This window comes from Pandoraea sp. SD6-2, from assembly GCF_000389825.1.
GTDB lineage: Bacteria > Pseudomonadota > Gammaproteobacteria > Burkholderiales > Burkholderiaceae > Pandoraea > Pandoraea communis.
The window spans coordinates 1-57671 of the sequence record NZ_KB944425.1; the positions used below are offsets into that span (position 1 = coordinate 1).

A 57671-nucleotide genomic window follows, 5' to 3' on the forward strand; every position below is an offset into this window, starting at 1 on the left:
CCACTTCACGCGTGACCTGCGCACGGTTATCCGCCACCGTCACCTTCGAGGCGAACGTCGCCTGCGGCAGCTTCGCCAGCGCCGCGAGCATCTGACCGGTTTGATTCGAGTCGTCGTCGATCGCCTGCTTGCCCAGGATCACCAGTTGCGGCTGCTCCTTGTCCACCACCGCCTTGAGCAACTTGGCCACAGCCAGCGGTTGCAGTTCTTCATCCGATTCGATCAGAATCGCGCGATCCGCGCCGATGGCCAGCGCCGTGCGCAGTGTCTCCTGCGCTTGCGCAACGCCCGCCGACACCGCGATCACCTCCGTCGCCACGCCCGCTTCCTTCAGACGCACCGCTTCTTCCACCGCGATTTCGTCGAACGGATTCATCGACATCTTCACGTTCGCGATGTCGACGCCACTGCCGTCGCTCTTCACGCGAACCTTTACGTTGTAATCCACTACCCGTTTGACCGGTACCAGGATCTTCATGAACTCGCTCCAAAGTTACGTTAACGTCAATCCGCTGACATTATAACCACACGGCAAATGACGCATTCGTTGCATATTTGCGGCATTTTGTGGCGAATCTTAAGGATGTCCTGTCGACTTGCCACGAATGCAGGATCCTCGCCGCGATAGCGGCGCCGGAACCCGGCAGATAGATGCCTATGCACGTTTGCCCAGCCTCGAACGATCGTGCTATTTTTATGCAAATCATGACGCACAGCCAGTACCCTTGTGGTGCATTTCCTCTAGAGAAATCACCCCGTCGCACGGGCGACTATGATCGAATGGCGCGCCCGATAATCGCAGTGCCGTTGCATGCATGACGGCCACCCGCCGGCGCGCCAGGAGGAGACATGATCACCTATTCGGAATCGCATCTGCAGGCCTGCGACGGCCTTTCGCTGCACGTGCATCGCTGGCAGCCGGACACCGGCGGCGAGCCGCTGCGGGCGGTCGTCGCCATCGTTCACGGGATGGGAGAACACGGCGGGCGTTACGCGCGGCTCGCCGAACACTTCGCCGCCTATGGCATCGCCACCGTTGCTTACGATCTGCGCGGGCACGGACGCTCCGGTGGCCCGCGGGTCTTCGTCAAACGTTTCGACGAGTACCTCGACGATACGGAGATCTTCCTCACGCACATACGCACCACATTCGGCCCAACGCCGCTCTTCCTGCTCGGTCACAGCATGGGGGGCGCTATCGCGGCGTTGTTCGCCATCACGCGGGCGCCGGCAAATGTGCGCGCGCTGATACTGAGCAGCCCGGCGCTCGCGCCTGGAGAACCCGTTGCACCGTGGATGGCGACAGCCGGACGCTGGGTATCCCGCTGGCTGCCGAAGGTACCCGTCTTCAAGATCGATCCCGCGCTGATCGCGCGCGACGAAGCGGTCGTAGCGGCGGCGAAAAAGGATCCGCTCAACGCCTATCGCGGCACGCCGGCTCGCACCGCCGCAGAACTGCTCGACGCGATGGCACGGATTCACGCCAATGCCCATGCGTTGCACCTGCCGCTCTACATCTTTCATGGCACCGCCGACAGACTCACCGCGCCGTGGGCGAGCGAGCAATTCCATGGCAATGCCGGTTCGCAAGACAAGACGCTTCGCCTCTATCCCGGGCACTTTCATGAAACGCTCAATGACATCGGTCGCCAGAAGGTCATCGACGAACTGACACAGTGGCTGCTGCAACACCTGCCCGGCACGCCTGCGGCACCGTCGGCGCAATCGCCCCAACCTGCATTGGGCGCCCACGATAGCATCTGAACGGTAAGCGCCCCACGCCGTCGAGGAAACGAGCACGCAGGAACCCTGCATGCGAACAGGGTCTCATCACGCAATTCCCCGCTGCGCGTTACACTGAACTCGTGTGAATTGCGAGGAGCCTCCGGCATGCAAGCGCAGATGAAATACTCGCCGCAAACGGTCACCGGCATGCATTTCTGGACGCCGACGATCTTCAGCATCAAGACCACGCGCCCCGCCGGTCTGCAATTCACGGCAGGGCAGTTCGTGCGAGTGGGGCTTCCTGGCGACGACGGAGAACTCATCTGGCGGGCCTTTTCCCTAGTCAGCTCTCCCGCCGAAGATACATTGGAGTTCTACGCAATTACGATTCCCGAAGGGAAATTGACGCCACGCCTGTCGCAACTCAAGGTCGGCGACGAGTTGTTCGTGGATCACACCGCCTACGGTTTCCTGACGCTCGACCGATTCACGGGCGGCGAAGACCTCTGGCTGCTCGCCACGGGCACCGGCCTCGCACCGTTCGTGTCGATCCTGCGCGATCCGGCCGTCTGGAAACGCTTCAAACGCATCTTCGTCGTGCACAGCGTGCGATGGGCACGCGACCTCGCTTACTACGAAGAATTACGGCATTTCTCGCATCCCGACATCGATCCCTCGCTTGTCGAAAAGCTTCACTTCGCAGTGAGCGTGACGCGGGAGCAAACGCCGGAAGCGCTTGACGGGCGCATCACGTCGCTGCTCGCGTCGGGAGAACTGGAGAAAGCGATGGGCGCAACGCTCGACCCGGCCACATCGCGCATCATGGTGTGCGGCAACCCGGATATGGTCAAGGAGTTGCGCGCCTGGTTTACCAACAAAGGCTATGCGGTGAGCCGTACCGCCACACCGGGGCCGCTCGTGCTTGAAAAGCAGTGGTAGCGCGGGGAAAGCCCGCCATCAGCGCGCGAACGTTACCCGTCTTCAGACGGACGGCTTCGCCCAGTCGGGCGCGCGCTTCTCCATGAACGCCTGCACGCCTTCGAGCGCACACGCGTCCATCATGTTGCAGGCCATCGTCTGCCCGGCCATCTGATAGGCCGCTTCTATGCCCGTCTCGGCCTGCCGGTAGAACAACCCCTTGCCAGCGGCCACCGCAGCCGCGGGCTTGGCCAGAATCGAACGGCACAGCGCCGCCACTTCCGCGTCCAGTTGCTCCATCGCGACCACACGGTTGACGAGACCACGCTCGCGAGCCGTCTGCGCGTCGATGAATTCGCCCGTGAGCAACATCTCCATCGCCTGCTTTCGTGTGAGATTGCGCGAGAGCGCGACACCCGGCGTCGCGCAGAACAGGCCGACGTTGATGCCGGAGACAGCGAAGCGCGCCGTCGACGCAGCGACGGCCAGATCGCACATAGCAACCAGTTGACACCCTGCTGCCGTTGCGATGCCGTGCACCCGCGCAATCACCGGTTGCGGCATGCGCTGCATCGTCAGCATCACGCGCGTGCATTGATTGAACAACGTGCGGTAGTAGTCGAGCGACGGCTCGGCGCGCATCTCCTTGAGGTCGTGCCCCGCACAAAACGCCGGGCCGGCAGCCGCGAGCACCACCACGCGCGCGGTAGCGTCGCGAGCCGTGTCGTCGAGCGCGCGTTGCAGCGTGTCGAGCACCGCTTCGCTGAGCGCATTGAAATGACGTGGACGATTCAGCGTGAGTGTGACCACACCGGCAAGTTCGCCCTCGCCGCGCGTGACCAGGACACAGGGTTCAGCCGTTGCGGCCGCGGATTCGGATGCCGTCATCTTCGCCTCCTGCGCCGCGTCTGAACGCGCGGCATCGCATATGGGTCAAGCGCGCAACGTCAAACGTCGGCGAGCACCCTCAGGTGCGCCACGACGCTGCGGCCAAGCGCCGAGAGGTTGTAGCCGCCTTCGAGGCAGCTCACGATACGCCCCTTCGAATGACGATCCGCCACCGCTTTGACGCGCTCGGTGATCCACATGAAGTCCGCTTCGGTCAGTCCGAGATTGCCGAGATCGTCTTCGCGGTGCGCATCGAAGCCTGCCGAGAAGAAGATCATTTCCGGACGGAACGCTTCGAGCTGGCCCAGCCATCCGTAGTCGATGGCCTCGCGCGCCTGCATACCGGACGTACGGGCGGAGAGCGGGATGTTGAGCATGTTCGGGGCCGGATCGACCGCCCCGGAAAACGGATAGAACGGGTGCTGGAAAATGCCGCACATCAGCACGCGGTCGTCGTTGGCGAATGCGGCTTCGGTGCCGTTGCCGTGGTGCACGTCGAAGTCGACGATTGCCACGCGCGAGAGCCCGTGCACTTCCAGCGCATGGGCGGCGGCAATCGCAACGTTGTTGAACAGACAGAAGCCCATCGCACGCGTGGGTGTCGCGTGGTGGCCCGGCGGACGCACGCTGCAAAAGGCGTTCTCGAGTTCGCCACGAATGACGGCATCGGTCGCAGCAATCGCCGCCCCCGCCGCGCGGGTGGCCGCACGCCACGAATACGGATTGAGCAACGTGTCCGGGTCGATCGGGAAATAGCCCGATTCGGGAATGTTGTCTCGAATGAAGTCGATGTGAGCCTGCGTATGCACGAGCCGCAGACTCGCCTCGTCAGCGGCAGGCGCTTCGCGGCGCTCGAGCAAACCGTCGATACGTCCGGCGATCAGTTGGTCCTCGATGGCGCGCAGCCGCTCGGGACATTCCGGATGCCACTCTCCCATCTCGTGACGGATGCAATCGGGGTGCGTATAAAACCCGGTAGCCATTCGTGTGTCGCCTATCGCTTCGAATCGTTATATTGGGACGGGCGGAGAATGCCCGCCGCGCCGTGGTCTCCACGTCCGGTAGCGGCCGGGCGTGGCGCCTGGCTCACGGTGCCGCACTGCACTGGCACACACGTGCCGATGGCCGGCATCCCCCTGAACACTGTCACGGACAGTGCACAGGCCTTAAGGTATCACAGGTGCACTCGGTTATACTGCCGAGCAGTCTCCCAGCAGACCCGTGTCAGCCGGTAAGCGCCGTTCTCCTGAAATTCGGGACGGCAGGAACTGGCATGAATGGTTGACGCTCTAGTCTTAACCGCGTGTCGAATCGCTTCGATACTCGCCGACAAGCGCATCAACGCGACTAACGCGACGACGGCCCCTACGGCCGCCTCGCATTCGGACTTCATACAGGCCTGACAGACAGCATGACATCACCGGTACGGATGTACGACTTGCTCCCGCTGGCGCTCTCGCGCCTCACTCATCGACCGGACACTGGCCGCACTAGCCGTTATCTCCCGGCCACCCTCCGCAAGCCCTCCGACACGACGCGCCTTTGGCGCCTGTCTCGCCCGGTTCGCGCGCTCGGCGTTGCGCTATGCGTCGGTGCCTTCGCGCTGACGGCGACCGGCACGCACGCGCAAACGCGAGCGAAGCAAGTCGCGCAAGCGGAGTTCGAAGAAGAGGTCGTGCCGCAACGCTATGCGGCAAACCCCGAGGTCGATGCGTTCATCAACGACATCGTGGCACGCGACGGTTTCGATCGCGCCGAGTTGCAGCGAGTCTTCTCGCGCGTAGTGTTCTCGCAGACGGCCGCACGTCTGGCCGCACCGCCCGCCACCCCCGGCCAGAAGAACTGGATCAAGTACGAGAGGAATTTTCTCGACAACACGCGCATCAATGGCGGTGTGCGCTTCTGGAACCAGAACGCCGCTACGCTCGCGCGCGCGGCGAAGCAGTACGGTGTGCCCGAGGAGATCATCGTCGCCATCATCGGCGTAGAGACGATCTACGGGCGCAACATGGGCAACTTCCGCACCATCGACGCGCTCACCACGCTCGCGTTCGACTATCCGCCCGCACGCAACCGTTCGGAGCGCATGGCGCTGTTTCGCAATGAGCTGGAAAACCTGCTGCTCTATGCACGCGAGCGCGGCGTCGATCCGTTCAGCGTCTACGGGTCGTACGCGGGTGCCATCGGCATTCCGCAGTTCATGCCGTCCTCGATCCGCAACTACGCCGTCGATTACACCGGCGACGGCAAGATCAATCTGACGACGGATGTGGCAGATGCCATCGGCAGCGTCGCCAATTTCCTCAAACAGCACGGTTGGCAGCCAGGACAGCCGGTCGTCTGGAACATCGCCGCCGATCGCGGCAGTCAGGGGCTGGCGGAAGCCGGCGCCGACGGGCAGCCCGAGCCGCACTGGAAGCTCGGCGACTTCGTCAAGGCCGGCATGCTGATGAACGAGCCACGGCTCGACGTAGGGGCCTCGCGCGACACGCCGGTGCTTATCGTCGATCTGCCCACGCCGGGACAGGCCACGCAGTACCGTATGGGACTGAACAACTTCTACGTGCTCACGCGCTACAACCGCAGCTTCTTCTACGCGATGTCGGTGTACGACCTGGCCGACGCAATCAAGGCGGCGCGCGCCCCGTAATACCGGGGCTGCGTGGTCGTTCACCATGAAAAACGGGACCCTTGGGTCCCGTTTTCGTTGTGTCTCCCGCGCTGGGGAGGCGGTGCAGGGCACCGCCGCACATCACGCCGGGAACACGCCCGTCGACAGATAGCGATCGCCGCGATCGCACACGACGAACACGATGGTCGCGTTCTCGACTTCGCGCGCCAGATTCAGCGCGATGTGGCATGCGCCGGCTGCCGAAATACCGCAGAAAATGCCCTCTTCCGCAGCCATCCGGCGCGCCATGATTTCGGAATCCGCCTGCGTCACCGAGATCGTGCGGTCCACACGTGAGCGGTCGAAAATCTTGGGAAGATACGCTTCCGGCCATTTGCGAATTCCGGGAATGCGCGAGCCTTCTGCCGGCTCGGCACCGATGATCTGCACGGCGTCGTTCTGCTCTTTCAGATACTGCGATACCCCCATGATCGTGCCTGTCGTCCCCATCGCGGAGACAAAGTGCGTGATGCGCCCTTCGGTATCGCGCCAGATTTCCGGGCCGGTCGTCTCGTAGTGCGCGCGCGGGTTGTCCGGGTTGGCGAACTGGTCCAGGATGGTGCCGCGGCCGTCTCGCTGCATCTGTTCGGCGAGATCGCGCGCGTACTCCATGCCGCCCTTGACCGGCGTCAGGATGATTTCGGCGCCATACGCGCCCATGCTCTGACGACGCTCGACAGAGAGGTCTTCCGGCATGATGAGGACCATCTTGTAGCCGCGAATCGCCGCCGCCATCGCCAGCGCGATGCCGGTATTGCCGGAGGTCGCTTCGATGAGTGTGTCGCCCGGTTTGATGCGGCCACGCAATTCCGCGTGCTTGATCATCGACAGCGCCGGACGGTCTTTCACCGACCCCGCCGGGTTGTTGCCCTCGAGCTTGCCGAGAATCACGTTGTTTCGGCGGCGGATGTCGTCGTCGGGCAAACGCACCAATTGCACCAGCGGCGTATTGCCGATGGTGTCTTCGATAGTCTTGTAGGCCATTACACTGAGCTTTTTTCGATCGGGAATCGGATCATTCTAATCCACCCGCCCTGCTCACGCTCATGGTAAGGCTTCGGCCGGACATCGCATTGCGCGACATCCGGCCGCCCGGAGCGCCTCAGAGCTTCGGTGCACTGGCCGGCGACGGGGCCTTGGCCTTCTTCGATTTGGACGATTTGGCAGGAGCCGAGCCGGCACCCGCTGCTGCCGGGGCCGACGCGGCCGACGGTGCCGTATCCGCCTTGGCAGCCTTAGCCTCCTTAGCCTCCTTGGACTTCTTCGACTTCGCGGCCTTCGTGTCGGGTGCACCCGCAGCCGATGCCGCCGCCGGAACCGTCGTGCCCGGCTTGGCCTGCGTCGCCGTCGCACCGGTCGAGGCCGGCTTCATGGCCGGGCCTGCGGCCGGCGTAGGCACCGGGGCCTTTTGCGTGGCAGTGGGCGGCACAGGCGCCGTCGGCGCTGCCGTAGCGGGCTTGGCAGGGGCCGCAGGGGCTGCCGGCGTCTGCGTGGCTTGTGGCACCGGCTTGGCCGGGGCCGCCGGAGCGGTGGCGGGTGCAGATTTTGCCGACGCCGCAGGTGCCGCCGGGGCTGCAGCACCGCCCTGCCCGTTGATCGTCAAGCCTTCGGATTGGAGCGTGGAGACGGACTTGGCGCCCAACCCCTTGACGCGCTTGGCGACGTCAGCCGCGTCCTTGTAAGGCCCGTGGGCGTTGCGTTCTTCGATGATGGCCTTGGATTTGACCGGTCCGATGCCCTTGAGCGCTTCAAGCTGCGTCTGGTCAGCGGTATTGATGTCGACAGCGGCCATCGCCAGGCCGCACAGGGTGAAAAAGGCAACAACCGCCAGCAAGAGTTTGCGAAGCATGGTGCGTTCCTTATGAGGTGTCTCGGGCCGATATTGTGGATACCCCCGATACCTCATTAACGCCCAAGCGCGTCTGCGGATGACATCGGCAGCAATATAAGACGAAACGGGGAGCCATCTGGCTCCCCATTCTGTCCGGCAAAGCGTCTCTGCGCTTACTGCGCGAGCAGCCAGCGCACGTAGCGCGACACCCCTTCGCCCACTGTGTAGAACGGCTGCTGATAACCGCCCGCCTGACGCAGATGGTCGATATTCGCCTGCGTGAAGCACTGGTACTTACCGCGCAGGGCGTCCGGGAACGGGATGTACTCGACCAACCCCTGCCTGACCAGCTCGTCGAGCGTCAGCGGCGCCTCGCCCGCTTCCTGGCGAAGCGTATTGATCACCGCAACGGCAATGTCGTTGAACGGTTGCGCACGGCCCGTACCAAGGTTGAAGATACCGCTGCGCTCCGGGTGATCGAAGAAGTGCAGATTCACCTTGACCACATCTTCGACCGACACGAAGTCGCGGCTTTGCGTACCGGCTGCGTAACCGTTGTATTCGCCAAAGAGCTTCACACGGCCGTTGGCGCGGAATTCATTGAAGTTGTGGAACGCGACCGACGCCATGCGTCCCTTGTGCGCCTCACGCGCGCCATACACGTTGAAGTAACGGAAACCGGCCACCTGACTCGGCAACTTGCCGCCCGCGTCGCGCACGGCACGACGCACGATCTGGTCGAACAGGAACTTCGAGTAGCCGTAGACGTTCAGCGGCTTCTCATACTCACGCGACTCCACGAACGTTTCCGACGCGCCGTACGTTGCCGCCGACGACGCATAGAGGAACGGCACCGTCTGCGCCTGACAGGCATCGAACAGCGCACGCGTGTAGCGGAAGTTGTTCTCCATCATGTAGCGGCCATCCGTCTCCATCGTGTCGGAGCAGGCGCCTTCGTGGAAAATCGCACGAACCCGGCCGAACTCCCGGCGCTGGAAGCGCGCAACGAAATCGGTCTTATCGAGGTAATCGCTGATCTCGCAATCGACCAGATTGCGGAATTTGTCGGCGCGCGTGAGATTGTCGACCGCCACGATGTCGGTCTCGCCGCGTTCGTTGAGGGCCTTGACGATGTTCGCGCCGATGAAGCCGGCAGCGCCGGTCACGATGATGGTCATGTCAGTTCGGAAAAGAGTTCGTTGTAGTCCACCGTCGCCGTGCCCAGCTTGCCCACGACGATACTGCCCGCGCGGTTGGCGAGCACCACGGCCTGCGGCAGTGACACGCCGGCGGCGAGCGATGCCGCGAGCGTTGCGATCACGGTGTCGCCCGCGCCCGAAACGTCGTACACCTCACGCGCTTGCGCCGGTACGTGCAGCGCACCGCCTTCGGTGAAGAGTGTCATGCCTTCTTCCGAGCGCGTGAGCAGCAGCGCCTCGAGGTTCAGCGACTCGCGCAGGTTCTGCGCACGCGCCGTGAGATCGTCTTCCGAACGCCACTCGCCCACGACCTGCTGCAATTCCGACCGGTTCGGGGTCAGGATCGTGGCACCGCGATAGCGCTCGTAGTCACTGCCCTTCGGGTCGACAAGTACCGCTTTGCCGGCCGCCCGCGCGGCTTCGATCATCGGTTGCACGTGCGTCAGACCGCCCTTCGCGTAATCCGAGAGCAGCACGACGTCATAGTTGGCGAGCAGGTGACGATACTGGTCGAGCACCGCCAGCAACACTTCACGCGCCGGCTGGTTTTCGAAGTCGATGCGCAGCAGTTGCTGCTGACGCGACACGATGCGCAACTTGATCGTCGTCGCCAGATCCGCATCGCGTGTCACGAAGGCGGTCACACCGCTCGCGTCGAGCATCTCGACCACGCGCTCCGCCGGCTCATCTTCCCCAAGCACGCACAACAGCCCTGCCTGCGCGCCCAGCGACGCGGCATTGAGCGCCACGTTCGCCGCCCCCCCCAAGCGCTCTTCGTTGCGCTTGACATGCACGACCGGCACCGGTGCTTCCGGAGAAATGCGATTGACGTCGCCAAACCAGTAGCGATCGAGCATCACGTCGCCAACGATGAGCACGCGCGCGCGGCTGAAGGCCTCGCGAGGCACGGTGGGCATGCCAGGCGCTTGTACGGTGCGCGTGAGCGAAGTTGCCGTCGAAGTCATTCGTCGCTCCTGGATGCTCAGACCGGCTTACGCAGATCGCGGCCAATAGCGTGGTACTCGATGCCGAGTTCCTGCATGGCTTCCGGATCGTACAAGTTACGGCCGTCGAAAATCAGCGGCAACGACAACGCCGTTTTCACCTTCGCGAAATCGGGGCTACGGAAGGCCTTCCATTCGGTGACGATGACGAGCGCATCGGCACCCGTCAACGTGTCGTTCTGCGTCGCACAGAATTCGATTCGGGCATGCGCCGCGAGGTCGTCGGCGAAGTCCAGCGCAATCACGCGACGCGCTTCTTCGAGTGCCACCGGATCGTAGGCGCGCACACGCGCGCCACGGCGCACCAGCTCCTCGATGACACGACGGCTGGGCGCCTCGCGCATGTCGTCGGTGTTCGGCTTGAACGCCAGCCCCCACAGCGCGAATGTCTTGTCCGAGAGATCGTCGCCAAGGCGATTGATGATCTTCTCGATCAGCACAGCCTTCTGCGTTTCATTGACGGCTTCCACCGCGTTCAGAATCCGCAGCGGCACACCGTAGTCTTCAGCAGTGCGCACGAGCGCCTGCACGTCCTTCGGGAAGCACGAGCCGCCGTAGCCACAACCGGCATAGAGGAAGTGATAGCCGATACGCGGGTCCGAACCTATGCCCTGACGCACGTCTTCGATATCCACGCCGACGCGATCGGCCAGATTCGCCAACTCGTTCATGAACGAGATACGGGTGGCCAGCATGGCGTTCGCCGCGTACTTGGTGAACTCTGCCGAGCGCACATCCATATACAGCGTACGTTCGTGATTGCGGTTGAACGGCGAGTACAGGCGCTTCATCATCGCGCGCGCCTGTTGGCCGTCGGCGTCGTCGTCCACCCCGATCACGATACGGTCCGGACGCATGAAATCGTCCACGGCCGCGCCTTCCTTCAGGAATTCGGGATTCGAGACGACGGAGAACGACACATCCTCACCGCGTTTGGCAAGTTCTTCGGCCACGGCAGCGCGCACCTTGTCGGCCGTGCCCACCGGCACCGTCGATTTGTCGACGATCACCTTGAAGCTCTTGGCGTACCGGCCAATATTGCGCGCAGCGGCCACAACGTATTGCAAGTCGGCGGAGCCGTCTTCATCCGGGGGAGTGCCCACGGCGATGAACTGCACGTCGCCATGCGCGACCGAGGCTTCGACATCCGTCGAGAAGTGCAGCCGGCCGGCTTCGCGGTTTCGCGCGATGATTTCCTTCAGGCCGGGTTCGTGGATCGGCACACCGCCGTTGTTCAGAATGTCGATCTTGCGCGGATCGACATCGAGACAGAACACGTCGTTGCCGACGTCCGCCAGACAAGCGCCCGTAACGAGGCCGACGTATCCGGAGCCGATGATGGTGACTTTCATGATTGCGCGAACTTAAAGAAATTAGGAGGCCGCGGGCACGTCGGCACGACGCGGCGTATAGGTCTCCCAGCCATTACAGCCGGGGCATTGCCAATAGAACAGCCGCGCGCGGAAGCCGCACTGATCGCAGACGTAGCGCGGCAACGACTTGGTGCGTTGCGTGACGAGCTTGCCCATGAGTTGCAGATCGGACTGCGTATCCGGGGGCGCCGTCGCGGCGTGCGCTTCGAGCAGACGCGTCATGCCGAGTGCGCTCGGTGCGCGACGCATCTGCTCTCGCATGAGCTTGAGCGCCGCGTCCGGTCCCTCGAGGGCCACTGTCTTCTCGTAGACGATCTCGAGCAGATCGTCCGACGGATTCTTGTCCAAGGCATCGCGCAGCACCACGAGTCCTTCCGGCGCACGGCCCAAGGCGTCATACGCGCGCATCAAGCGCTTGGCCGCCAGGCCGAGATACGCCGGATTCTGTTGCTCGATCGTGCTGAGCACGGTCAATGCTCCCTGCGCATCGCCGGCGGCAAGCAGCATATCGCCGCGCAGCAAAGGCGCGCGCACGTTCGCGGGATTGGCGTCGAGCGCGGCATCCAGCTCTTGCGTCACCGAAGCGATGTCCTTGCGTTGCAGCGCTTCCTGCGCCAGTTCGCAGTGGAACTGAGCAATCTCCTTGCGGTACGACACGGCGGGATCGAGATCACCGAGCATCTCGGCCTCGGTCAGCGCCTTACGCCACTCTTTCTCGATCTGATAAATCGTGAGCTTCGCATGTTGCGCGGCTTTGGCGTACGCGCCCGTATGCAAACGGCCGAACGCCTCTTCGGCACGGTCAAGCAGACCCGCCTTGAGAAAGTCGTGGCCCAACTCGTAGAGCGCATGCTCCTGATCGGCTTGCGGCAAATCGTCACGAGAAAGCAGGTTCTGATGCACGCGAATAGCGCGCTCCGTCTCGCCGCGACGGCGGAACAGGCTGCCAAGCGCAAAGTGCAGTTCGGTGGTTTCGGGGTCGAGCTTCGCGACTTCAATGAAGGCGTCGATCGCCTTGTCGGGCTGCTCGTTGAGCAGGAAGTTCAGACCGCGAAAATAGGATGCCGGCAGATTGCGGCTCTCAGAGAGCAGGCTGCGCAAATCCAGGCGCGCGGCCACCCAGCCGCAGCCGAAAATCACGGGGATGGCTAATAGCCACCAGACCTCGAATTCCATGAATGCGTGTTGTCGTTGAAACAGTCGATGAGGATGGCGAGAATCGTACGCCGCGCCGCCGTCGCCTTAGACCGGCGGCAGCATCGGTGGTTGATCGCTTGCTTCGGTATCACGTTGCGCACGCGCAAGATCGCGGCGCGTGCGGCGCAGTTCAAGGCGTTGGCGCATCAGGCTCGGTAACGTGGCGAGTACACCGATCACGCCACCGACCACGAAAAACGCCAGACCGATCATGATGAGCGGTGCTGTCCACGTATGGCCCAGGAACAGGTTCAACGTGACCGCGCCCGTGTTGGCGAGCGCGAGACACAACAACACCACGAACACGATAAGACGAACGATCCAAACAATCAGCTTCATGCCGAAAGGCTCCTGCGGCAGGCTTGCCGTATGTTTTGCGACTTGAGCGACCTCGCGCGCACGGTATTGACACCGTCCATGCACCGGGCCGTCACGTGGGCGTATTGTACCGGATGTGCTCCATGAGGCGTCGGTACTGCCGCGCGCTTCACATTTGCGTCACTTGGCACTCGCGTCCGCCAGACGCAAAAAAAGCGCCCGAAGGCGCTTTTTTTGCGTAGTAGATCCCAAAGGGCCTTATTGGTCCGACGCCTTGTGATCAACCCGCTCTCGCAATTCCTTGCCCGGCTTGAAGTGCGGCACGAATTTCTCCGGCACCAACACTTTCTCGCCCGACTTCGGGTTGCGGCCGACGCGCGGTGGCCGACGGTTGAGCCCAAAACTACCGAAACCGCGGATCTCGATTCGATGACCGCGCGCAAGCGCATCAGCCATCGCGTCGAGAATCGTCTTCACCGCGAAATCGGCATCCTTGAGCACCAACTGGGGAAACCGCGCCGCCAACTGGTTGACCAATTCAGACTTGGTCATAGGCCTTGGACCTTACTGATTCTGGCTGTCCAGCTTGGCTTTGAGCAGGGCACCCAGGTTCGTGGTGCCGCTCGCTGCCGAGCTATCCGACGACAGCTTGCTCATCGCTTCTTGCTGTTCAGCCGAATCCTTGGCCTTGATCGACAGGTTGATGTTGCGCGACTTGCGATCGATGTTGACGATCATTGCATTGACGGCTTCACCTTCCTTGAGCACATTGCGGGCATCTTCCACACGGTCGTGTGAGATTTCCGATGCGCGCAGGTAGCCTTCGACGTCATCACCCAGCGACACGACAGCACCCTTCGGATCGACAGCCTTGATGGTGCCGTCAACGATCGAGCCCTTGTCGTGGATTGCCACGAAGGTGTTGAACGGATCGCCTTCGAGCTGCTTGATACCCAGCGAGATGCGTTCCTTCTCGACATCGATGCCCAGAACCACGGCTTCGACTTCGTCGCCCTTCTTGTACTTGCGCACGGCTTCTTCGCCAGCTTCGCTCCACGACAGGTCCGACAAGTGGACCAGGCCGTCGATGCCGCCCGGCAGACCAATGAACACGCCGAAGTCGGTGATCGACTTGATTGCGCCCTTGATCTTGTCGCCCTTCTTGAAGTTGCGCGAGAAATCATCCCACGGGTTCGGCTTGCACTGCTTCATGCCGAGGCTGATACGACGACGGTCTTCGTCGATCTCGAGCACCATGACTTCGACTTCGTCGCCCAGTTGGACAACCTTGGTCGGGGCCACGTTCTTGTTGGTCCAGTCCATTTCCGACACGTGAACCAGGCCTTCGATGCCCGATTCCACTTCGACGAATGCGCCGTAGTCGGTGATGTTGGTGACCTTGCCGAACAGGCGGGTGCCTTGCGGGTAACGGCGAGCGATGCCTTCCCACGGATCTTCGCCGAGTTGCTTGACGCCCAGCGAGACACGGCCCTTCTCTTGATCGAACTTGAGGATCTTGGCGGTGACTTCCTGGCCAACCGACAGAACTTCGCTCGGGTGACGCACACGACGCCATGCGATGTCGGTGATGTGCAGCAGGCCGTCGATACCGCCCAGGTCGACGAACGCACCGTAATCGGTGATGTTCTTGACCACGCCCTTGACGATCGCGCCTTCCTTGAGCGTCTCGAGCAGCTTGGCGCGCTCTTCACCCTGGGTGGCTTCGATCACGGCACGGCGCGACAGCACAACGTTGTTGCGCTTGCGGTCGAGCTTGATAACCTTGAATTCGAGGGTCTTGCCTTCGTACGGGGTCGTGTCCTTGACCGGACGCGTATCAACCAGCGAACCCGGCAGGAATGCACGGATGCCGTTGACCATCACGGTCAGGCCGCCCTTGACCTTGCCGGTGATCGTACCGGTCACGAGGTCGCCCGACTCGAGGGCCTTCTCCAGTTGCAGCCACGAGGCCAGACGCTTGGCCTTGTCGCGCGACAGCACGGTGTCGCCGTAGCCGTTTTCCAGGGCGTCGATCGCCACGGAAACAAAGTCGCCGGCCTGAACTTCGACCTCGCCCTGATCATTCAGGAATTCTTCGATGGGGATGTACGCTTCGGACTTGAGCCCGGCGTTGACGACCACGAAGTTGTGGTCAACCCGCACGACTTCAGCGCTGATGACTTCACCAGCACGCATGTCTTGGCGGGAGAGCGACTCTTCGAAAAGCGCCGCGAAAGATTCGTTGGTCGAGGTTTGCAGGTCGGACATAAATGTGGATTACGCCGCTGACGTCCGTCTCCCGAGGGGGCTGACGATGACGAACAACGGTTGGGTTAAAGGTTAGACAAAACCATGCCGGATGACTGCATGAAACATCCGGTCAGGCGCCTTGCGGGTACTGCACCTGCGCGAACCATTCGAGCACCTGAGCCACCGCCTGATCGACGTTGAGCCCCGACGTGTCGAGCACCCGCGCACCCTCTGCCGGCCTAAGCGGCGCCTCTGCACGGGTACGATCCCGCGCATCACGCGCCTCAAGATCCAGCATGAGACTGTCTATATTAGCAGAAAAACCTTTTTCTATCAATTGCTTATACCGTCTCTCGGCACGAGCCTGTGGCGAAGCTGTCAAAAAGACCTTCAATTCGGCTTCCGGGAAGATCACGGTCCCCATATCACGGCCGTCCGCGACGAGGCCTGGCGGGGTCTTGAACCCACGCTGGAGCGCCATCAACGCCTGCCGCACCGCCTTGTGCACGGCGATACTCGATGCCCGGTTACCGATGGCTTCGGCACGGATCGCGTCGGTAACATCTTCGCCGGCCAGCCAGATGCGCTGCTCCTTGAACCGCACGTCGAGTGTTTCGGCGAGCACCGACAGCGCCCCGGCGTCGTCAGGATCGATCCCGTGACGGGCGCTCGCCAGCGCCGTAAGTCGATAGAGCGCCCCACTGTCTAGATAGTGAAAGCCCAGTGCATCGGCAACACGGTGCGCCACCGTGCCTTTGCCGGATGCCGTCGGTCCATCTACCGTAATGACCGGAATCGAGTCGTCTACTACCGTCAAGTCAGGCATCCCTTCGTCTCTGTCTATCCAACACATTAGAAAATAAAATCCCCCGTCCAAATAATAATGATTATCATTTAGATTAAAGCGCTACCGGCGCTACCGAAAGATATGACTGCCATGCAAAGCCGCGATTATCCCTTAGCCGGTCCCGAATGGGTGCCGCCACCCGCCCCGCAAGCTAATGCGCCGCGCCGTGCGCAGCGTTGGATGGGGTTCGCCGGCGCGGGCACCCTCATCGCCGTCGGGTATATGGATCCGGGCAACTGGGCCACGGCAATCGCCGGGGGCGCCCGTTACGGATACACGCTGCTGAGCGTTGTGCTGCTCTCGAGCGTGATGGCGTTGTTGTTGCAATGGTTGGCGGCACGCGTCGGTCTGGTAACCGGGCGCGATCTCGCGCAACTCTCACGTAGCCAGTATAGCCGCCGCACTTCGCTGGCGTTATGGGGGCTTTGCGAGATTGCCATCATCGCCTGCGATCTTGCCGAGATCATCGGCAGCGCGGTGGCGCTGCAATTGCTGTTCGGCCTCTCTCTGCCGGTGGGTGTGGTGCTCGCGGGCGCGCTCGCTTTCGCCATGCTCGGATTGCAAGGTTTCGGACAACGCCGGCTTGAAGGCGCCGTAGCCGCGCTGATTCTGCTCACGGCGGGTTGCTTTGCAGCCCAACTGGCGCTGGCCAACCCAGACTGGAGCGCCGCCGCCGCAGGCCTTCGCCCACGCAGCGAGATCGTCGCTCAGGCGGGCATGCTCTGGCTGGCGACCGGCATTCTCGGCGCGACGGTCATGCCCCACAACCTGTATCTGCACTCGGCGCTGCTACGTGTGCGCGGCGAGGCGATGCCCGAGCGCACCCCAGCGACACTGCGACGCGCACTGCGCGCCACGCACTGGGACACCACACTGTCGCTCGGCTTTGCCTTCCTGATCAACGCGGCGCTCCTGATTCTGGCGGCCTGCGTGTTCCATGCGAGCGGAAACACGTCGGTTGAATCGCTTGGCGACGCGCACAGGTTGCTCGCACCGCTGCTCGGTAACCAATGGGCAGGAGTGATGTTTGCCGCCGCGCTCCTCGCCTGCGGCCTGAATTCGACAGTGACCGCCACGCTCGCGGGACAAGTCACGATGGAAGGCTTCCTCGATTTGCGGATGAAGCCGTGGCAACGTGCGCTGATCACGCGCGCGCTGGCGCTCCTTCCCGCGCTGCTGATCGTCGGACACAACGGCGAAGCCCAGACAACGAACCTTCTGGTCTTCAGTCAGGTTGTGCTGAGCCTGCAACTGCCGTTTGCGGTCGTTCCGCTGGTCCGATTCGCTGGCGACGGAAAGCTGATGGGCGAATGGCGCGTGCGCGGCGCACTGCTGGCCGTCGCCTGGCTCATGGCAAGCGCCATCGTCGCGCTGAACGGCATTTTGCTTTGGCAAACACTGACCGGCTGACGGCACGCGTCCAGCGCCCACCATGCCGCACAGCTTCAATTCACACGGTGAGACGATGGCGAATCGAAAGGGCTGACGGACTTCTGCGGCAGTTCAGCCGCCGACTGCCCCCATAAACTACGACGCGATGCGCGCGAACTCTGCGAAATACGTCGGGAACGTCTTGGCAACGCACTTCGGATCGTTGATCGTCACCGGAACACCACCAAGACTCACGAGCGAGAAACACATTGCCATACGATGATCGTCGTAGGTGTCGATCACTGCATTCGGCGTTAGCGAAGACGGCGGCGTGACGCGCAGATAATCCACCCCCTCTTCCACCGTCGCCCCCACCTTGCGCAATTCGATCGCCATGGCGCTCAGACGATCCGTCTCCTTGACACGCCAGCTCGCCACATTACGCAGCGTCGTCGTACCGTCAGCGAAGAGTGCGGCAACGGCGATCGTCATCGCGGCATCGGGAATGTGATTGAAATCCATATCGACGGCACGCAGCTTGCCGCTCGGCGTGTCGATACCATGCACCTCAATGGCATCGTCGTGCAGCGTAACGCGTGCGCCCATCGCCGCAAGGGCGTCCACAAAACGCACGTCGCCCTGAATGCTGTCGCGGCCAACGCCCTCCACGCGCATCGGACCGCCGCCAATCGCACCGGCCGCGAGGAAATAGGATGCCGACGAGGCGTCGCCCTCGACCCGGATTTCGCCAGGGCTCCGATACTTCGCGCCATCGGCATCCGCCGCTGGCAGTATGAAGCGCGACCACTCATCCTGTCGCACATCGATGCCAAAGCGCCGGAGCAACCGCAGCGTAATGTCGATATACGGCTTGGAAATCAGCTCTCCCTCGACCTCGACAAGAATCTCACCCGTTGCCGAAGGCAGCAACGGCAATGTCAGCAATAGCGCCGTCAAGAACTGACTCGACACGTCGCCTCGCACGCGAATCGGCGTGACGGGTGCCGCCACGTCGGCCGGTTTGATATGCAGCGGGGGATAGCCGGCGTTGCCGAGGTAATCGATCTGCGCACCGAGTTGGCGCAAGCCATCGACGAGATCACCGATCGGGCGCTCATGCATGCGTGCCACGCCCGAGACTTCATAGTCGCCATGGCTCAACGACAGCGCCGCCGTCAACGGACGAATGGCCGTGCCTGCATTCCCCATGAACAGCTTGGCGGTCTTCACGGGAAACACGCCACCGCAGCCTTCCACGAGGTAATCGCGCGAGTTACCGACCTGCGTGCATTTCACGCCGAGCGTCGCCAATGCGTCGAGCATCACCTGCGTGTCGTCCGATGCCAGCAGGTCGCGCACGCGGGTCGTTCCGTGAGACAGCGCAGCGAGCAGCAGCACCCGGTTCGAGATACTTTTCGAACCGGGCAGGCGCAGCGTACCTTCGGCGTGGCCGTAAGGGCCGAGATCAAGCGTTTCCATTACTTTTCCTGTTGCTTGGCCCAATCCGTTCGCGCCCGACTGGCGCGAGCGAACACGGCCTCGAGACCGGCACCATCACCGGTGTCGATCAATTCACGCAGTGTGCCGAGCGTAGCCAGATAGCCATCGAGTTCGGCAAGCAATGCCTCGCGATTGGCCACACAGATATCGCGCCACATTTCCGGATTCGATGCAGCAATACGCGTGAAGTCACGGAAGCCACCGCCCGCGAAACCGAATTTCAGCGCAGCGTCGGGGGCCTCAAGAATCTGCGCAATGAGGGCGTACGACAGCACGTGCGGCAAGTGACTCACCGACGCAAAAACGCGATCATGTTGTGTCTCGGACATTTCCGAAACACGCGCGCCCGTCGCCTCCCACATCGCCCGCACTTGCGCGACATCCTCGCGGCGATTGTCCGGTTGCGGGCAAAGAACGACGCGCCGGTCGCGATACAAATCGACTTTCGCTGCGTCGACACCCGACAACTCCGCACCGGCAATCGGATGGCCGGGCACGAAGCGCCAAACTTCGTCACCCAATGCTTCCCTGGCGGCCGCCACGGCGTCCGTCTTGGTGCTGCCCGCATCGGTCACGATCGTATTGCCGCCAAGATGCGGACGAATTGCCGCGAGCAAGGCCGGCGTTTGTGCCACCGGTGCCGCGAGCACAACCACATCGGCTCCGGTCACGGCATCGGCCATCGACACGGCAGCGCGATCGATCACACCGAGTTCGCAAGCCCGCGCGAGCGACGCTTCGCTGCGTCCCACGCCGACGACTTCCTTCACCGTCCCCGTCGCCTTGAGCGCACGCGCGAGCGAACCCCCGATCAGGCCGACGCCGCAGATGACGAGTTTATTCAAACTCATGATGTATGGCCTGCCGCTCGTTATGCGCAGCGCGGGTATGACCCGAGCACTTTGCAATAGGCGGCGTTCTGACGCAGGACATCGAGCGCTTTGGCAACATTGGGATCTTCGCGATGACCCTCGAAGTCGACGTAGAAGTAATACTCCCACGCACCGCTCTTGGCCGGGCGCGACTCAAATCGCGTCATCGACACGCCGTTGTTCGCGAGCGGCTCGAGCAGCGCCACCACTGCTCCCGCCCGATTGGGTACCGAGAGAATCAGCGAGGTCTGATCGTGACCGCTCGGCGCCGGGTCCTGCGTGCCGATCACGACGAAACGCGTGCGGTTGTGCGGATCGTCCTGCACATGTGAGAACGCGATTTGCAGTCCATACTGAGCAGCCGCCGACTCGCCCGCGATGGCGGCAATCGCCGGATCGGCTGCCGCCATGCGCGCTGCCTCGGCATTGCTCGATACCGCCTGACGCTCCAGTTGCGGAAAATGCGCTGTCAGCCAGTGCTGGCACTGTGCGAGCGACTGGGCGTGCGAGCAAATACGCGTCACACCATCGAGCGTGCCCGATTGCGTCATCAAATTATGATGAATCGGCAAGGCGATTTCACCGCCGATCGTCAGCGGACTCTGCAGCAGCAGGTCCAGGGTGCGCGACACCACACCCTCGGTCGAGTTCTCGACCGGCACGACACCGAAGTCTGCGCTACCGGCCTCCACGGCCCGGAAAACCTCGTCGAGCGACGGGCACGGCAAACCCTTCACACTCTGACCAAAATAGGTGAAAGCCGCCTGCTCGCTATAAGTCCCTGCCGGGCCAAGATAGGCGACAGTCATGACCTTCTCGAGCGCGCGGCTGGCCGACATGATCTCGCGCCAGATCGACGCCAGATTGGCGCCATACAGCGGACCGTCGTTAGCCTGTTGCAGACGGGAAATCACCTGCAACTCGCGCTCGGGCCGGAACACCGGCGCACCAAAACGTTTCTTGACCTCGCCCACTTCCAGGGCGACGGCCGCACGTTGATTGAGCAGCTTCAAAAGCTGCACGTCGATAGCATCGATCTTCTCGCGCAGAGGGCGCAACGATGCGTTCAGATCATCATCCATGGAGCGTATTGTCTTCTTACGATGGGACATGGTCAGGCAGCTCGCGGTGCGATGTCCCGAAGGACGTCGGAAGGTTCCTGCCGCACCGGCTGTTCGCCCTCGTCAGCCGTGGCTGCGCTCGAATTCGCGCAGATAGTCCACCAGCGCCTCGACACCGGCAAGCGGCATCGCATTGTAGATCGAGGCACGCATGCCCCCCACGGACTTGTGGCCCTTGAGTTGCAGCAGACCGCGCTCGCGGGCGCCGGTCAGGAAGGTTTCGTTCAATGCATCGTCGTGCAGGAAAAACGGCACGTTCATCCGCGAACGGCAATCCTTCGCCACCGGCGTGCGGTAAAAGTCGCTGCCGTCCAGATAGCCGTACAGCAGCTCGGCTTTCGCCTTGTTCCGGGCTTCCATGGCAACCAGCCCCCCCTGACGTTTGAGCCACTGGAACACGAGTCCGGCAATGTAGATGGCGTACGTCGGCGGCGTGTTGAACATCGAGTCGTTTTCGGCAACGATCTTCCAGTCGAATGCGCTGGGTGTGATCGGCAGCGAACGGCCGAGCAGATCATCACGCACGATGACGAGCGTGAGACCCGACGGCCCGATATTCTTTTGCGCACCGCCATACATCACGCCAAACTTCGACACGTCCATCGGGCGCGAAAGAATGTGCGACGAGACATCCGCCACGAGCGGCACATTCGGCAAGCCGGCAGCGGCCAGATCGGGGGTCCAGAAATACTCGACGCCGTGAATGGTCTCGTTCGTGCAGATGTGCACGTACGCCGGGTCCTTCGACAACTGCCATTCGTCCATCTTCGGCAGCCGGGTAAACTTGTCAGCCTCGGTGGTCGCGGCGATGTTGACGTCGCAATACTTGCGCGCTTCCTTCCGCGACTTCTCAGACCACGAGCCCGTGACGACATAATCCGCCGTACGGCGCTCGCCCGCACGCTCCCCGCCCAGCAAGTTCATCGGAACGATAGCGTTCTCCGCCAGCCCCCCTCCTTGCATGAACAAGGTCCGGTAGTTGTCGGGCACGGCCAGCAGCTCACGCAGGTCGGCCTGCGCCTGCGCCAGAATGCTCATGAACTCGCGGCCGCGATGGCTCATCTCCATCACGCCCATGCCGGCCCCATGCCAGTCAAGCATTTCCTCGGCTGCCTGGGCGAGTACTTCGGCAGGCAGCGCCGCCGGACCGGCGGAAAAATTGAAAGCGCGCGTCATTATCGTTTTGCAGCAGTAAAAGTGAAACGCAAGCCGGCGGAGACTGGCCCGTGCGGCTTGCGTTTCACGTCTGACGATCATTCGGCGGTGCGGCAGCAGCAGAGGTCAACTATACCGCCAGATGACCGCCGCGTGCGGCTGCCCGCCGCAATTCGGGCACAGGACGACTGCATTCCGGAAAATGCTGAGCAGAACCTGCCGATTTCGCCCCTCAATGCAAAATGGCCGTTTGCGATCACTCGCAAACGGCCATTATCGGTCAATCCCGTCGGGACCGGCCGAAATTTACTTCTTGGCCGGCGCCTTCACCGACTTGGCAGCAGCGGCAATCTCGGCGTCAGCTTGCTTCTTCGACGCGTCGATCGATTGCGGCATGTACTTCTGCATCAGGCCACCAACGACTTCTTGACCGACCTGATCCTGGACCTTGATGTACTTCTGACCGACCGGGCTCTTGTAGAACGCCGTCAGGCCCTTGATTTCGTCGGTGGTGTAGTACTTGCCGTAGGCGCTGTACTGAGCCTGAACCGCGTCGTTCTTGAATGCGTCGGAAGCGAAAACCTTACCGGCGTTGTCCACCAGCTTTTGCACGGAGTTCTGCTGCAGAACCGGCACGATCGCCTGCTTCTGCGCATCGCTCAACGTCTTGTTCTCGACCAGTTGCTCCTGCAGTGCACCGATGGCCATTTGCTTGGCCTGCGCCTGCGCGCCTTCGCCGATGGCGGCAACGAGCTTGTTCGAGTCGATAGCGTCGAGCAGATCCTTGATCGCTGCCTTCTTGTCGGCGTCGAGCGGGGCGCTCTGCTGGGCCATTGCCATTGCCGGTGCTGCGAGCAGCAGCCACATCCACTTCTTGACGTTGCGTTGCATAGTAATAGTCACTCCAAAGTTCGTCGGCTTTCGACGACGATAAATAGATGCATCCTCGCCTGGGCACTTCACTGCATCGGGCCAGATTCTACTGACTTTTCGGGGCAATGCACCCGTAGATTACATCGAGTTACGTCAGTATTACTCCGTGACATCCGCTTCCGGCGCCTCGTCGTCGCCCTGTGCTTCGCCATTCTCGGCAACCTCGGCGTCGGACTCAACGATGCGTTGCAGGCCTGAGAGCGTCGTGCCTTCATCCAGGCTGATCAGCGTCACCCCCTGCGTGGCCCGGCCCATTTCGCGAATTTCCGACACGCGCGTACGGATCAGCACCCCGCCAGTGGTGATCAGCATGATCTCGTCATCCGGCTCAACCAGCGTCGCCGCGACCACCCGGCCGTTGCGCTCGCTCGTCTGGATCGCAATCATACCCTTAGTGCCACGGCCATGGCGCGTATATTCGGTGATCGAAGTGCGCTTGCCGTAGCCGTTTTCGGTCGCTGTCAGCACCGACTGCTGCTCGTTTTCTGCGACCAGCAGCGCGATGACCGTTTGACCGTCTTCGAGTTGCATGCCGCGAACACCGCGCGCCTCACGCCCCATCGGACGCACGTCGTTTTCGTCGAAGCGCACGGCCTTGCCGCTGTCCGAGAACAACATGACGTCGTGCGCACCGTCGGTGATGGCCGCGCCGATCAGCACGTCGCCGTCGTCCAGGTTCACAGCGATGATGCCTTTCTTGAGCGGACGGCTGAAGGCCGCGAGCGGTGTTTTCTTGACCGTGCCCAAGCTCGTTGCCATGAACACGAAGCGATCTTCCGTGTACTCCTTGACCGGCAGCACGACGTTGATCTTCTCACCGTCCTGCAACGGGAACATATTGACGATCGGGCGCCCGCGCGAGTTCCGCGAACCCTGCGGCACTTCATAAACCTTGATCCAGTACACACGGCCGCGGTTCGAGAAGCAAAGGATCGTGTCATGCGTATTCGCGATGAACAGCGTGTCGATCCAGTCGTCGTCCTTCGTGGCTGCCGCCTGCTTGCCGCGTCCGCCGCGCTTCTGCGCGCGGTACTCGGACAACGGCATCGATTTGATGTAACCCGAGTGCGACAACGTCACCACCATATCCTGCGGGGTGATCAGGTCTTCCGTATCGAGTTCGGTGGCGTTGTGTTCAATGGTCGAGCGGCGGGCGTCGCCGAACTCGGCGCGCACAGCCGTCAGCTCTTCGCTGATGATGGCCGTCACACGTGCCGGACGCGCCAGAATGTCGAGCAAGTCGGCGATCTGCAACATCACTTCCTTGTACTCGGAAACGATCTTGTCCTGCTCCAGACCGGTCAGGCGTTGCAGACGCATCTGCAGAATTTCCTGCGCCTGCGTCTCCGACAGACGGTACATACCGTCTGCCTGCATGCCCACCGCCGGGTCGAGACCTTCCGGGCGGAAGGCTTCGCGCCCCCCCTGAGACTCGGTCTCCGCACGCGACAGCATGTCGCGCACCACCGACGAATCCCACGCCTTCTCCATCAACGCGGCCTTCGCGATCGGCGGCGTCGGCGCCGCCTTGATGATCGCGATGAAGTCGTCGATGTTAGCGAGCGCTACCGCCAGACCTTCGAGCACATGGCCACGCTCACGGGCACGACGCAGTTCATAGACCGTGCGGCGAGTAATCACTTCGCGACGATGCGCAAGGAAATGCACCAGCATTTCGCGCAGGTTCAACAACTTGGGCTGGCCGTCGACCAGCGCCACCATGTTCATGCCGAACGTGTCTTGCAGTTGTGTGTGCTTATAGAGATTGTTGAGAACAACCTCGGGCACCTCGCCGCGCTTGAGTTCGATTACCACGCGCATGCCGCTCTTGTCGGACTCGTCGCGAATGTCGGAAATCCCTTCGAGACGCTTCTCGTTGACCAGTTCGGCAATCCGCTCGAGTAGTGAGCGCTTATTTACCTGATACGGCAACTCATCGACGATGATCGCCACACGTTGACCGCGATCGATATCCTCGAAGTGAGTCTTTGCTCGCATCACCACACGGCCACGGCCGGTGCGATAGCCTTCGCGCACACCGGAGATGCCGTAGATGATGCCCGCAGTCGGGAAGTCCGGTGCCGGGATGATCTCGATGAGTTCGTCGACGGTGGCATCCGGGTTCTGAAGCACGTGCAGACAGGCGTCGACGACTTCGTTCAGATTATGCGGCGGAATGTTCGTGGCCATGCCAACCGCAATACCCGACGAACCGTTGAGCAGCAGGTTCGGGATACGGGCCGGCAGGATGAGCGGCTCTTTCTCGCTGCCGTCGTAGTTCGGACCGAAGTCGACGGTTTCCTTGTCAATGTCCGCAAGCAACTCATGACCGATCTTGGCCATGCGCACTTCGGTGTATCGCATTGCAGCGGCGTTGTCGCCGTCGACCGACCCGAAGTTGCCTTGGCCGTCGACCAACATATAGCGCAGCGAAAACGGCTGGGCCATACGAACGATCGTGTCGTATACAGAGGCGTCGCCGTGCGGGTGGTATTTACCGATGACGTCACCGACGATACGTGCCGATTTCTTGTACGCCCGGTTCCAGTCGTTGTTCAGCTCGTGCATGGCGAACAGTGCACGGCGGTGAACAGGCTTCAGGCCGTCACGCACGTCCGGCAAGGCGCGGCCGACGATCACGCTCATGGCGTAATCGAGATACGACCGCCGCATTTCTTCTTCGAGCGAAATCGGGAGAGTTTCTTTGGCGAACTGATCCATTATTCGTGTCTATCAAACCCTAATCGCGATAGGCGGCTGCCGGCGATATGATCCTGAGATTCTAACATGCCCGTCATAGGCATCCGAAACGAGCGTGATGCAATGCACAAGACATGTCTGGCATGCCAAAATGTCAGACAACGATCAGAAATGAAACGGTTGGCGAGGGCCCTCAAAAGGTGTTGCGCTCAAACCACAACTGCGCCACGACGGGCAGCAAACTTGGGGTTTTGCTCGCGGCTGGCTGAAGCGCTATGGCAAAATGCCGTGGCATAAGTTAGACATTATTCGAAGTGCATGGGCCATGCTTTCGCGCACTTGCCGATGTTATACTTCGAGCGATGTAAGACTTTGGTTCCGTCGTCTAGGCTCGCAGTAAACCTGCGGTAATCTCATTTCGAGAGGAGAAATATGAATAAATTCGCTAAGCTCGCGATCGTTGCAGCTACCGCAGTGATGGCTGCTTCGGCTATGGCCCAAAATTACGTCCAGACCGCTCCGGGTCCGATCGCGGCCTCGAAGCAAGCAGTCAACGACAACTGGGTGAACGGCAGCGGCGAGTGGGTTTGGAAGAACGGCTCGGACGAACTCTGCTGGCGCGATGCCTACTGGACCCCGGCCACGGCCAATGCCAAGTGCGATGGCTCGATCATCGCTCAGGCTGCAGCTCCGGCACCGGCTCCGGTGGCTCCGGTGGCTCCGGTCTCGCAAAAGGTGACCTATCAGGCCGACGCTCTGTTCGATTTCGACAAGGCCGTCCTGAAGCCGGAAGGCAAGGCTAAGCTCGACGACCTGGCTGGCAAGGTTCAAGCACTGAACCTCGAAGTCGTGGTTGCCACGGGCTACACCGACCGCATCGGTTCGGACAAGTACAACGACCGTCTGTCGCTGCGTCGTGCTCAAGCTGTGAAGGCCTACCTGGTCAGCAAGGGCGTCGAAGCCAACCGCGTGTACACCGAAGGCAAGGGCAAGCGTAACCCGGTTACGACTGGTTGCAACCAGAAGAACCGCGGTCAGCTGATCAAGTGCCTGGCACCGGATCGTCGCGTGGAAGTCGAAGTCGTCGGCACGAACAAGTAATACGGTTCGCCGACTACGAAAAACCCCGCCTCGGCGGGGTTTTTTTTCGTCCGTTGCACAAGCGAACCGGTGGCGCCCGGCGATGATCAAGTGCGCCGCCGTCAGGCCTCGCTGCCCAACTGCGGGTACTGACGCTTCACCATGAAGGACAGCAGCGCCTTGACCGGACGGTCACGCCACCACGACCCGGTCTCGAGCGGCTTGAACATCATGCGCGCGGCCGCCTCCACTGGCATGTACTGCTTCATCACGTCACCCGACATTGCCAGAAACGCATCCCAGGTCATCGGCTCGAACGGCGGCGGCGAGCGCCAGAAATGATTGAGCGGCTCGAACGCGAACGCAATGTCCTCGTCGCGCACCAGTTCGCTGCGCGCCACCATGGTGCGCAACCGGCTGATGACGCCATGCTGCTCGACAGCGTTATACCTATCGAATGTCTTGCGGAAATAGCGATAGTGGCCGACCTCTTCGTTGCTCAGCTTGTGCATCATCTGCTTGAGTTCGTCGACAGGCATATAGGATTCCAGGCAGCGATAGATCATCGCCGTCTGCGTCTCCGTGACGCATCGTGACAGCGCCTCCAGCGCCAGCGAAGGCCGCATGTACTGCACCTCGCAACGCGGCTTGTAACGGGCCAGAAACGCATCGTAAGCGTTCGCCCAGTCGAACTCGGGCCAGACACGTGCGATATAGTCCTTGGCGAGACGCCCGTGTTCGACCTCTTCGGGCAGCCAGGTATCGCGCAGCCACGTTCTCATCTCATCGTCGTCGCCATACATCTGATTGAGGGTGGAGACGAATTCGGGGACGCTGGTCTCGATGAACGAGACCGTGGCGAGAGAATAGAAGATGAACGCATTGGTTCGGACAGACGGCTCTGCTGCCATGACACACTCTCCTATCGGCATAGGGAATCGAACATGTTTCGCTCAAGCCCGTACGTGCGACCGGGCCGAATGGGCAGACTGACGAACGCGTTGTGCACTGCAACTCGCAGCACCCACGTCATGGGCCCATGCGTCACGTGAAACGTCACACGAAGGTCACCAAGGCATAGTATAGGATTTGGCCAAATATCGCAGCGCGGCAAACAATCGATTACAAATGCACCGTCTTCGGGCGAGTTTGAGCGACGTTTGTCACTGTTGCATCCACTTGAACTCCGAAACGCCATGACGCAACGCTACTGGTTAATGAAGTCAGAACCCGAAGAGGCGAGCATCGACGATCTCGCCAGCGCCGAGCATCAGACCCTTGCGTGGACCGGTGTGCGCAACTATCAGGCGCGCAACTTCATGCGCGACAACATGCGCGTGGGCGACGGGGTACTCTTCTATCACTCGAGCTGCGCCGTGCCCGGTATCGCGGGACTCGCCACGGTTGCCTCGACGCCCTACCCCGATCCCACGCAGTTTGACCCGAAGAGTCCATATTTCGATCCCAAGTCGAAGCCGGAATCTCCGCGCTGGTTGCTTGTCGACGTCAAACTCGATCGCAAGACGCGGCTAGTCCCGCTGACCGAACTGCGCCAGACGCCCGAACTGGATGGCATGCTTGTGCTCGCGCGCGGCAACCGCCTCTCGATCACCCCTGTCTCCCCCGAACACTGGAAGTTCATCAGCAAGCACTTACTTAAGGCGTGAAGGATGCCGAAGGGAATCTGGGAACCAAAATTGGGGCGATAGCGTCTGTATAACGTTGCCGGCATACGCATAGTACGCGCCCACTTGCCTTTTCATTCGCAGCAGGGTTATGTCACGAAGGCGGTACCGGCGGTCTGTCAAGCGTTTGCCGTTCAGATGCGAACCAACATTCGAAAAAGGACAACACTATGCGCAAATCTCTCGCTGCAGCTCTTTTGATTGCCACTGCCGCCAATGCGGCCTACGCCCAGTCGGGTGACGAACTCAACCGTCAGGTCTCAGGCGTGTTGGGTCTCGAAGCGCATGCCACGAAGGAAGTCGAACAGGACACTGTTCACATCACGATGTCGGCTCAGGAGCAGGGCCCGGACGCCGCCACGGTGTCGCGCAACCTGACGCAAAAGGCGAACAGCGCGATGTCCATCGCCAAGGGGCAGAACGGCGTGCAGGTGCAGACCGGCAACGTCTCCCTCTACCCGACCACCAATCGCGACGGCAAGATCACGGCATGGCGCGGCCGCACCGAGTTGCAGATGACGTCGAAGGATTTCGGCGCAGCGTCGCGTCTCGCGAGCCAGATCTCGAATCAGATGCAGATGGACGGCGTGTCGTTCTCGCTCTCGCGTGAAGCGCAGGAGAAGACCCAGGCCGAACTGACCAATCAGGCCATCCAGGCGTTCCGCGATCAGGCGCAGAACAACACGAAGGCCTTCGGTTACAGCGGCTACACGATTCGTCAGGTGCAGGTCGGCTCGAATGCCCCGATGATGCCGCGCCCTTACGCGATGAAGGCAATGGCCATGGCCGCCAGCGCAGATGCCGCACCGCCGATGCAATTGGAAGGCGGCAAGACGCAAGTGACCGTGACGGTCTCGGGCACCGTGCAGATGAAGTAAGGCATGCCTGCCGAACGGGCGCTACCCCGGCAGCCCGGCTAGCGCACCAACGAAAATGCCGCCCCGGCAAGGGCGGCATTTTTCATGCTCGGGACAACGATGGCACGGGCGCGGCACATCGCCGCATCAAAGCCGGCGACAACGTGTCGCAAAGCGACTACTTGAACCGATCGCGCAGCAGGTTCTTCTGCACCTTGCCCATCGTGTTACGCGGCAATTCCGTGACGACATGCACGCGCTTGGGCACCTTGAAGTTCGCGATGCGCTGCTTGAGCGCGTCGATGACGGTTCGTTCGTCGGGTGCCGGCACACCGTCGCGGGGTACGATCACCGCCACCACCGCCTCTCCGAAGTCCGGATGCGGCACACCGATGACTGCCGACTCGGCCACGCCGTCCATTTCGTCGATGAAGCCCTCGATCTCCTTCGGATAGACGTTGTACCCGCCGGAGATGATGAGATCCTTCGAGCGGCCCACGATGTGCACGTAACCGTCCTCGTCGAACTTGCCCACGTCCCCCGTCTTGAAGAAGCCGTCGCTGGTGAATTCCTCCGCCGTCTTCTCCGGCATGCGCCAGTATCCGGCAAACACGTTCGGCCCCTTGACCTGAATATGGCCGATCTCGCCTTGCGCGCTCGGTTGGCCGTCATCGCCCACCACGCGAACCGTCACCTCCGGCAGCGGCACGCCGACCGTACCGGCACGACGCACGCTGGGCGCATCGCCGTGATACGGATTCGAGACCAGCATGACCGTCTCCGACATGCCGTAGCGCTCCAGAATCGTATGCCCCGTGCGCTCGCGGAAAGCGTCGAACGTCTCGCGCAATAACGGCGCCGAGCCCGAGATGAACAGTCGCATGTTGCGGCACGCGTCGCGAGTGAGTCCCGGCTCCGCCAGCAGCCGGACGTAATACGTGGGCACGCCCATGAACACCGTGGCGCGCGCCAGTTGGTGCAGCACTTCACGCGCATCAAACTTCGCCAGCCAAATCATCTTGCTGCCCGAGTACAACGCCGCGTGACTCGCGACGAACAACCCGTGCACGTGGAAAATCGGCAGCGCATGCAGCAGCACGTCGCCCCCTTCGCGCTCGCCCCAGCCCCAGAACGTGTGCAGCACGCGTGTGTTGCTCGCGAGGTTGCCGTGCGAGAGCATGGCGCCCTTGCTGCGGCCCGTGGTGCCCGACGTGTAGAGAATCGCAGCGAGATCGTCGGGCGAGCGCGGCACGGTCTCGAAGGTATCGCCGAACCACGCCGCGCGCTCCAGCAGCGAGCCCGTGCGATCGTCCCCGAGCGTGTAGACGTGCTTCGCGCCATTGGTGAACGCAATCTTCGAGACCCAACCGAAATTCGCCGGGCTGCACACCACGACATCCGGCGCCGCGTTTTCGACGAAATACGCGATCTCGGCGTCGCGATACGCCGTGTTGAGCGGCAGATAGACGAACCCTGCACGCAGGGTCGCGAGGTAAAGCAGCAGCGCTTCGGGAGACTTCTCGACCTGCACGGCGATACGCGCGCCGGGCGACAGATCGAGACTCGCGAGCAGGTTCGCCATCCGCGCGCTCGCGTGCTCGAGGTCGTCCCAACTGTAGTAGAGCCCTTCGGGTGTCTCGATGGCACACGCCGATTTGTCGGCAGGAAAACGTTCGGAAAAAAGTCGATAGAGGTTGGCGTCTTGCATCATAAACAGAACCGGATTCGAAACAGTGGATACGTCGTTGCGTCAGTGAAATCGGAAATACTGGGGGTGCGCCGGCACTCAGCGTCCCCGGAAATCGGGCGGCCGTTTCTCAAGGAATGCCGCTACGCCTTCGCGGTGATCGTGCGAGTCCCAATAGGAGAAGGCCTTCTGCCATTCGGCCTCCGACAACGGCGGCACGCTCGGCGCCAGGCGAGCGATCAGCCACTTGTTCAGTTGCGCCGCGAGCGGCGCACCGGCGGCGACGCGCCGGGCGCAAGTGTAGCCCGCTGCTTCGACGTCCTCGTCGGCAACCACCCGCGTGAGCAGCCCCTTCTCGCGGGCTTCCGCCGCACCGAAGACTCGCCCTTCGAGCAGGATCTCAAGCGTGGCCGCGCGCCCCGCCAGCGCCAGCACGCCGCGCAGTTCGCCGGGTGCCATCGGAAAACCGAGCTTGTTGATCGGCACGCCGAACCGTGCGCCCTCCCCGGCAATACGCAGGTCGCAATGCGCGGCGATCTCCAGACCGCCGCCCACGCATACCCCTTCAATCAGCGCCACGCTCGGATGCCGGCATCGCGCCAATGCGTCGAGCGTCGGCCCGATCACCTCGCCGTGATAGCGACGCAGCGTATCGTAACTGCCGCGCTCAACCGGAAACTCCTCGATATCGGCACCGGCCGCAAAGTTGCCCTGCGCCCCGCGAATGACGATGGCCCGCACACGTGCGTCCTCGTCAAGCGCCTGCAAATGCGCGCGCAACGCGCGCCACATCGCCACCGAAATGGCGTTGAGCTTGGCGGGGTTCGATAGCGTCAGGGTGACCCATCCCTCGTCAAGCGAACTGTCGTCGCGCAGAACTTCACTCACACGTGTCTCCATGATGTTGATGAGCGCTTGCGGCCGCCGCGGCATTCCTATGGCGCTCAGAGCAAGCGCGATACCGCGCGTCCGAGTGCCGGTTCGCCGTCGATGAGGCGCTGCAGATTGGCGTCGAGTTCGTCGGGCTCGTAGAGGTAATTGACCATCATGCCGCACGATTGCTTCGCGCCCTTCTTCGAAAGGTCTGCATGCCAGTTGATCCGCTCCACACGCGCACCGTTGCCCAAATGGAACCGCGCCACCGGATCGCGCGGCTGTCCGCGCACGGTTTCGCGCGCCAGATAGTGCGCGGCCAGCGCCTCCCCCAGACTGCGCTGCAACGCTTGCACGCTCTTGCGCTCCGGCGAGGATTGCAGCCAGGTCATCATCTGCACCCCCGAGACGCCTGAGGCCAGCGGCGTTTCCTGTGTCAGCGACTTCACCCGCTTCGGACCGAGCGCCTCGGCAAGTGCCTGCGCCGACAGTTGTTTGAGCCAGTCGTTGAAGCCGGGGATAGGCGAGAGTGTCGCGAAGTTGCGCAGCTTCGGGAAATCGACTTGCAGCTCGTCGATCACGCGCTTGAGCAGGAAGTTGCCGAAGCTCACGCCGCGCAGCCCCGGCTGCGTGTTCGAAATCGAATAGAAGATGGCCCAGCGCACACGGCGCAAGTCTTCCAGCGGGGCCTTCTCGTCGAGCAGCGAATGCACGTCGGCTGCCATGTCGGGGACGAAGGCCACTTCGACGAAAATCAACGGTTCGCGCGGCATGCGCGGATGGAAAAATGCGTAACACCGCCGGTCGGAGTCGAGCCGGTTGCGCAAGTCGGCCCACGACGAAATCTCGTGTACCGCCTCGTAGCGCATGAGTTTTTCGAGCAGCGACGCCGGCGAATCCCACGTAATCGGATGCAACTCCAGCAGGCCGACGTCGAACCATGTCGAGAAGAGGCTGCCGAGATCCTCTTCGAGGGCCGCGAGGCCCGGCAATGCTGCGCGATGGTGCAGCATGTCCGAGCGCCAGCGCACCAGAAACGGCAGACCGTCGGGCAACGCGTTGAAGCGTTTGAGGAACCGCACGCGCGCGCTGCCCAGTGCGCCCGCCAGTCCGCCGGCGGCGCGTTTGGCGCTGGCGCCGTCGCCGTCCTTGCCCGCGTCGGCGAGCGCATTGCCGTCGCTCGCACAGATATCGGCAACGACGGTGAGCAACGCTAACTGCTCTTCAGGCGACGCCGCGCCGTAGCGCGTCATGAACTCGCGTGCGGCTTCGTTGGCGGCGGAGTCGGTCTGTCGCGCCGACAGGCATTGCGTCAACTGCCGGCGCAACGCCCCCTCTGCTCTGGGCGACAATTTCGCCGGGGCTATCTTGCCGTCCCCTTTGTCTCCCTTATCACCCTTATCCCCCTTGTCGCCTTTGCCATCCTTCGGCCCCCCCGTCTTGCCCGCGCCACGTCCGAACCACTGCCCGAGGCGCTCCCCCAGCGACGGCTTCGACGACGGCACCGGAGCGCTGAGGTCGGCCACACTCTCGGGGGCGCTCCGCCCCCCTGGCGAGGCCGCCGCCGGGGCCGACGAACTCGGCGATATGGGAACGGACGTGGCTGACATGATCGGCGCATCCTTCATGGCTTCCTCTCTCTCAGGGCTTGCTTTCAAAACAGGTACGACACATCGCCGGGCGATCGGTGCCCGCACGCCACCTCCCCTGCTCATCCCATCAGTTGGTCCGGCAGCCACAGCGACAAACCGGGCAGCAGACAGATGAGAACGACGGCCACCACCATCAACACCACGAACGGCATCACACCCCACACGATGTCGCGCAGTGCGATATCGGGCGCGGTGTTCTTGATGACGAATATGTTGAGACCCACCGGCGGATGAATCAACCCCAGTTCCATGACAATCGTCATGACCACGCCGAACCACACCAGATCGAAGCCCGCGGCCCGGAGCGGCGGCAGAATGATCGGCGCCGTCATCAGAATGATGCTGACCGGCGGCAGAAAGAAGCCGAGCACCACGACCATCAGCAAGATGGCGGCAAGCAGCACCCAGCGCGACAGATGCAGCCCCACGATCCATTGCGCGGCCGACTGGCTGATGTGCAGATAGCTCATCACGTAGGAATAGAGCAGCGACATGCCGATGATGAACATGAGCATGGTCGACTCGCGCAACGTGCCGGTGAGAATCGGGGCAAGCTGGCGCGGCTTCCACATCCGGTAGATCACCGCGATGAGCGCAAGCGCCAGCAATCCGCCAAGACCGGCCGTCTCCGACGGCGTGGCATACCCGCCGTAGAGCGCCGCCATCACGCCAATGAGCAGCGTCACGAACGGCAGCACGCGCGGCAGCAACGCCAGTTTCTCGCGCAGGGTGGCGGGCGGCTCGCTCGGGAACGGCGACGGCGTGCCATCGCGTGCGAGCGCCAGTTGCGCACGCCCGTACTCCTTGCGATAGCGCCAGGCCGCGTAGCACGAGAACAGCCCTACCAGCAGCAGCGCGGGCACGATCCCCGCGAGGAACAGACGCCCGAGCGACTGCTCCGCCGCCACCGCGTAGAGAATCATCGTGATCGACGGCGGAAGCAAAATGCCCAGCGTGCCGCCCGCCGCGATGATCCCGGCGGCGAAGCCCGGCGAATAACCGCGTTGGCGCATCTCCGGAATCCCGGCACTGCCGATGGCGGAACACGTTGCCGGACTCGACCCTGCCATCGCGGCGAACAGCCCGCATGCGAAAACATTCGCAATGCCGAGCCCTCCCGGAATCCGTCGCATCCAGGCGTGCAGCGCCAGATACAGATCCTGCCCCGCGCGCGACTTGCCGATGGCGGCGCCCTTCAGAATGAACAGCGGGATCGACAGCAGCGTAATGCTGGCCATTTCCTCATAGACGTTTTGCGTGATGGTGTCGAGCGACGACGCCGGCATGAAGCCGAACATGAACGCCACTGCCACTGCCCCAAGCGCGAACGCGATGGGCATGCCCGAGAACATGGCGACGAGCGTGGCGCCGCCATAGAGCAATCCGATGCCGAGTTCGCTCATGCGTGTCCTCCCGGGCGATTCGACGCGTTCGATGCGGGCGGTGTGTCGCGGCCCGGCGGGTTCCCCATCTCGCAAGCGCCGATAGCCACTTGCAGCAGCAGTTGCACGGTCAGCAACGTCATGCCGAACGCCATCAGTCCGTAGGGAATCGACAGCGGTGGGCCCCACGTCGAACTGCTGGTCTGACCCTCGGCATAGGCTTCCCAGAACAGCGTCCACGACTTCCAGGCGAAGAAGCCGCAGAACGCGAGCGTGACGATGTCCACGAGCCATCGCCGCACCCGGTTCACACGCGGCGAAAGCAACGTCGTCACGGCTTCGATGCCGATGTGCCCGCGCAAGTGCTGCACGTGCGCGGCAGACACGAAGGTCGCGCCGACCAGCAAGAACACGGCGGCTTCGTCTTGCCAGTCGGTGGCGAGCTTGAGCACGTGCCGCGCGAACACGCTGTAACTGAGCACCAGTGCGGCGCCGACCAGCGCCAGCATGCACACGATCATGAGCAGACGGCTCACGCCCTGCAACAGGGCGTCGAGCCGCCGCAACACGCGAGTGCGCGCCACCGCGGGCTCCGCGCTCACGATGGCCCCGCTCATGCAGGCACCTTCTCGGCAAGCGCGAGCAGTTTCGCGCAGGTGTCCGACTTGCTCGCGTAGTCCTTCCATGCGGTGCGCTTGGCAATGTCGCGCCACTTCATCACCGTCGCTTCGTCCAGGTCGTACACCTTCGCGCCGGCCTTGGTGTAGACGCTGGCAATCTGCGCATCGTCGGCCTTCGCGGCTTCGGTGCCGAACGCCTCCAGCTCCGCGCCCACTTGCAGAATCACCTGCTGCTGATCCTTGGGCAGCTTGTCGAAGATCTGCTTGGACATGAGCAGCGGCTCCAGCATGAACCAGTACGACTTGTTGCGCCCCGTCGTCAGGTGCTTCGACACCTCTTCCAGACGGAACGACATCAGGCTCGTCGACGACGTCATCGCCGCATCCATCGCGCCTGTCTGCATGGCGGCATAGAGTTCGTTCGACGGCAGCGAGATCACGGCCGCGCCGGCCTCCTTGAGCATCATGTCCATTTCGCGGCTGCCGCCGCGCACCTTGAGCCCCTTGGCATCTTCGGGGGTGACGAGCGGCTTGGTGCGGCTCGCGACACCGCCCGCCTGCCAGACCCAGCTCACGATCACGATGTTCTTCTCGGCGAGCACGTCAGTGAGTACCTTGCCGATTTCGCCGTTGCGCCAGGCAGTGCCCTGCGCGTAAGACGTCACGAGTCCCGGCATCAATCCGATATTGAGTTCGCGCACTTCCCCGCCGGCATAGGGCAGCGGATAGAGCGAAAGGTCGAGCGCCCCGCGGCGCAACGCCGAGAACTGTGCATTGGTCTTCATGAGCGAACTGCCCGGATAGACCTGAAACTTGAGCGCACCGTTGGTACGCTTCTCGACTTCCTGAGCGAACTTGCGGCACAGCCGGTCGCGGAAATCGCCCTCGGTGAGGGTGCCGCCGGGGAACTGATGGGAAATCTTGAGCGGACCGCTCTGCGCGAATGCGCCGCCCCAAGGGCTGGCCAGACCGCCGGTCACGAGTGCCGAAGCGGCACCCAGCATGAGTTGCCGCCGCAGCGGGGAAAGGGTTGTCTCCATGGCGTCTCCTGTCACTTCTGTCAGTGGTGAACCAGCGAAACCCGGTGTCTGACATCGCCCGGGCCGCGCGGGAAGACGCGCCCCAGGGTGCACCACCGGTTCGCCGGCACTGCATGTACGGATGACTGCTTTAGTTTTAGGTGTTTCGAGTGCGCGAGTTGCCGCTCTCGGATTGAAATCGTATAGTCAATCCATTACGGTGTATACAAAATGGATCCGTAAAAATACATTTTTCGCGTTTACCCCGATCTTCAACGGGGAGTTCACGCGGTACTTTGGCAGCGATGGCCCCCCCCTTCAGCCCCGTTCGACGGGGTCGACACACGACCGAGCGAGAGCGTCATGACCGTAAAACCGAAGCGATCGGAAGCGCTGCGACAGGCAATCGAAGAGAAGATTGCCGTAGGTGAGTACCCGCCCGGCATGCGGCTCGACGAGGTCGAACTGGCGAGCGCATTCGGTGTGTCGCGCACGCCCCTGCGCGAAGCATTGATTCAGTTGGCGTCGTCGGGCGTGATCGACATACGCCCCCGGCGGGGCGCGGTGGTGGCACAAATCGATCCCCAGCGGCTATGCGAGATGTTCGAGGTCATGGCCGAACTGGAGTCGATGTGCGCACGGCTGGCCGCCCGTCGCATCACCGAAGACGAACTGGCGGCGTTGCGCGAGACGCACGAAGCCAGCCGGGCGGCCGCCGAGGCGAGAGACATCGACACGTACTACGAAGTCAACGCGCGCTTCCATGCCCTGATCTATCAGGCCAGTCACAACGCCTATCTGCAGGAAACTGCGCTGCAACTGCACCACCGGTTGCGCGTCTATCGCCGTCTGCAACTTCGTGTACGCGACCGGCCGCACCAATCGTTCGCGGAGCACGACGCCGTGTTTCGCGCCATCGAGGCGGGTGACGCCGACGCGGCGTCGGAACGCCTTCGCGGTCACGTCACGGTGCAGGGCGAGCGCTTCGCCGATCTGATGGCGTCGTTGCGAGCGCTCGAACGCAAGGCAAGCTGAGCGAACACCCGCCCCAAAACAAAAGGGCCGCCGGAGGAGTCTCCGGCGGCCCTTTGCGTTACGGGCTGCGGCGCAGCGTCTGCCGGTGCGTCAGACGTGAGACGCCACCGGCCCGCAGCGATACGACCACACGAGCATGATCACGCCTGCCACCACCATCGGCAGCGAGAGCCATTGGCCCATCGACAGACCGAACGAGAGCAAGCCGAGGAATGCGTCGGGCTCACGCGTGAATTCGGCGAGGAAGCGAAACGCCCCATAACCGACGAGGAACATGCCGGACACTGCGCCCGCCGGACGCGCGCGTCGTGCGAAGAACCACAGCAGCAGGAACAGCGCAACGCCCTCCAGCGCCACCTCGAACAACTGCGACGGGTAACGCGGCAGCCCGTGGAATTGGGCAAACACCGCCGCCATCGCCTGATCGGCCATGGCTTGCGGATGCGTCATCACCCATTGGGCATCTTCCGCCGCCGCTTGCGGGAAGAGCATCGCGAAGCGCGAATCGGGCGACGTCACACGTCCCCACAACTCACCGTTGATGAAATTGCCCAGACGGCCCGCAGCGAGCCCCAGCGGAATCATCGGCGCAATGAGGTCGGTGCCTTCGAGCAGCGAATGCCCGCGGCGGCGCGTGAACAGCCACATGGCGACGAGCACGCCGAGGAAGCCGCCGTGAAACGACATGCCGCCTTCCCACACCTTGAAGATATCGAGCGGATTCGCCAGGTAGAACGACAGCTTGTAGAAGATCACATAGCCCAGACGTCCGCCGAGAATCACGCCGAGCACGCCGTAGAACAGCATGTCGTCGAGATCCTGCGCCTTCCAGCCTTGCTTGGCGATGAAGGGCTGACGCACGCGCAACCGCCCTACGAGCAGGAACAGAATGAAGCCGACCAGATACATCAGGCCGTACCAGCGGATGGCGAGCGGGCCGAGATGAATCGCGACCGGGTCGAATTGAGGATGAATCAGCATGGATCAGAAGAATCGATTCGTGAACAAAGGTTCCGTCGGCGCAATGGCGGCACGTGCTACGCACGCAAAAACCTTGCCGCCATCGTGTGACACGCCAGTTCGTTGTCTTCTCATTGAAGGCTGGCCTGGCATGCCTTGGGATGGGCAGCACAATACCACGAGCGCACCCCGTCGCGGCAGGCGGGCGGGCGCCGTCATTCGGACGATCAACTCGACAGCGTCGCCCCCGGCGGGGTGTGCGCCACGCCTCGCGCGGTCTCGAGAAAGCCTTCGAGCACCGGCGTGACTTCCGCGGTACGCCAGAGCAAGCCCGTCTCGATCAGCGTGCTTGTCTCGCGCAGTGCGCGATAGGTCACGCCGGTGCGTCGCAGGTGACACAGCGACTGCGGCACCAGCGCCACACCCATGCCCGCCGACACCAGGCTCACGATGGTCTGCATCTGAATCGCCTCCTGCCCCACGCGCGGCGTGAGGCCCAGCGCGGCATAGCAGCCCATGATGATGTCGTAGAACGCCGGTGCCACGCGCCGCGGAAAGATGACGAGCGGCTCGTCAGCAAAGTCGGCCAGACTCACCGGCTCGCCCTGTGGCGCGTCGGCAGCCACGTCGTCGCGCGCGGCGGGGAGCGCCAGCATCAGCGGCTCGCGCACGATGGGCAGATAGGAGAGTTCGTTGGCGTAACGCGCGGGCACCGGCGGAATGAAGAGCCCCGCGTCGATGCGGCCGTCCATGAGTGCCTCGACCTGCACGTCGCTCGTCGCTTCGAGCAGTTGCAGGCGCACGCGCGGATAACGCTCTCCGAACTCGCGCAACAGCGGTGGCAGGATGCCGTAGTCCGCCGTCGAGACGAATCCCAGCGACAGTGTTCCCACCTCGCCGTGCGCCAGTCCTTGCGCAAGCGCGGGCAGCGCGTCGGCGTCGGCCAGAATGCGCCGTACCTCGGGCAGCAGTTGCCGGCCGACGGCCGTCAGCTCTACCGACCGGTTGGTCCGCACAAACAGCGGCGCGCCCAGCGACGCCTCCAGTGCCCGAATCTGCTGCGAGAGCGGCGGCTGCGTCATCGACAGACGCTGGGCGGCGCGTCCGAAATGACGCTCTTCGGCCACCGCGACGAAGTACCTGAATTGCCTGAGATCCATGATATGTTTTTCGACTCAATCTGAGTCAAATAATATATTTGACAAGCATTCAAGGAAAGACGAATCTTGACATCCGGCCGACACCGGTGTGCCCCGTGGCGTGGGCGGCTTAGCCCGCAGACGCTCGAACTCAGTCGAAATAAAGCCTGGCGGCCCCGGTTTTCGTTCATCCCACAAGTACAGCGTTTCAGAGACGATCATGCCTCAATACCGTTCCCGCACCTCTACCCACGGCCGCAACATGGCCGGTGCCCGCGCCCTGTGGCGTGCCACCGGCATGAAAGACGACGACTTCGGCAAGCCGATCATCGCCGTGGTGAACTCCTTCACGCAGTTCGTGCCGGGTCACGTGCACCTGCGCGACCTGGGCGCCGTCGTGGCCAAGGAAATCGAGGCGGCCGGCGGCGTGGCCAAGGAATTCAACACCATCGCCGTCGACGACGGTATCGCCATGGGCCACGGCGGCATGCTGTACTCGCTGCCGTCGCGCGAACTGATCGCCGACTCGGTGGAATACATGGTCAATGCGCACTGCGCCGACGCCATGGTCTGCATCTCCAACTGCGACAAGATCACCCCGGGCATGCTCATGGCCGCGATGCGCCTGAACATTCCGGTCGTGTTCGTCTCGGGCGGCCCGATGGAAGCGGGCAAGGTCAAGTCGGGCGACACTCAGGTGATCACCAAGATCGACCTGATCGACGCCATGATCAAAGCGGCCGACCCGAAGGTGAGCGATGCCGAGGTCGCGGAAGTCGAGCGCAGCGCGTGCCCGACGTGCGGCTCGTGCTCGGGCATGTTCACCGCCAACTCGATGAACTGCCTGACCGAAGCCATCGGTCTCGCTCTGCCGGGCAACGGCACCATCGTCGCCACGCACGCCTGGCGCCGCGGGCTGTTCGAACAGGCCGGCCGTCTCGTGGTCGATCTGTGCCGCCGCTACTATCAGGAAGACGACGCCTCGGTCCTGCCGCGTAACGTCGCCACCAAGGCCGCCTTCGAAAACGCCATGGCGCTCGACGTCGCCATGGGCGGCTCGACCAACACGGTGCTGCACTTGCTCGCCGCCGCGCAGGAAGCCGGTGTCGACTTCACGATGTCCGACATCGACCGCATCTCGCGCAAGGTGCCGTGCCTGTGCAAGGCCGCCCCGGCGACCGACAAGTACCACATCGAAGACGTGCATCGCGCGGGCGGGATCATCGGCATTCTGGGCGAACTCGCGCGCGGCGGTCTGCTCGACACCTCGTGCGGCAACGTGCACAGCGGCACGCTCGGCGAAGCCATCGCCAAGTGGGACGTGGCGGGCGGTGCAGGCACGACAGGGGATCGGGCGCACACGTTCTACAGCGCCGCCCCCGGTGGCGTGCCCACGACCATCGCGTTCAGCCAGTCGTCGACCTACCCGTCGCTCGACCTGAACCGCGAAACCGGTTGCATCCGCGACAAGGCGCATGCCTATACGAAGGATGGCGGTCTGGCCGTGCTGTACGGCAACCTCGCCGAGAAGGGCTGCATCGTGAAGACGGCCGGCGTGGACGAGTCGCAGTGGGTCTTCACCGGCCGTGCCCGCGTGTTCGAGAGCCAGGACGACGCCGTCGAAGGCATTCTGGGCGACAAGGTTCAGCCGGGCGACGTGGTCGTGATTCGCTACGAAGGCCCGAAGGGCGGCCCGGGCATGCAGGAAATGCTGTACCCGACGTCGTACCTGAAGTCGAAGGGGCTGGGCAAGACCTGCGCCCTGTTCACGGACGGCCGCTTCTCGGGCGGCTCGTCGGGTCTGGTGATTGGCCACGCTTCGCCGGAAGCCGCCGAAGGCGGCACCATCGGTCTGGTCGAAGACGGCGACGTGATCGAGATCGACATCACCCAGCGCAAGATGCATCTGGCCGTGCCGGATGAGGAACTGGCCCGCCGCCGCGCCGCCATGGAGGCCCGTGGCGACAAGGCATGGCAGCCGGTGGATCGTCAGCGCGTTGTCTCGCAAGCCTTGCAGGCGTATGCGGCATTGGCCACCTCGGCCGACCGCGGCGCCGTGCGCGACCTGTCGCAGTTGAAGCTGGGCAAGCGCGGCTGATCCGTTGGTCGGCAACGACGGGTTCGCAAGGGAGCGGCGGTTCGGAAAGTGCAATGACCGGCCGCTCCCGCGCAAGCTTCGCCATGAAGGGACGTAAGGTGCCGCAGTAACGACACCCGGCGGCGTGGTCGGATTTTCGCCATGCCGCCAGCATGACAGCGTGATACAACAACGGTTGTGCGCAACGCTGCGGTAGCCGGTGGCGTGGCACATCCCCACAGGAGACCGTCATGGCATTCAACCGTCGTTCGCGAAATGTCACGCAAGGCGTGGCGCGCTCGCCCAACCGCTCGATGTACTACGCGCTGGGCTACAAGGAAGAAGACTTCGACAATCCGATGATCGGCGTGGCCAATGGCCACTCGACGATCACCCCGTGCAACGCGGGGCTGCAACGCCTCACCGACGCCGCCGTCGATGCCATCAAGACCCATCAGGCCAATCCGCAGACCTTCGGCACCCCGACCATTTCCGACGGCATGTCGATGGGCACGGAGGGCATGAAGTACTCGCTCGTCTCTCGCGAAGTCATTGCCGACTGTATCGAAACTGCCGTGCAGGGGCAGTGGATGGATGGCGTGGTCGTGATCGGCGGCTGCGACAAGAACATGCCGGGCGGGATGATTGCGCTGGCGCGCATCAACGTGCCGGGCATCTACGTCTACGGCGGCACCATCAAGCCGGGCAACTGGAAGGGCAAGGATCTCACCATCGTCTCGTCGTTCGAGGCCGTGGGCGAATTCACGGCCGGTCGCATGACCGAGGCCGATTTCAAGGGCATCGAGAAGAACGCCTGTCCGTCGACCGGCTCCTGCGGCGGCATGTACACGGCCAACACGATGAGTTCGTCGTTCGAAGCGCTGGGCATGTCGTTGCTGTATTCGTCGACGATGGCCAACCCCGATCAGGAAAAGGTCGACTCTGCCGCCGAATCGGCACGGGTGCTGATCGAAGCCGTCAAGAAAGACATCAAGCCGCGCGACATCATCACCCGCAAGTCCATCGAGAACGCCGTGGCACTCATCATGGCCACGGGCGGCTCCACCAACGCCGTGCTGCACTATCTCGCCATCGCGCACGCCGCCGACGTCGAGTGGCGCATCGAGGACTTCGAGCGCATTCGTGCGCGCGTGCCGGTCATCTGCGATCTGAAGCCGTCGGGCAAGTATGTGGCGACGGATCTGCACAAGGCCGGCGGCATTCCGCAAGTGCTCAAGATCCTGCTCGACGCCGGTCTGCTGCACGGCGACTGCCTGACGATCACCGGCCAGCCCCTTGCCGAAGCACTGAAGGACGTGCCGTCGGTGCCGCGCGCCGATCAACACGTGATCTTCCCCATCGACAAGGCACTCTATAAGGAAGGCCATCTCGCCATCCTCAAGGGCAATCTGGCCGAGCACGGCGCTGTCGCGAAGATCACCGGCCTGAAGCATCCGGTAATCACCGGTCCGGCGCGCGTGTTCGACGACGAGCAAAGCGCGATGGAAGCGATTCTCGGCGACAAGATCCGGGCGGGCGACATTCTCGTGCTGCGCTATCTCGGCCCGAAGGGGGGGCCGGGCATGCCGGAGATGCTCGCGCCGACCTCGGCCATCATCGGCAAGGGGCTCGGCGAGACGGTCGGTTTCGTCACCGACGGCCGGTTCTCGGGCGGAACGTGGGGCATGGTGGTCGGACACGTCGCACCGGAGGCATTCGTCGGCGGCACCATTGCCCTCGTGCACGAAGGCGACTCGATCACCATCGACGCGCACAAGCTGCTGCTGCAACTGAATGTGCCGGACGATGAACTCGCACGGCGGCGCGCGGCGTGGAAAGCACCGGCACCGCGATACACGCGAGGGGTTCTGGCGAAGTACGCGGCGCTGGCGCAACCGGCCAACAAGGGCGGCGCGACGGGCTGATTTCTTCGCGGCCTCGTGACGGCACACGAGGCCGCGAAGAAATTGCTGGCGGCGTCACTTGCGCTTGCGACGGGGCTATCGACTGGCTCGCTGGCGTCGTTCTGTCTCGCTTTGGCAGCGACGCTTAGGCGACCGGCAGACCAATGCTATATTGCTGCCAGACTTCCCCCCACCACTCTCCGGAAACGAGTATCAAATGAAGGAATTTGCCGGCAAGTCCGCCAGTGCGACGCTCGGGGCTTGGCTGATGATTGCGGCAGGCACCGCGCTCGCGCAGACGAGCGCGCAGGCCACCGACGCATCGGACGCGCACGCGATGGAGAAGTTCGCCCGCGAGCGCAATTGCATGACGTGTCATGCCACCGACCGCACGTTGCTCGCCCCGTCCTATCGGGCTATCGCCAAGCGCTACGCCGGGCAAACCGGTGCAGCCGAGGAGATCGCGCGTTCCATTGCAGACGGCAGTCACGGCAAATGGGGAAGCATTCCGATGCCCGCGAGCCCGCAGGTCGCCCCGGACGAGGCGGCCCGTCTGGCCCGCTGGATACTCGGCATGGCGCGTTAAGCGGTCAGTTCGAGGGCGTTGGCCGTGACCGTCGCGTCACGGCATCTCCGAAGCCCTACCCTTGCGAGCGGACCTGCTTCGCGACCTCTTCGATGACGGCTTGCCGGATACGGTCCGGCAGTTGTACCTGCAAAGCGTCGGCGACCTGTTTGCCGATCAGTTGCACCAGCCACGCGGTCTGGTCGATCAACGCGTCGTGACAGCGGCGCTCCACCATCGTCGTGATTTCATCGGCCAGTTGCAGCGTGAGCCGGGCGCTCACACGTTCCGCGAAGACCGCGACGTCGGCCGGCACGCCCTGCTCGATCGCCGCAGCCGTGGGTGCTGCGTGCTGTGGCGCTGCGGCCTCGCCGGGCGCGAGCACTTCGGTCAGCGTGGGAATGCCGGGATCGGTGCGCTCGGGCTCGTTCGACACGGTCAGCCTCTCTGGTCGTAGTTGTTCAGGGTGTAGCCGCGATCGCGGTAGAAGCGATAGCGCTCCCGGGCGCCGGACAATTCGTCCGGCGTGCCGCCCACGATCTCGACCACCCGTTCGAAACGCGCGAAGTGCGTGGGCACGCCGGCCGCCAGATTGAGCAGCACCTGGTGATGCTGGGCTTCCTCGTCGGGGGCGGCCAGCACTACGGGTGTCTGCGGGGCGAGCGGGTCGCGGGTGAAGCAATGCGGCACGAATTCCAGCGGCGAAAACGTCCACAGCGCCTGATCGAATGCTCGCAGCACGTCGGGTTCGCCGACGACCACGAGCGTCTGCCCAGACCCATAGACCTTGCGCGCGAACCGGCAAGCGTATTCCAGCCGGTTCGCCACATGCGTGTGAAAGTCGACGCGGGTCACCGGGCCTCGCGATCGATCAGGAACTGCGTGAGCAACGGCACCGGACGGCCTGTTGCCCCCTTGGCCGCACCGCTCTTCCATGCCGTACCGGCGATGTCGAGGTGAGCCCAGTCGTACTTCTCGGTGAAGCGCGACAGGAAGCAGGCCGCCGTTACGCTACCCGCCGGACGCCCGCCGATGTTCGCCATGTCGGCAAAATTCGACTTGAGCTGCTCCTGATACTCCTCTTCGACTGGCAGACGCCACGCCGTATCGCCCGTCGTGCGGCCTGCGGCGAGCAGTTCATCGGCAAGGGTGTCGCTCTTCGAGAACAGCCCCGAGTTCACATGGCCAAGCGCGATGATGCAGGCACCGGTCAGCGTGGCCACGTCGATCACGGCGGCCGGCTTGAAGCGTTCCGCGTAGGTGAGCGCGTCGCACAGGATCAGTCGGCCTTCGGCGTCGGTATTCAGCACTTCGATGGTCTGGCCGGACATGCTGGTGACCACGTCCCCGGGCTTCGTCGCCTGACCGTTCGGCATATTCTCCGTAGCCGGCACAATGGCGATGACATTGAGCTTGAGGCCCATCTCGGCGACCGCGCGGATCGTCCCGAGCACGGAGCCGGCGCCGCACATGTCGTACTTCATCTCGTCCATGCCTTCGCCCGGCTTGAGCGAGATGCCGCCCGAGTCGAAGGTCACACCCTTGCCAACCAGCACGATCGGTGCCTGCTTGGCACCGCCGCCCTCATACTTGAGGACGATGAACCGCGGCGGTTGGTGCGAGCCACGCGAAACCGACAGGAACGATCCCATCTTGAGCGCTTCGATCTGCTTCGGCCCGAGGATTTCGGACTTGAGCTTGAATTCGCGCGCGAGCTTCTGCGCTTCGCCGGCCAGATAGGTCGGGGTGCACACATTGCCCGGCAGGTTGCCGAGGTCCTTGGTGAGCGCCATGCCGTTAGCGATGGCCGTGCCGCGCTTGGCCGCCAGTTTGGCGGCCTTCTCGTCTTCCCGGGCAACCGCGAAGTAGACCTTGCTCAGCACGGTGGTGGCCGGTTCGGCCTTGCTCTTCATCTGAACGAAACGGTAGGTGGCCTCGCGCAGCGCGAGCACCGAGGCGCGCACGGCCCAGGCGATGTCCTGCTTGGCGATCTTGACTTGCGCCAGCGTCCAGATGGCGTCGGTGGCGCGCGAGGCGAGCAACGTGCGCACGGCGGCGCGCGTGGCTTCGTTGAAACCCTTTTGCGTCAACTTGTCCTCGGGCCCCAGTCCGACGAACAGCACACGTGCCGGGCTCCATCCGGCAACCTCGTGCAGCATCAGCGTGCTGCCGAGCTTGCCGTTGAGTTCGCCGCGCTTGACCATGCGTGCCAGCAGGCCCTTGCTCGCGACGTCGAGCGCCTTGGCAAGCCCCGCGAGCGGCTGCTGCTCGAACACGCCGACCACCAGACACTCCGTTTTGGCGTTGGCAAGGTCGGCCTGTCCCGCCTTGGTCGAATCGAAGGCTTTTGTGCTAAAGTCCATCGCGCTTTCCTCGGGTAAAATTCGTACGAGCCGCAATTATCCGCTTTTTTCCGCGCTCACCCAACCGCAAGAGCACCCCAATCGTCATCACATGATCTTTCAGCGTTCCCTGCAGCGCGAGCTGAACTACACCGCCGGGGCCGTCTTCATGGTGCTGATCACCGTCATGCTCACCACCATGATGATCCGCATCCTGGGCTTCGCCGCGTCGGGGAAAGCCGATCCGCGCGACGTACTCGTGCTCATCGGCCTGGCCGTGATCGGCTACCTCGCGGTCATTCTGATCGTGACGTTGTTCGTCTCGATCCTGTTTGTCCTCACCCGCTGGTATCGCGACTCTGAGATGGTCGTGTGGTTTGCCTCGGGCCTGTCGATCACCAACTTCGTCAAGCCGGTGCTGCGCTTTGCCACGCCCTATCTGGCCGTGATCACGTTCTGCGCGCTGGTCGCGTGGCCGTGGGCAAATCTGCAGATCGCCACCCTTGAAGCCCGCTTTGCCCAGCGAGACGATGTCTCGATGATCTCACCGGGCCAGTTCCGCGAGAGCGCTGCGAGCCACCGGGTGTTCTTCGTGGAGACGGTCTCGCCCGACACCACCAAGGTCCACAACGTCTTCGTCTCCGGCACCGAGAACGGCAAGGTCAATGTGGTCGTCTCGAAAGACGGTCATATCGAGACGACCAAGGACGGCAACCGCTATATCGTGCTCGAGAAGGGCCGTCGCTACGACGGTGTGCCCGGTCAGCCCGATTACCGGGTCATGGAGTTCGAGCGCTACGGCGTGAAGATCGACAACCCGACAGCGGTCGACACCGACAACACCCCGACCAAGGGGGTGCCGACCATGCGCCTGTTCCGTGAGATTCAGAATCCGATCTTCCGCGGCGAAATCGTCTGGCGCATCGGCCTGCCCCTGCTCGCGCTCTCGCTCGTGCTGCTTGCCGTGCCGCTCGCCTATCAGAACCCGCGCCACGGCCGCACTGTCAATCTGGTCATGGCCGTGCTGATCTATCTCGGGTACACCAACTTGCTGAGCCTGTCGCAAGCGTATGTGGCGCAGGAGCGCTTGCCGCTGGCCCTCGGCGTATGGTTACTGCACGCGCTGGCCCTCGGTGTCATCGTGCTGCTTTATCTGCGCCGTGTGCGATTCCGCGGGCTGTTCGGCCGCCGTCGCAACCACGGCGCCGGTGGAGTGCGTGCATCGGGAGGCACTCGCTGATGCGCATCTACGAGAAATATTTCGCGCGCCAGATCTATCTCGCGTTCCTGTTCGTTTTGCTCGCGTTCGTCGGTCTGTTCGTCTTCTTCGATCTCGTGAGCGAACTGGGCGACGTCGGCCGCGGCGGTTACCGCTTCCAGCATGCCCTGGCTTATGTGCTGCTGTTCGCCCCGCAGCGGATGTACGAAATCATTCCGGTCGCCTCGCTCATTGCCGCCATCTATGTCTGCGCGCAACTGGCGGGTAATTCGGAATTCACGATCTTCCGCGTCTCGGGCCTCTCAACCGGTCAGGCGTTGCGTTCCCTGCTGAAAATCGGTTTCCCGATCGTGATGATCACCTTCGTCATCGGCGAGTACGTTGCGCCGAACGCCGAGCAGTTCGCACAGAAGATTCGTCTCGAGGCGCTGGGCAGTTCGGTCTCGGCCGGCTTTCGCTCCGGGGTCTGGGTCAAGGACACCGTCGATCAGGACGGTTCGCGTGTCACCCGCTTCATCAATGTGGGCACGCTCAACCCGGATAACACCATCGCCAACGTTCGCATCTACGAGTTCGATGACAAGCTGCGGCTCGACAGCGTACGGCTGGCGAAGCTCGGGAAGTTCGAGGCACCGAATTTCTGGAAGCTGACCGACGTGTCCGAAACGGTCTTCAGCGCAACGAGCGACGCCACGGCCAGCAACGACCCGTTGCGCGCCCTGGTGCAGAGCAAGCAGGTGCATATCGACACGGTGCAGATGCGCTCGGAACTCACGCCGCAGATTCTGTCCGTGCTGATGGTCTCGCCGGACAACATGGCCATCGGCAGTCTGTACCGGTACATTGGTCACCTGAAGGAGAATCAGCAGAACACCGACCGATACAACCTCGCGCTCTGGCAGAAGCTGCTATACCCGCTTGCCGTCTTCGTGATGATGGCGCTGGCGCTGCCATTCGCCTACCTGCATGCGCGGGCCGGGGCCATCGGTCTGAAGGTGTTCGGCGGGATCATGCTCGGCATGAGCTTCCAGTTGCTCAACAATCTGTTCTCGCATCTGGGCATGCTCAACACCTGGCCGGCGTGGTTCACGGCGGCGTTACCATCGTTGCTCTATCTGGTGCTCGCGATCGCGGCGTTGCGCTGGGTGGACAAGCACTGAGGTGCAGGCCATGCAAGGCAAGCCTGGCGTCATCCTGTTCGCTCACGGCTCTCGCGATCCGCGCTGGGCAGCGCCGTTCGAGCGGCTGCGAGACAAGCTGAGCGCGCAGCGCCCCGATGCCGACGTGCGGCTTGCCTTTCTCGAGCTGATGACGCCGAATCTTACCGACGCAGTGGCCGACATGGCATTGCAGGGCACATCCGAGATCACGCTGGTGCCGGTGTTTCTGGGTCAGGGCGGTCATGTGAGGCGCGATCTGCCCGCGCTCGCCGACGCATGCCGCGCCGCACACCCTGGCCTCGCGCTGCACGTGAGTGCAGCCATCGGGGAAGACGACAAGGTGCTCGACGCCCTCGCCGAGTACTGCGGCAGGATGATCGACGCTCACTGAGCGCGACACGGCGGCCTGCACGGCATCAAGGGATAAAAATACGGCGTCACAGACCACTGTGACGCCGTATTTGCATTGACGCTCGGAAAACGAGGTCCGAGACGATCTCGTTCAGGCGGCCATCGCCGCCTGCGCCGCCCAATCCTGCAACGAGGTAGCATCGGCATGTGCAAACGCCTCGCCGATGAGCAGGACGCTCGGCTGCGCCGCGTCGAACCACGAGGCCGCGCCCCCCTGCCGGACATCGTCCAGCGTGAGACGCACGCGCCGCTCGCGCGGTGTCGTTGCGGCTTCCACGATCGCTACGGGCGTCGATGCCGGTTTGCCTGCCGCGATCAATTCCGTCGCAATGCGCTGAGCGCTGTCACGTCCCATGTAATAGACGAGCGAATCGGCCGACGCCTGCGCCGCGATCTCCGCCGACTCGGGCGCGCGGCTTTGCGTCGCGAAGGCCACGCTGCGGGCCACGCCTCGCAGCGTCAGCGAACGCCCAAGCGCCGCCGCACTGGCCAACGCGGCCGTGATACCGGGTACGACTTCCACCGGGATACCCGCCGCCTCCAGCGCGCGCAGTTCTTCGTCTGCGCGGCCGAACAGCATCGGATCGCCGCCCTTCAAGCGCACCACCATCGCGTGGGTGCGAGCGTGATCGATCAACTGCTTGTTGATGAAGTGCTGCGCGCTCGAGCGCTTGCCGCAACGCTTGCCAACGGCAATTTGCTTGGCCTGCGCGCACAGCGCGAGCATCTCCGGCTCGACGAGCGCGTCGTGAAGCACCACGTCGGCCTGCGCCAGCAGTCGCGCGCCACGCACGGTAATCAGATCGGCCGCGCCGGGACCTGCCCCAACGAGATAGACCTTGCCCGGCGCCTGACCGGCTTGCGAAAAGGGCGTCATCATTACGCCGCCAGTGCGCGAATCATCCCCGCAGCCACCGTGTGGTGCGTGGCCTCGTCGATCAGCACGAACGCGCCCGTGGCGGGGTTTGCGTCGTACGTATCGGCAACCACCGGCTTTTGCAGACTCAACTGCACGCGACCGATGTCGTTCATGGCGAGCGTGGCCTTGTCCGTGCCGTGCGAGAGCGTGCTCACATCGAGTACCGTGTCCACGCTGCCGATCTTCACGTACACCGTGCTGGTCGCTTGCTTGAGCAAGTACTTGCGCTGCGGCGCGAGCGCGTCTTCGTCGAACCAGCAGACGTCGGCAGACAGTTTGCGCGACGGAGCGAGCGCCGACTCGGCGGCCACGAAGGTATCGCCGCGCGACACATCGACATCCTCGGTCAGACGGATCGTCACGCACTGCCCGGCGAAGGCTTCTTCGAGCAGGCCGCGCGGCCCGACGATCTCGGCGACGCTCGCCGAGCGGCCGGCCGGCAGCACGCGCAGTGCCTGACCGACACGCACCGAGCCCGACTCCACGCGTCCCATGTAACCGCGGAAGTCGTCGGCGTGCGAGCCGTCCTGACGCGCCACCAGTTGCACCGGGAAGCGCAGTTCGCCGCCCGATTGGGCGACCGGCAGCGATTCGAGCAGGTCGAGCAGTGGCTCGTCCTGATACCAGGGCATGCGCTCGCTCGCATACACAATGTTGTCGCCCTTGAGCGCGGAAACCGGCACGAAGCGCACGCCTTCGAGACCCAGAATTTGCGCCAGTTCGAGATAGGCGGCGCGAATCGCGTCGAACGTCGTCTCGCTGTAGTCGACCAGATCCATCTTGTTGATGGCCACAATCACGTGTTGCAAGCCCAGCAGCTTGACGATGGCGCTGTGACGTTTGGTCTGGGCGAGCAACTCGGTGCGGCCACCCACTTCGGTCACGCGCGTGGCATCGATCAGCACGATGGCGGCGTGCGCCGTCGAAGCGCCCGTGACCATATTGCGGGTGTACTGCTCGTGACCCGGCGTATCGGCGATGATGAACTTGCGGCGCGCGGTGGTGAAGTAGCGATAGGCGACGTCGATGGTAATGCCCTGCTCCCGCTCGGCTTCGAGGCCGTCGGTGAGCAGCGAAAAGTCGATGTCTTCGCCGGCGGTGCGCTTGTGCTTGGCGCGAGCGAGCGCGCTGAGTTGATCGGTCAGCACCGACTTGCTGTCGTACAGCAGGCGGCCGATCAACGTGCTCTTGCCGTCGTCGACGCTGCCTGCCGTGATGAAACGCAGCACGCCGAGGTCTTCCTGATGCGGGGTGAGGCTCATGATCTCTTCAACTCGATTGCGTGGCCCTGAGTGCGGCGAATCTGCGCACCCGGCGGGCCGGTGTCTCTGAACGTAGGGAGAAAGGCGGCCGTTGGACGCCTCAGAAATACCCTTGCTTCTTGCGCTGCTCCATCGCCGCCTCGGACGTCTGATCGTCCATGCGCGTGGCGCCACGCTCCGTAATGTCGGTCACGGCCGTCTCGGCAATGATCTCCACCGGGCTCCCGGCGACGCTGGCCACCGGGCACGTGCAACTGATATCGCCAACGGTGCGAAAGCGCACCGACGCCGTCTCGCTCGACTCGCCGTCCTGCTTGGGCGTGAGCGGCGTAACCGGCACGAGCAACCCGTTGCGGCGCACGATTTCGCGCTCGTGGGCGTAGTAGATCGACGGCAGGTCGAGGTTCTCGCGAGCGATGTACTGCCACACGTCCAGCTCGGTCCAGTTCGAGATCGGGAACACACGCAGGTGCTCGTCGCCATGCAGCCGCGCGTTGAACAGGTGCCACAGTTCGGGGCGCTGCGCCTTCGGGTCCCACTGACCGAATTCGTCACGGAACGAGAAGATGCGCTCTTTTGCACGCGCCTTCTCTTCGTCGCGGCGAGCGCCGCCGATCATGGCGTCGAAGCCGTGTTCGGCGATCGTTTCGAGCAGTGTCACGGCCTGGGCTGCGTTGCGCGAATCGGTCTCGCGACGCAGACGAACCGTGCCGCGGCGGATCGAGTCTTCCACGTGCCCCACGATCAGTTCGGCCCCCAGAGCCTTGGCGTGACGGTCGCGGAATTCAATCACTTCCGGATAGTTGTGGCCGGTGTCGATGTGCACCAGCGGGAACGGCAGCACCGTCTTGCGGTTCGGGCCAAGGCCGAACGCCTTGAGCGCCAAATGCAGCACCACGACCGAGTCCTTCCCGCCCGAAAACAACAGCGCGGGCTTGCGGCACTCCGCCACGACCTCGCGCAGGATGTACATCGATTCGGCTTCGAGCCAGTCCAGATGATCCATTCGCGAGCCATTGGCCTGCGCGACTTCGTGCATCGCACCCATAGTGTTCCCTTCCTTAACGATTCCGAGATTCGAATTGCCACGATGTGCCGCCACTCAGGGGCGTCGCATCGTCATATGTCTTTGCCTGATCGCATGATCCGCGTGACGCGCGGGCACTTTGCCCGCGGCACTCAGTTCGACTTCACCGAGACGGGGATCTTGCTCAGGTTGCCGGCGTGCAGACCACATTCCTTACTGTCGCGCGACTCCCACCACCAGCGCCCTGCCCGGCTGTCCTCGCCCGGGCGGATGGCGCGGGTACACGGCTCGCAGCCGATGCTCGGGTAGCCGCGCGCGTGCAGCGGATTGACCGGGACGTCGCGAGCTGTCAGGTACGCCCACACCTGCGCTTGCGTCCAGTCGAAGAGCGGGTTGTACTTGGCGATACCGCGGGCGTCATCTTGTTCGGCGAACGCCAGTTCTTCGCGTGTGACCGACTGCTCGCGGCGCTGGCCGGTGAGCCAGGCGTCGGCGTCGGCGAGCGCGCGGCCGAGCGGCTCGACCTTGCGAATCTGGCAGCACGCCTTGCGAAGATCCACGCTCTCGTAGAAGGCGTTCGCGCCATGCTCGGTCACGTATTGCTCGACGGCATCCGCCTGCGGTGCATACTGCACAACGTCGTACCCGTAGCGCGATTTGATCCGGTCGATCATGCCCAGTGTCTCCGCATGCAAGCGGCCGGTGTTGAGCGTGAAGACCGTGATCGGCAGTTGCTGTCGCAGAATCACGTGCGTGATGAGCATGTCTTCGGCGGCCAGGCTGCTGGCAAACTTCACGTTGCGATGCGAACCCGCAATGCGTGCCAGGCGCTCGGCCAGCACCGCTTCCATTTCGTCGAGCAGCGCCATGTCCTGATGCTCGGCATCGGTCGCATTCGACGGCACGGCGGCCGGGGTGGGTTCCCAGCGGGATTCGTTTCGCATTTCGCGAACTCCTTATTGTCTGTAGGGGGTGTCAGCCGACCAGCTTCACTGCCGCGAGCGTAAGCGTTGCCGCCAAGGCCCCGCGCACAATGCGCTCGGGCAGATGACGGGTAAGCTTTGCGCCCAGCCAGATCCCGGGCAGCGAGCCGATCAGCAGACTACCGAGCAGTGCCCAGTGCACTGTATCGAGCCAGATATGGCCCAGTGCGGCAATGGCGGTCAGCGGCACGGCGTAGGCAATATCGGTACCGGCGACTTCGGCCGGTTCCAATTGCGGGTACAACATCAGGATCAGCGTGGCGCCAACGGCACCGGCGCCAATCGAGGAAATCGTCACGAGCCCGCCGATCAGCGCGCCCACCATCACGGTGGCGACCGCTTGCGGGCGGCCCGTCAACTGCCAGTTCGGGTGCGCGCGCAACACGGCCAGCAGCTTCGCGCGGAACAGCAGGGAGAGCACGGTGAGCAGGACAGAAGCGGCAATCGTCAGCTTGATGACATGCAGCGCCGCATCGTCGATGCCACCCAGCCGTTTCAGGAAGAGAATGGTCACCAGCGCCGCCGGCAGCGCGCCGAGCGTGAGCCGGCGCACGATGTGCCACTTCACGTGCCCGTGCGAACGGTGCGCGACCGTGCCGAAACTCTTGGTAATCGCGGCAAACGCCAGATCCGTGCCCACGGCGACCGGGGCGGCGTAGCCAAGCAAGAGCGTGAGCAGCGGCGTCATCAGCGAGCCCCCGCCTACACCGGTCAGGCCGACCAGCAGGCCGACGCCAAATCCGGAAAGGGGTTCGAGCCACAGCGACATGTACGACGCTCCTGATGGGTGCTAAATGCCTGACGGGAATAACGTTATCGAAACAGTGGCACCCACTGTAATGAAAACGCTATATACTTCAAACGAATTAAAAATTGTTTGTATATTTTCTAAAGTTATACAAATGAACTTGCACCAGTTCCGTTTTGTGCGCGAGGCCGTTCGTCAGAATTTCAACCTGACGGAAGCCGCCAAGGCGCTATTTACCTCCCAACCAGGCGTCTCCAAGGCCATCATCGAGCTGGAAGAAGAGCTTGGTGTCGACATCTTTGCCCGGCATGGCAAGCGCATCCGTAATTTGACGGAGCCCGGGCGCATCATCTTCGAGTCCGTCGAACGAATCCTTCTAGAGGTGGAAAGCCTCAAGCGGATCGGCAAGGATTACGCTGCGCAGGATCAGGGCAGCCTGACGATTGCCACGACGCACACGCAGGCCCGGTATTCGCTGCCGCATGCGGTGGCCGAATTCAAGAAGCGTTTCCCGAAGGTTCGCCTCTCGATCCTGCAGGGCAGCCCGACGCAGATTGCTGAGATGGTGTTGCACGATCAGGCCGATCTGGCCATCGCGACCGAGGCGATCGCCGGCTATAAGGATCTGGTATCGCTGCCTTGTTATCAGTGGCAGCACGTGGCCGTGGTGCCGCCGGATCATCCGCTATTGCAATTGCCGTCCGTCGGCATCGAGGATCTGGCGAAGTACCCCCTGATTACCTATGATCCGCAGTTCGCCGGACGCGCCAAGATCGATCAGGCGTTCGCACTGCGTCATATACAGCCGGACATCGTGCTCGAAGCTATCGACGCGGACGTCATCAAGACGTATGTGGAGCTGGGGCTGGGTGTGGGGATTCTGGCGGGGGTGGCATTCGACCCGGAGCGCGACCGCAATCTCCGGGCCATCCATGTAGGGCATCTGTTCGGCACGAACGTGACTCGCGTCGCGCTGAAACAGGGCGCCTATCTGCGTGGATACGTCTTCACGATGGTTGAACTACTGTCGCCGATTCTGACCCGCAAGCTGGTCGAGCAGGCACTGCGCGGCGAACACGAGAGTTACGAGCTTTGAAGTCTTGACGCGCCGCAAAGCGGCCGCCCGTGCTGGCGAGCCCTTTCGGCGCGGTGAACGCCATCGAATTCCGCCGCGAAATTGACGCGCGCATCTTCTCTGAGCCCTCTCAAATAGTGAGTCACCGGCGCCCCCGCTCGGTTTGCGGGGCGTTTGCCCGGGTCTCCCCGCATCACCTCGTTGAATGCCTGCTGGATGTTCTCGACCTTGGCCCGCTTTTGCGGATGGTGAAGGTGCGTCGCTCTGAGGTCGTGCAGCGTCGAGCAGATGTAGGCGTATCGGAACTGCGTTTCCGGCGTGTTATCGGACGCGGAGAACGAGCGCATATTGAGATTCTTGATCGCCTTGAAAAGCTGCCGGAACGAACCCATCGTGACGCGACCTTGATTGTTTCGTGCACTCGGGCTGCAACGTGCCGCCACGGTTTCACTCAGGCTCACGAGTTGGGACGAGACAGGGGCACGGGAAAAGAACGTCATACTTGAAAAACTCCATCGAATTTCCAGGGGGATGCGCCTCCGCGAAACGCCGTCTCGGGCGATGTCCGCTGACGACGCGCGCTCCACGGCGACACGCAGGCAAAGACCGGGCCTGTGCCGGTGCGTTCCGGGCCTGACGCGGCCACGCGCGAATCGGGAAATCCCCTGCGTGCGCTCTCTGCGCGGTGCCGTCAGGCGCGGTGAGCCGGACACTATTTTTCTTCGCTGGCCTAACTCAACCTGTGCGGTATGCTTACGCGATTCGCTCAAAAGGAGACCCCATGCGCTCACCTCTTCGCGGCATCCGTTTGTCGGGCGTGCTGCTTGCCATGACCCTGACCGGTGTTGTATCGGCGGCCCACGCCGACATCACCGTCGGCATCGATCTTTCGTCGACCGGCCCGGCGGCCGCCATCGGCATTGCCAGCAAGAACGCCATGCAGCTTTGGCCTGCCCAGATCGGCGGGCAGAAGGCGCACTACCTCTTTCTCGACGACGGCTCCGACCCCGGCACGGCCGTGAAGAACGCGCGCAAGCTCATTAGCGAAAACAAGGTCGACGTGATCGTCGGCCCGAATATCACGCCGAGTGCGCTGGCCATGCTCGATCCGATTTCGGAGGCGCAGACGCCGATGATCACGTTGATCGGATCAGCCGTGGCCGTGGAGCCACAGGATGCCAAGCGTCGCTGGGCGTTCAAGATGGCGGCGAACGATTCCGCCATGGCCGACGTGATGACGCGCTACATGGCGAACCACGGCATCAAGACGGTGGGCTTTATCGGCTTCGCCGACGCGTACGGCGAGAGCTGGTGGAAGGAATTCTCGAAGTTTGCCGAACTGCGCAAGCTGAAGGTCGTGGCTCAGGAGCGCTTCAACCGGACGGACACGAGCGTCACGGGCCAGGTTCTGAAGCTGATGTCGAGCAAGCCTGACGCCATTCTGGTTGCCGGATCGGGCACCCCGGCCGCACTGCCACAGCGCACGTTGCAGGAGCGCGGCTACACCGGGAAGATCTACCAGACACACGGCATCGCAACCTACGACTTCGTGCGCGTGGGCGGCAAGGATGTGGAAGGCACGCTGTTCCCGACACAGCCGGGCGTTGTCGCCAAGACGTTGCCGGCCGGGCATCCGGCGCGCACGGCAGCGTTGGCCTTCACGAAGAAGTACGAGACGAAGTACGGCGCCGACACTGTCACGCAGTTCGCCGCCGACGCCTATGGCGTCTGGGATCTGCTCAACGATGCCGTGCCGCGCGCCGTAAAGGTGGCGGCGCCGGGCACCCCGGCATTCCGCGCGGCACTTCGAGACGCCCTTGAGTCCACGCACAATCTTGCGATTCCGAACGGCATCATGAATCTGAGCCCGCAGGATCACGTGGGGCTGGATCAGCGCGCCGGCGTGATGGGTCAGATCAAGAACGGCAAGTTCGTCTATGTCTCGGACTGATCGCGGCATGGCGACATACACCGTAGCGTTTATCGGGCTAGGCGCGATGGGGGGTCAGATGGTTCGTCATCTGATGGCTGCGGGACATCGATTGCACTTGTACGCACGCCGGCCCGAGGCCGCCGCGCCTTTCGTCGAGCAAGGGGCGAAGGTGTTCGCCACGCCC

53 protein-coding genes and 1 pseudogene (1 of these 54 running past the window's edge) are annotated in these 57671 nt (G+C 63.0%); 17 read left to right on the plus strand and 37 right to left on the minus strand.

Annotation, left to right across the window (positions count from 1 at the left end; genetic code table 11):
• Nucleotides 1–478: pseudogene (locus C266_RS03560) on the minus strand (electron transfer flavoprotein subunit beta/FixA family protein); the annotation flags it as partial.
• 395 nt (nt 479–873) lie between these two features.
• On the opposite strand from C266_RS03560, the gene C266_RS03565 reads away from it, so the two are divergent.
• A complete protein-coding gene (locus C266_RS03565; protein ID WP_081636150.1) occupies nt 874–1764 on the plus strand; it encodes an alpha/beta hydrolase in 891 nt (296 codons plus the stop codon).
• Between the two features lie 126 nt (nt 1765–1890).
• Nucleotides 1891–2664 carry a ferredoxin--NADP reductase gene (locus tag C266_RS03570; protein ID WP_010804330.1) on the plus strand — a complete coding sequence of 258 codons (774 nt, stop codon included), beginning with the start codon at nt 1891–1893 and terminating at the stop codon, nt 2662–2664.
• 42 nt (nt 2665–2706) lie between these two features.
• Here the strand turns inward: C266_RS03570 and C266_RS03575 are convergent, their stop codons facing one another.
• Together C266_RS03575 and C266_RS03580 are read right to left on the minus strand one after the other, a co-directional pair.
• On the minus strand, nt 2707–3531 hold the full coding sequence (locus tag C266_RS03575; protein ID WP_010804331.1) for an enoyl-CoA hydratase: 825 nt from the start codon (nt 3529–3531) through the stop codon (nt 2707–2709).
• Between the two features lie 59 nt (nt 3532–3590).
• Nucleotides 3591–4514, minus strand: coding sequence for a histone deacetylase family protein (locus C266_RS03580; RefSeq protein ID WP_010804332.1), 924 nt, complete (start codon nt 4512–4514; stop codon nt 3591–3593).
• Between the two features lie 428 nt (nt 4515–4942).
• Here C266_RS03580 and mltB point away from each other — a divergent pair, with 428 nt between their 5' ends.
• A complete protein-coding gene (mltB, locus tag C266_RS03585) occupies nt 4943–6181 on the plus strand; it encodes a lytic murein transglycosylase B (protein ID WP_246831136.1) in 1239 nt (412 codons plus the stop codon).
• Between the two features lie 102 nt (nt 6182–6283).
• Here mltB and cysM read toward each other — a convergent pair whose 3' ends face one another.
• The 10 genes from cysM to cmk form a co-directional block, all read right to left on the minus strand.
• On the minus strand, nt 6284–7186 hold the full coding sequence (gene cysM, locus C266_RS03590; RefSeq protein ID WP_010804334.1) for a cysteine synthase CysM: 903 nt from the start codon (nt 7184–7186) through the stop codon (nt 6284–6286).
• Nucleotides 7187–7304: 118 nt separating this feature from the next.
• On the minus strand, nt 7305–8051 hold the full coding sequence (locus tag C266_RS03595; RefSeq protein ID WP_010804335.1) for a helix-hairpin-helix domain-containing protein: 747 nt from the start codon (nt 8049–8051) through the stop codon (nt 7305–7307).
• A gap of 155 nt (nt 8052–8206) precedes the next feature.
• Nucleotides 8207–9211: an ADP-glyceromanno-heptose 6-epimerase gene (gene rfaD, locus C266_RS03600; RefSeq protein WP_010804336.1), complete on the minus strand. Its 1005-nt coding sequence runs from the start codon at nt 9209–9211 to the stop codon at nt 8207–8209.
• Nucleotides 9208–10197: a D-glycero-beta-D-manno-heptose-7-phosphate kinase gene (rfaE1, locus tag C266_RS03605; protein ID WP_010804337.1), complete on the minus strand. Its 990-nt coding sequence runs from the start codon at nt 10195–10197 to the stop codon at nt 9208–9210. The genes rfaD and rfaE1 overlap by 4 nt, the downstream gene beginning before the upstream one ends.
• Nucleotides 10198–10214: 17 nt before the next feature.
• Complete coding sequence (locus C266_RS03610; protein ID WP_010804338.1) at nt 10215–11588, minus strand: UDP-glucose/GDP-mannose dehydrogenase family protein; 1374 nt, start codon at nt 11586–11588, stop codon at nt 10215–10217.
• A 21-nt stretch (nt 11589–11609) separates the two neighbouring features.
• Nucleotides 11610–12785, minus strand: coding sequence for a lipopolysaccharide assembly protein LapB (lapB, locus tag C266_RS03615; protein ID WP_010804339.1), 1176 nt, complete (start codon nt 12783–12785; stop codon nt 11610–11612).
• 66 nt (nt 12786–12851) lie between these two features.
• Nucleotides 12852–13145 (minus strand): lipopolysaccharide assembly LapA domain-containing protein, encoded by a 294-nt coding sequence (locus C266_RS03620; protein ID WP_010804340.1) that lies wholly within the window; start codon nt 13143–13145, stop codon nt 12852–12854.
• A 237-nt stretch (nt 13146–13382) separates the two neighbouring features.
• Entirely contained in the window at nt 13383–13676 is a 294-nt protein-coding gene (locus C266_RS03625; protein ID WP_010804341.1) for an integration host factor subunit beta, read from the minus strand.
• 12 nt (nt 13677–13688) lie between these two features.
• Nucleotides 13689–15392, minus strand: a complete 1704-nt coding sequence (gene rpsA / locus C266_RS03630) for a 30S ribosomal protein S1 (protein ID WP_010804342.1) — start codon at nt 15390–15392, stop codon at nt 13689–13691.
• A 112-nt stretch (nt 15393–15504) separates the two neighbouring features.
• Entirely contained in the window at nt 15505–16200 is a 696-nt protein-coding gene (gene cmk, locus C266_RS03635) for a (d)CMP kinase (RefSeq protein WP_010804343.1), read from the minus strand.
• A gap of 111 nt (nt 16201–16311) precedes the next feature.
• Here cmk and C266_RS03640 point away from each other — a divergent pair, with 111 nt between their 5' ends.
• Nucleotides 16312–17631, plus strand: a complete 1320-nt coding sequence (locus C266_RS03640) for an Nramp family divalent metal transporter (protein WP_010804344.1) — start codon at nt 16312–16314, stop codon at nt 17629–17631.
• Between the two features lie 117 nt (nt 17632–17748).
• Here the strand turns inward: C266_RS03640 and aroA are convergent, their stop codons facing one another.
• From aroA to gyrA, 6 genes are all read right to left on the minus strand, one after another.
• The gene (gene aroA, locus C266_RS03645) at nt 17749–19071 is read right to left on the minus strand and encodes a 3-phosphoshikimate 1-carboxyvinyltransferase (protein ID WP_010804345.1); all 1323 of its coding nucleotides are present in this window, start codon (nt 19069–19071) and stop codon (nt 17749–17751) included.
• Nucleotides 19071–19943: a prephenate dehydrogenase/arogenate dehydrogenase family protein gene (locus tag C266_RS03650; RefSeq protein WP_010804346.1), complete on the minus strand. Its 873-nt coding sequence runs from the start codon at nt 19941–19943 to the stop codon at nt 19071–19073. The genes aroA and C266_RS03650 overlap by 1 nt, the downstream gene beginning before the upstream one ends.
• Before the next feature lie 20 nt (nt 19944–19963).
• Nucleotides 19964–21046 (minus strand): prephenate dehydratase, encoded by a 1083-nt coding sequence (gene pheA, locus C266_RS03655; protein WP_010804347.1) that lies wholly within the window; start codon nt 21044–21046, stop codon nt 19964–19966.
• A gap of 102 nt (nt 21047–21148) precedes the next feature.
• Nucleotides 21149–22261, minus strand: a complete 1113-nt coding sequence (gene serC / locus C266_RS03660) for a 3-phosphoserine/phosphohydroxythreonine transaminase (protein WP_010804348.1) — start codon at nt 22259–22261, stop codon at nt 21149–21151.
• 285 nt (nt 22262–22546) lie between these two features.
• Entirely contained in the window at nt 22547–23131 is a 585-nt protein-coding gene (locus tag C266_RS03665; RefSeq protein WP_010804349.1) for a DUF2059 domain-containing protein, read from the minus strand.
• A 141-nt stretch (nt 23132–23272) separates the two neighbouring features.
• Complete coding sequence (gene gyrA / locus C266_RS03670; RefSeq protein WP_010804350.1) at nt 23273–25894, minus strand: DNA gyrase subunit A; 2622 nt, start codon at nt 25892–25894, stop codon at nt 23273–23275.
• A gap of 411 nt (nt 25895–26305) precedes the next feature.
• On the opposite strand from gyrA, the gene ompA reads away from it, so the two are divergent.
• Complete coding sequence (gene ompA / locus C266_RS03675; RefSeq protein WP_010804351.1) at nt 26306–26974, plus strand: outer membrane protein OmpA; 669 nt, start codon at nt 26306–26308, stop codon at nt 26972–26974.
• 101 nt (nt 26975–27075) lie between these two features.
• Here ompA and C266_RS26015 read toward each other — a convergent pair whose 3' ends face one another.
• The gene (locus C266_RS26015; protein ID WP_010804352.1) at nt 27076–27864 is read right to left on the minus strand and encodes a hypothetical protein; all 789 of its coding nucleotides are present in this window, start codon (nt 27862–27864) and stop codon (nt 27076–27078) included.
• Between the two features lie 285 nt (nt 27865–28149).
• Between C266_RS26015 and C266_RS03685 the strand changes: the two genes are divergently transcribed.
• Together C266_RS03685 and C266_RS03690 are read left to right on the plus strand one after the other, a co-directional pair.
• Nucleotides 28150–28620: an EVE domain-containing protein gene (locus C266_RS03685; RefSeq protein ID WP_010804353.1), complete on the plus strand. Its 471-nt coding sequence runs from the start codon at nt 28150–28152 to the stop codon at nt 28618–28620.
• 188 nt (nt 28621–28808) lie between these two features.
• On the plus strand, nt 28809–29516 hold the full coding sequence (locus tag C266_RS03690) for an SIMPL domain-containing protein (protein ID WP_010804354.1): 708 nt from the start codon (nt 28809–28811) through the stop codon (nt 29514–29516).
• 157 nt (nt 29517–29673) lie between these two features.
• Here the strand turns inward: C266_RS03690 and C266_RS03695 are convergent, their stop codons facing one another.
• The 6 genes from C266_RS03695 to dctP all read right to left on the minus strand — a co-directional run bounded on the left by C266_RS03695 (nt 29674) and on the right by dctP (nt 36749).
• Entirely contained in the window at nt 29674–31206 is a 1533-nt protein-coding gene (locus C266_RS03695; protein WP_036661391.1) for a malonyl-CoA synthase, read from the minus strand.
• A 75-nt stretch (nt 31207–31281) separates the two neighbouring features.
• Entirely contained in the window at nt 31282–32082 is an 801-nt protein-coding gene (locus C266_RS03700; protein ID WP_036661444.1) for an enoyl-CoA hydratase/isomerase family protein, read from the minus strand.
• 44 nt (nt 32083–32126) lie between these two features.
• Nucleotides 32127–33665, minus strand: a complete 1539-nt coding sequence (locus C266_RS03705) for a malonyl-CoA decarboxylase domain-containing protein (protein ID WP_081636151.1) — start codon at nt 33663–33665, stop codon at nt 32127–32129.
• A gap of 101 nt (nt 33666–33766) precedes the next feature.
• Nucleotides 33767–35110, minus strand: a complete 1344-nt coding sequence (locus C266_RS03710; RefSeq protein WP_010804358.1) for a TRAP transporter large permease — start codon at nt 35108–35110, stop codon at nt 33767–33769.
• Entirely contained in the window at nt 35107–35706 is a 600-nt protein-coding gene (locus tag C266_RS03715) for a TRAP transporter small permease (RefSeq protein ID WP_010804359.1), read from the minus strand. Before C266_RS03715 ends, C266_RS03710 begins: the two co-directional genes overlap by 4 nt.
• The gene (gene dctP / locus C266_RS03720) at nt 35703–36749 is read right to left on the minus strand and encodes a TRAP transporter substrate-binding protein DctP (protein WP_010804360.1); all 1047 of its coding nucleotides are present in this window, start codon (nt 36747–36749) and stop codon (nt 35703–35705) included. Before dctP ends, C266_RS03715 begins: the two co-directional genes overlap by 4 nt.
• Nucleotides 36750–37091: 342 nt before the next feature.
• Between dctP and C266_RS03725 the strand changes: the two genes are divergently transcribed.
• Complete coding sequence (locus tag C266_RS03725) at nt 37092–37763, plus strand: GntR family transcriptional regulator (RefSeq protein WP_010804361.1); 672 nt, start codon at nt 37092–37094, stop codon at nt 37761–37763.
• 90 nt (nt 37764–37853) lie between these two features.
• Here the strand turns inward: C266_RS03725 and lgt are convergent, their stop codons facing one another.
• Both lgt and C266_RS03735 read right to left on the minus strand, forming a co-directional pair.
• Entirely contained in the window at nt 37854–38744 is an 891-nt protein-coding gene (lgt, locus tag C266_RS03730; RefSeq protein WP_010804362.1) for a prolipoprotein diacylglyceryl transferase, read from the minus strand.
• 206 nt (nt 38745–38950) lie between these two features.
• On the minus strand, nt 38951–39883 hold the full coding sequence (locus C266_RS03735) for a LysR family transcriptional regulator (protein WP_010804363.1): 933 nt from the start codon (nt 39881–39883) through the stop codon (nt 38951–38953).
• A 199-nt stretch (nt 39884–40082) separates the two neighbouring features.
• Between C266_RS03735 and ilvD (C266_RS03740) the strand changes: the two genes are divergently transcribed.
• The 3 genes from ilvD (C266_RS03740) to C266_RS03750 all read left to right on the plus strand — a co-directional run bounded on the left by ilvD (C266_RS03740) (nt 40083) and on the right by C266_RS03750 (nt 44429).
• Nucleotides 40083–41960 (plus strand): dihydroxy-acid dehydratase, encoded by a 1878-nt coding sequence (ilvD, locus tag C266_RS03740; RefSeq protein ID WP_010804364.1) that lies wholly within the window; start codon nt 40083–40085, stop codon nt 41958–41960.
• A gap of 230 nt (nt 41961–42190) precedes the next feature.
• Nucleotides 42191–43864: a dihydroxy-acid dehydratase gene (gene ilvD, locus C266_RS03745; RefSeq protein ID WP_010804365.1), complete on the plus strand. Its 1674-nt coding sequence runs from the start codon at nt 42191–42193 to the stop codon at nt 43862–43864.
• Between the two features lie 196 nt (nt 43865–44060).
• The gene (locus C266_RS03750) at nt 44061–44429 is read left to right on the plus strand and encodes a c-type cytochrome (RefSeq protein WP_010804366.1); all 369 of its coding nucleotides are present in this window, start codon (nt 44061–44063) and stop codon (nt 44427–44429) included.
• 55 nt (nt 44430–44484) lie between these two features.
• On the opposite strand, the gene C266_RS03755 is transcribed toward C266_RS03750, so the two are convergent.
• Genes C266_RS03755 through C266_RS03765 form a run of 3 tightly spaced genes read right to left on the minus strand, consistent with a single transcriptional unit; the run spans nt 44485 to nt 46771 of the window.
• Nucleotides 44485–44844, minus strand: coding sequence for a DUF2486 family protein (locus tag C266_RS03755; RefSeq protein WP_010804367.1), 360 nt, complete (start codon nt 44842–44844; stop codon nt 44485–44487).
• A 2-nt stretch (nt 44845–44846) separates the two neighbouring features.
• A complete protein-coding gene (locus tag C266_RS03760) occupies nt 44847–45263 on the minus strand; it encodes a DNA polymerase III subunit chi (RefSeq protein ID WP_010804368.1) in 417 nt (138 codons plus the stop codon).
• On the minus strand, nt 45260–46771 hold the full coding sequence (locus C266_RS03765) for a leucyl aminopeptidase (protein ID WP_010804369.1): 1512 nt from the start codon (nt 46769–46771) through the stop codon (nt 45260–45262). The genes C266_RS03760 and C266_RS03765 overlap by 4 nt, the downstream gene beginning before the upstream one ends.
• 91 nt (nt 46772–46862) lie before the next feature.
• Between C266_RS03765 and lptF the strand changes: the two genes are divergently transcribed.
• From lptF to C266_RS03780, 3 genes are read left to right on the plus strand one after another with little or no spacing between them, the layout of a single operon-like run.
• The gene (lptF, locus tag C266_RS03770; protein WP_010804370.1) at nt 46863–47990 is read left to right on the plus strand and encodes an LPS export ABC transporter permease LptF; all 1128 of its coding nucleotides are present in this window, start codon (nt 46863–46865) and stop codon (nt 47988–47990) included.
• Nucleotides 47990–49129, plus strand: coding sequence for an LPS export ABC transporter permease LptG (gene lptG, locus C266_RS03775; RefSeq protein WP_010804371.1), 1140 nt, complete (start codon nt 47990–47992; stop codon nt 49127–49129). Before lptF ends, lptG begins: the two co-directional genes overlap by 1 nt.
• Nucleotides 49130–49139: 10 nt before the next feature.
• Nucleotides 49140–49520 (plus strand): sirohydrochlorin chelatase, encoded by a 381-nt coding sequence (locus tag C266_RS03780; protein ID WP_010804372.1) that lies wholly within the window; start codon nt 49140–49142, stop codon nt 49518–49520.
• 111 nt (nt 49521–49631) lie between these two features.
• Here C266_RS03780 and cobA read toward each other — a convergent pair whose 3' ends face one another.
• From cobA to C266_RS03805, 5 genes are all read right to left on the minus strand, one after another.
• Nucleotides 49632–50417 carry a uroporphyrinogen-III C-methyltransferase gene (gene cobA / locus C266_RS03785; protein WP_036661394.1) on the minus strand — a complete coding sequence of 262 codons (786 nt, stop codon included), beginning with the start codon at nt 50415–50417 and terminating at the stop codon, nt 49632–49634.
• A 2-nt stretch (nt 50418–50419) separates the two neighbouring features.
• Nucleotides 50420–51721: a sulfate adenylyltransferase subunit 1 gene (locus tag C266_RS03790; RefSeq protein ID WP_010804374.1), complete on the minus strand. Its 1302-nt coding sequence runs from the start codon at nt 51719–51721 to the stop codon at nt 50420–50422.
• A gap of 100 nt (nt 51722–51821) precedes the next feature.
• Nucleotides 51822–52769 carry a sulfate adenylyltransferase subunit CysD gene (gene cysD, locus C266_RS03795; RefSeq protein WP_010804375.1) on the minus strand — a complete coding sequence of 316 codons (948 nt, stop codon included), beginning with the start codon at nt 52767–52769 and terminating at the stop codon, nt 51822–51824.
• A 131-nt stretch (nt 52770–52900) separates the two neighbouring features.
• Nucleotides 52901–53617 carry a phosphoadenylyl-sulfate reductase gene (locus C266_RS03800; RefSeq protein ID WP_051126131.1) on the minus strand — a complete coding sequence of 239 codons (717 nt, stop codon included), beginning with the start codon at nt 53615–53617 and terminating at the stop codon, nt 52901–52903.
• Between the two features lie 106 nt (nt 53618–53723).
• On the minus strand, nt 53724–54500 hold the full coding sequence (locus C266_RS03805; protein WP_010804377.1) for a sulfite exporter TauE/SafE family protein: 777 nt from the start codon (nt 54498–54500) through the stop codon (nt 53724–53726).
• 133 nt (nt 54501–54633) lie between these two features.
• Here C266_RS03805 and C266_RS03810 point away from each other — a divergent pair, with 133 nt between their 5' ends.
• Nucleotides 54634–55575, plus strand: coding sequence for a CysB family HTH-type transcriptional regulator (locus C266_RS03810; protein WP_010804378.1), 942 nt, complete (start codon nt 54634–54636; stop codon nt 55573–55575).
• Here C266_RS03810 and C266_RS03815 read toward each other — a convergent pair.
• A complete protein-coding gene (locus C266_RS03815) occupies nt 55563–56015 on the minus strand; it encodes a hypothetical protein (RefSeq protein WP_144265698.1) in 453 nt (150 codons plus the stop codon). The two genes, C266_RS03810 and C266_RS03815, sit on opposite strands and share 13 nt — an antisense overlap.
• Before the next feature lie 320 nt (nt 56016–56335).
• Between C266_RS03815 and C266_RS03820 the strand changes: the two genes are divergently transcribed.
• Both C266_RS03820 and C266_RS03825 read left to right on the plus strand, forming a co-directional pair.
• Nucleotides 56336–57505: an ABC transporter substrate-binding protein gene (locus tag C266_RS03820; RefSeq protein ID WP_010804380.1), complete on the plus strand. Its 1170-nt coding sequence runs from the start codon at nt 56336–56338 to the stop codon at nt 57503–57505.
• A 7-nt stretch (nt 57506–57512) separates the two neighbouring features.
• Nucleotides 57513–57671, plus strand: partial view of an NAD(P)-dependent oxidoreductase gene (locus C266_RS03825; RefSeq protein WP_036661395.1) — the 5' portion only. Its footprint extends 726 nt past the window's final position; the window shows 159 of its 885 coding nt (coding positions 1–159); it begins with the start codon at nt 57513–57515; its stop codon lies off the right edge, out of view.

Coding starts and splice junctions, on each gene's coding strand:
- C266_RS26015 (WP_010804352.1), bottom strand. CDS start 27,864: ATGGCAGCAGAGCCGTCTGTCCGAACCAATGCGTTCATCTTCTATTCT.
- C266_RS03735 (WP_010804363.1), bottom strand. CDS start 39,883: ATGGATCTCAGGCAATTCAGGTACTTCGTCGCGGTGGCCGAAGAGCGT.
- lptF (WP_010804370.1), top strand. CDS start 46,863: ATGATCTTTCAGCGTTCCCTGCAGCGCGAGCTGAACTACACCGCCGGG.
- C266_RS03725 (WP_010804361.1), top strand. CDS start 37,092: ATGACCGTAAAACCGAAGCGATCGGAAGCGCTGCGACAGGCAATCGAA.
- C266_RS03620 (WP_010804340.1), bottom strand. CDS start 13,145: ATGAAGCTGATTGTTTGGATCGTTCGTCTTATCGTGTTCGTGGTGTTG.
- pheA (WP_010804347.1), bottom strand. CDS start 21,046: ATGGATGATGATCTGAACGCATCGTTGCGCCCTCTGCGCGAGAAGATC.
- cmk (WP_010804343.1), bottom strand. CDS start 16,200: ATGCCTGACTTGACGGTAGTAGACGACTCGATTCCGGTCATTACGGTA.
- C266_RS03750 (WP_010804366.1), top strand. CDS start 44,061: ATGAAGGAATTTGCCGGCAAGTCCGCCAGTGCGACGCTCGGGGCTTGG.
- C266_RS03810 (WP_010804378.1), top strand. CDS start 54,634: ATGAACTTGCACCAGTTCCGTTTTGTGCGCGAGGCCGTTCGTCAGAAT.
- C266_RS03685 (WP_010804353.1), top strand. CDS start 28,150: ATGACGCAACGCTACTGGTTAATGAAGTCAGAACCCGAAGAGGCGAGC.
- C266_RS03650 (WP_010804346.1), bottom strand. CDS start 19,943: ATGAGTTTGAATAAACTCGTCATCTGCGGCGTCGGCCTGATCGGGGGT.
- C266_RS03695 (WP_036661391.1), bottom strand. CDS start 31,206: ATGATGCAAGACGCCAACCTCTATCGACTTTTTTCCGAACGTTTTCCT.
- dctP (WP_010804360.1), bottom strand. CDS start 36,749: ATGGAGACAACCCTTTCCCCGCTGCGGCGGCAACTCATGCTGGGTGCC.
- rpsA (WP_010804342.1), bottom strand. CDS start 15,392: ATGTCCGACCTGCAAACCTCGACCAACGAATCTTTCGCGGCGCTTTTC.
- rfaD (WP_010804336.1), bottom strand. CDS start 9,211: ATGACCATCATCGTGACCGGCGCTGCCGGCTTCATCGGCGCGAACATC.
- C266_RS03765 (WP_010804369.1), bottom strand. CDS start 46,771: ATGGACTTTAGCACAAAAGCCTTCGATTCGACCAAGGCGGGACAGGCC.
- C266_RS03580 (WP_010804332.1), bottom strand. CDS start 4,514: ATGGCTACCGGGTTTTATACGCACCCCGATTGCATCCGTCACGAGATG.
- aroA (WP_010804345.1), bottom strand. CDS start 19,071: ATGGAAACGCTTGATCTCGGCCCTTACGGCCACGCCGAAGGTACGCTG.
- C266_RS03790 (WP_010804374.1), bottom strand. CDS start 51,721: ATGAGCCTCACCCCGCATCAGGAAGACCTCGGCGTGCTGCGTTTCATC.
- C266_RS03700 (WP_036661444.1), bottom strand. CDS start 32,082: ATGGAGACACGTGTGAGTGAAGTTCTGCGCGACGACAGTTCGCTTGAC.
- C266_RS03625 (WP_010804341.1), bottom strand. CDS start 13,676: ATGACCAAGTCTGAATTGGTCAACCAGTTGGCGGCGCGGTTTCCCCAG.
- lgt (WP_010804362.1), bottom strand. CDS start 38,744: ATGCTGATTCATCCTCAATTCGACCCGGTCGCGATTCATCTCGGCCCG.
- C266_RS03640 (WP_010804344.1), top strand. CDS start 16,312: ATGCAAAGCCGCGATTATCCCTTAGCCGGTCCCGAATGGGTGCCGCCA.
- C266_RS03820 (WP_010804380.1), top strand. CDS start 56,336: ATGCGCTCACCTCTTCGCGGCATCCGTTTGTCGGGCGTGCTGCTTGCC.
- C266_RS03570 (WP_010804330.1), top strand. CDS start 1,891: ATGCAAGCGCAGATGAAATACTCGCCGCAAACGGTCACCGGCATGCAT.
- ompA (WP_010804351.1), top strand. CDS start 26,306: ATGAATAAATTCGCTAAGCTCGCGATCGTTGCAGCTACCGCAGTGATG.
- C266_RS03800 (WP_051126131.1), bottom strand. CDS start 53,617: ATGGCGCTGCTCGACGAAATGGAAGCGGTGCTGGCCGAGCGCCTGGCA.
- gyrA (WP_010804350.1), bottom strand. CDS start 25,894: ATGGATCAGTTCGCCAAAGAAACTCTCCCGATTTCGCTCGAAGAAGAA.
- lptG (WP_010804371.1), top strand. CDS start 47,990: ATGCGCATCTACGAGAAATATTTCGCGCGCCAGATCTATCTCGCGTTC.
- C266_RS03710 (WP_010804358.1), bottom strand. CDS start 35,110: ATGAGCGAACTCGGCATCGGATTGCTCTATGGCGGCGCCACGCTCGTC.
- mltB (WP_246831136.1), top strand. CDS start 4,943: ATGACATCACCGGTACGGATGTACGACTTGCTCCCGCTGGCGCTCTCG.
- cysM (WP_010804334.1), bottom strand. CDS start 7,186: ATGGCCTACAAGACTATCGAAGACACCATCGGCAATACGCCGCTGGTG.
- C266_RS03610 (WP_010804338.1), bottom strand. CDS start 11,588: ATGAAAGTCACCATCATCGGCTCCGGATACGTCGGCCTCGTTACGGGC.
- C266_RS03780 (WP_010804372.1), top strand. CDS start 49,140: ATGCAAGGCAAGCCTGGCGTCATCCTGTTCGCTCACGGCTCTCGCGAT.
- C266_RS03665 (WP_010804349.1), bottom strand. CDS start 23,131: ATGCAACGCAACGTCAAGAAGTGGATGTGGCTGCTGCTCGCAGCACCG.
- C266_RS03595 (WP_010804335.1), bottom strand. CDS start 8,051: ATGCTTCGCAAACTCTTGCTGGCGGTTGTTGCCTTTTTCACCCTGTGC.
- C266_RS03805 (WP_010804377.1), bottom strand. CDS start 54,500: ATGTCGCTGTGGCTCGAACCCCTTTCCGGATTTGGCGTCGGCCTGCTG.
- cysD (WP_010804375.1), bottom strand. CDS start 52,769: ATGGGTGCGATGCACGAAGTCGCGCAGGCCAATGGCTCGCGAATGGAT.
- C266_RS03575 (WP_010804331.1), bottom strand. CDS start 3,531: ATGACGGCATCCGAATCCGCGGCCGCAACGGCTGAACCCTGTGTCCTG.
- rfaE1 (WP_010804337.1), bottom strand. CDS start 10,197: ATGACTTCGACGGCAACTTCGCTCACGCGCACCGTACAAGCGCCTGGC.
- ilvD (WP_010804365.1), top strand. CDS start 42,191: ATGGCATTCAACCGTCGTTCGCGAAATGTCACGCAAGGCGTGGCGCGC.
- C266_RS03705 (WP_081636151.1), bottom strand. CDS start 33,665: ATGTCAGCCACGTCCGTTCCCATATCGCCGAGTTCGTCGGCCCCGGCG.
- lapB (WP_010804339.1), bottom strand. CDS start 12,785: ATGGAATTCGAGGTCTGGTGGCTATTAGCCATCCCCGTGATTTTCGGC.
- C266_RS03690 (WP_010804354.1), top strand. CDS start 28,809: ATGCGCAAATCTCTCGCTGCAGCTCTTTTGATTGCCACTGCCGCCAAT.
- cobA (WP_036661394.1), bottom strand. CDS start 50,417: ATGACGCCCTTTTCGCAAGCCGGTCAGGCGCCGGGCAAGGTCTATCTC.
- serC (WP_010804348.1), bottom strand. CDS start 22,261: ATGACGCGCGCTTTCAATTTTTCCGCCGGTCCGGCGGCGCTGCCTGCC.
- ilvD (WP_010804364.1), top strand. CDS start 40,083: ATGCCTCAATACCGTTCCCGCACCTCTACCCACGGCCGCAACATGGCC.
- C266_RS03715 (WP_010804359.1), bottom strand. CDS start 35,706: ATGAGCGGGGCCATCGTGAGCGCGGAGCCCGCGGTGGCGCGCACTCGC.